General features: G+C 61.0%; 54 protein-coding genes and 3 tRNA genes (2 of these 57 only partly in view). 20 read left to right on the forward strand and 37 right to left on the reverse strand.

Going from position 1 to position 56,680, the window contains the following annotated elements:
• Both AC2S2E_RS10855 and AC2S2E_RS10860 read left to right on the forward strand, forming a co-directional pair.
• Positions 1-1,615, forward strand: partial view of an ATP-binding protein gene (locus AC2S2E_RS10855; RefSeq protein ID WP_486522341.1) — the 3' portion only. The gene continues 11 nt to the left of window position 1, outside the view; 1,615 of the gene's 1,626 nt are visible here — the last part of the coding sequence; the start codon falls outside the window, past its left edge; the stop codon is at positions 1,613-1,615.
• A 20-nt stretch (positions 1,616-1,635) separates the two neighbouring features.
• Positions 1,636-2,328 carry a response regulator transcription factor gene (locus AC2S2E_RS10860; protein WP_476104862.1) on the forward strand — a complete coding sequence of 231 codons (693 nt, stop codon included), beginning with the start codon at positions 1,636-1,638 and terminating at the stop codon, positions 2,326-2,328.
• Between the two features lie 226 nt (positions 2,329-2,554).
• Here the strand turns inward: AC2S2E_RS10860 and AC2S2E_RS10865 are convergent, their stop codons facing one another.
• Entirely contained in the window at positions 2,555-2,806 is a 252-nt protein-coding gene (locus tag AC2S2E_RS10865; RefSeq protein WP_486522343.1) for a hypothetical protein, read from the reverse strand.
• Between AC2S2E_RS10865 and AC2S2E_RS10870 the strand changes: the two genes are divergently transcribed.
• The gene (locus AC2S2E_RS10870) at positions 2,805-3,983 is read left to right on the forward strand and encodes a hypothetical protein (RefSeq protein ID WP_486522344.1); all 1,179 of its coding nucleotides are present in this window, start codon (positions 2,805-2,807) and stop codon (positions 3,981-3,983) included. The two genes, AC2S2E_RS10865 and AC2S2E_RS10870, sit on opposite strands and share 2 nt — an antisense overlap.
• Positions 3,976-5,361: a cytochrome P450 gene (locus tag AC2S2E_RS10875; RefSeq protein ID WP_486522345.1), complete on the forward strand. Its 1,386-nt coding sequence runs from the start codon at positions 3,976-3,978 to the stop codon at positions 5,359-5,361. Before AC2S2E_RS10870 ends, AC2S2E_RS10875 begins: the two co-directional genes overlap by 8 nt.
• Here AC2S2E_RS10875 and AC2S2E_RS10880 read toward each other — a convergent pair whose 3' ends face one another.
• The gene (locus tag AC2S2E_RS10880) at positions 5,362-5,775 is read right to left on the reverse strand and encodes a PilZ domain-containing protein (RefSeq protein WP_476104856.1); all 414 of its coding nucleotides are present in this window, start codon (positions 5,773-5,775) and stop codon (positions 5,362-5,364) included.
• 218 nt (positions 5,776-5,993) lie between these two features.
• On the opposite strand from AC2S2E_RS10880, the gene AC2S2E_RS10885 reads away from it, so the two are divergent.
• From AC2S2E_RS10885 to AC2S2E_RS10895, 3 genes are all read left to right on the forward strand, one after another.
• Entirely contained in the window at positions 5,994-6,305 is a 312-nt protein-coding gene (locus AC2S2E_RS10885) for an FtsB family cell division protein (protein ID WP_476104855.1), read from the forward strand.
• A 142-nt stretch (positions 6,306-6,447) separates the two neighbouring features.
• A complete protein-coding gene (gene pdhA, locus AC2S2E_RS10890; protein WP_476104853.1) occupies positions 6,448-7,512 on the forward strand; it encodes a pyruvate dehydrogenase (acetyl-transferring) E1 component subunit alpha in 1,065 nt (354 codons plus the stop codon).
• Between the two features lies 1 nt (position 7,513).
• On the forward strand, positions 7,514-8,857 hold the full coding sequence (locus tag AC2S2E_RS10895; RefSeq protein ID WP_486522346.1) for a pyruvate dehydrogenase complex E1 component subunit beta: 1,344 nt from the start codon (positions 7,514-7,516) through the stop codon (positions 8,855-8,857).
• A gap of 166 nt (positions 8,858-9,023) precedes the next feature.
• Here AC2S2E_RS10895 and leuA read toward each other — a convergent pair whose 3' ends face one another.
• The 6 genes from leuA to miaA form a co-directional block, all read right to left on the reverse strand.
• Entirely contained in the window at positions 9,024-10,700 is a 1,677-nt protein-coding gene (gene leuA, locus AC2S2E_RS10900) for a 2-isopropylmalate synthase (protein WP_476104849.1), read from the reverse strand.
• Positions 10,701-10,899: 199 nt separating this feature from the next.
• Entirely contained in the window at positions 10,900-12,003 is a 1,104-nt protein-coding gene (locus AC2S2E_RS10905; RefSeq protein WP_486522347.1) for a glycosyltransferase, read from the reverse strand.
• A gap of 88 nt (positions 12,004-12,091) precedes the next feature.
• Positions 12,092-13,111 (reverse strand): ketol-acid reductoisomerase, encoded by a 1,020-nt coding sequence (ilvC, locus tag AC2S2E_RS10910; protein WP_476104845.1) that lies wholly within the window; start codon positions 13,109-13,111, stop codon positions 12,092-12,094.
• A gap of 126 nt (positions 13,112-13,237) precedes the next feature.
• Positions 13,238-13,753, reverse strand: coding sequence for an acetolactate synthase small subunit (gene ilvN, locus AC2S2E_RS10915; protein WP_476105122.1), 516 nt, complete (start codon positions 13,751-13,753; stop codon positions 13,238-13,240).
• Between the two features lie 17 nt (positions 13,754-13,770).
• Complete coding sequence (ilvB, locus tag AC2S2E_RS10920) at positions 13,771-15,513, reverse strand: biosynthetic-type acetolactate synthase large subunit (protein WP_486522349.1); 1,743 nt, start codon at positions 15,511-15,513, stop codon at positions 13,771-13,773.
• A gap of 262 nt (positions 15,514-15,775) precedes the next feature.
• On the reverse strand, positions 15,776-16,744 hold the full coding sequence (miaA, locus tag AC2S2E_RS10925; RefSeq protein WP_486522350.1) for a tRNA (adenosine(37)-N6)-dimethylallyltransferase MiaA: 969 nt from the start codon (positions 16,742-16,744) through the stop codon (positions 15,776-15,778).
• 109 nt (positions 16,745-16,853) lie between these two features.
• Here miaA and serB point away from each other — a divergent pair, with 109 nt between their 5' ends.
• The gene (gene serB / locus AC2S2E_RS10930) at positions 16,854-17,612 is read left to right on the forward strand and encodes a phosphoserine phosphatase SerB (RefSeq protein ID WP_486524587.1); all 759 of its coding nucleotides are present in this window, start codon (positions 16,854-16,856) and stop codon (positions 17,610-17,612) included.
• 235 nt (positions 17,613-17,847) lie between these two features.
• On the opposite strand, the gene purL is transcribed toward serB, so the two are convergent.
• A complete protein-coding gene (gene purL, locus AC2S2E_RS10935; RefSeq protein ID WP_486522351.1) occupies positions 17,848-20,019 on the reverse strand; it encodes a phosphoribosylformylglycinamidine synthase subunit PurL in 2,172 nt (723 codons plus the stop codon).
• 127 nt (positions 20,020-20,146) lie between these two features.
• Between purL and AC2S2E_RS10940 the strand changes: the two genes are divergently transcribed.
• The 6 genes from AC2S2E_RS10940 (at position 20,147) to AC2S2E_RS10965 (ending at position 24,354) form a co-directional block, all read left to right on the forward strand.
• Entirely contained in the window at positions 20,147-20,404 is a 258-nt protein-coding gene (locus AC2S2E_RS10940) for an exodeoxyribonuclease VII small subunit (RefSeq protein ID WP_486522352.1), read from the forward strand.
• 16 nt (positions 20,405-20,420) lie between these two features.
• On the forward strand, positions 20,421-21,323 hold the full coding sequence (locus tag AC2S2E_RS10945; protein WP_486522354.1) for a polyprenyl synthetase family protein: 903 nt from the start codon (positions 20,421-20,423) through the stop codon (positions 21,321-21,323).
• A gap of 76 nt (positions 21,324-21,399) precedes the next feature.
• A complete protein-coding gene (gene coaD, locus AC2S2E_RS10950; protein WP_486522355.1) occupies positions 21,400-21,942 on the forward strand; it encodes a pantetheine-phosphate adenylyltransferase in 543 nt (180 codons plus the stop codon).
• Positions 21,943-22,057: 115 nt separating this feature from the next.
• Entirely contained in the window at positions 22,058-22,771 is a 714-nt protein-coding gene (locus tag AC2S2E_RS10955) for a peptidylprolyl isomerase (protein ID WP_476104834.1), read from the forward strand.
• 7 nt (positions 22,772-22,778) lie between these two features.
• Entirely contained in the window at positions 22,779-23,813 is a 1,035-nt protein-coding gene (queA, locus tag AC2S2E_RS10960; protein WP_486522356.1) for a tRNA preQ1(34) S-adenosylmethionine ribosyltransferase-isomerase QueA, read from the forward strand.
• Between the two features lie 82 nt (positions 23,814-23,895).
• On the forward strand, positions 23,896-24,354 hold the full coding sequence (locus AC2S2E_RS10965; protein ID WP_476104832.1) for a hypothetical protein: 459 nt from the start codon (positions 23,896-23,898) through the stop codon (positions 24,352-24,354).
• 16 nt (positions 24,355-24,370) lie between these two features.
• On the opposite strand, the gene AC2S2E_RS10970 is transcribed toward AC2S2E_RS10965, so the two are convergent.
• Positions 24,371-25,126 carry a TSUP family transporter gene (locus AC2S2E_RS10970; protein WP_486522358.1) on the reverse strand — a complete coding sequence of 252 codons (756 nt, stop codon included), beginning with the start codon at positions 25,124-25,126 and terminating at the stop codon, positions 24,371-24,373.
• A complete protein-coding gene (gene bla, locus AC2S2E_RS10975) occupies positions 25,123-26,013 on the reverse strand; it encodes a subclass B3 metallo-beta-lactamase (protein ID WP_486522359.1) in 891 nt (296 codons plus the stop codon). The genes AC2S2E_RS10970 and bla overlap by 4 nt, the downstream gene beginning before the upstream one ends.
• 75 nt (positions 26,014-26,088) lie before the next feature.
• On the opposite strand from bla, the gene tgt reads away from it, so the two are divergent.
• Positions 26,089-27,219 carry a tRNA guanosine(34) transglycosylase Tgt gene (tgt, locus tag AC2S2E_RS10980; protein ID WP_486522360.1) on the forward strand — a complete coding sequence of 377 codons (1,131 nt, stop codon included), beginning with the start codon at positions 26,089-26,091 and terminating at the stop codon, positions 27,217-27,219.
• A 193-nt stretch (positions 27,220-27,412) separates the two neighbouring features.
• On the opposite strand, the gene AC2S2E_RS10985 is transcribed toward tgt, so the two are convergent.
• The 9 genes from AC2S2E_RS10985 to AC2S2E_RS11025 form a co-directional block, all read right to left on the reverse strand.
• The gene (locus tag AC2S2E_RS10985; protein WP_476104826.1) at positions 27,413-27,733 is read right to left on the reverse strand and encodes a hypothetical protein; all 321 of its coding nucleotides are present in this window, start codon (positions 27,731-27,733) and stop codon (positions 27,413-27,415) included.
• Positions 27,734-27,768: 35 nt separating this feature from the next.
• Positions 27,769-28,380, reverse strand: coding sequence for a 30S ribosomal protein S4 (gene rpsD / locus AC2S2E_RS10990; RefSeq protein WP_476104824.1), 612 nt, complete (start codon positions 28,378-28,380; stop codon positions 27,769-27,771).
• 213 nt (positions 28,381-28,593) lie between these two features.
• Positions 28,594-29,367 (reverse strand): RNA methyltransferase, encoded by a 774-nt coding sequence (locus tag AC2S2E_RS10995; protein ID WP_476104823.1) that lies wholly within the window; start codon positions 29,365-29,367, stop codon positions 28,594-28,596.
• On the reverse strand, positions 29,364-29,828 hold the full coding sequence (gene nrdR, locus AC2S2E_RS11000; protein ID WP_476104822.1) for a transcriptional regulator NrdR: 465 nt from the start codon (positions 29,826-29,828) through the stop codon (positions 29,364-29,366). Before nrdR ends, AC2S2E_RS10995 begins: the two co-directional genes overlap by 4 nt.
• 3 nt (positions 29,829-29,831) lie before the next feature.
• Positions 29,832-31,130: a serine hydroxymethyltransferase gene (gene glyA, locus AC2S2E_RS11005; RefSeq protein ID WP_476104820.1), complete on the reverse strand. Its 1,299-nt coding sequence runs from the start codon at positions 31,128-31,130 to the stop codon at positions 29,832-29,834.
• A 20-nt stretch (positions 31,131-31,150) separates the two neighbouring features.
• Positions 31,151-31,588: a ribose 5-phosphate isomerase B gene (gene rpiB / locus AC2S2E_RS11010; protein ID WP_486522361.1), complete on the reverse strand. Its 438-nt coding sequence runs from the start codon at positions 31,586-31,588 to the stop codon at positions 31,151-31,153.
• Positions 31,589-31,805: 217 nt separating this feature from the next.
• Complete coding sequence (gene rpoD / locus AC2S2E_RS11015; RefSeq protein ID WP_486522362.1) at positions 31,806-33,839, reverse strand: RNA polymerase sigma factor RpoD; 2,034 nt, start codon at positions 33,837-33,839, stop codon at positions 31,806-31,808.
• Between the two features lie 12 nt (positions 33,840-33,851).
• Entirely contained in the window at positions 33,852-35,774 is a 1,923-nt protein-coding gene (gene dnaG, locus AC2S2E_RS11020; RefSeq protein WP_486522363.1) for a DNA primase, read from the reverse strand.
• 13 nt (positions 35,775-35,787) lie between these two features.
• On the reverse strand, positions 35,788-36,240 hold the full coding sequence (locus AC2S2E_RS11025) for a GatB/YqeY domain-containing protein (RefSeq protein ID WP_486522364.1): 453 nt from the start codon (positions 36,238-36,240) through the stop codon (positions 35,788-35,790).
• A 157-nt stretch (positions 36,241-36,397) separates the two neighbouring features.
• Between AC2S2E_RS11025 and carA the strand changes: the two genes are divergently transcribed.
• The 3 genes from carA (at position 36,398) to greA (ending at position 41,484) form a co-directional block, all read left to right on the forward strand.
• Positions 36,398-37,576, forward strand: coding sequence for a glutamine-hydrolyzing carbamoyl-phosphate synthase small subunit (carA, locus tag AC2S2E_RS11030; protein WP_486522365.1), 1,179 nt, complete (start codon positions 36,398-36,400; stop codon positions 37,574-37,576).
• Positions 37,576-40,890: a carbamoyl-phosphate synthase large subunit gene (gene carB / locus AC2S2E_RS11035; RefSeq protein WP_476104813.1), complete on the forward strand. Its 3,315-nt coding sequence runs from the start codon at positions 37,576-37,578 to the stop codon at positions 40,888-40,890. The genes carA and carB overlap by 1 nt, the downstream gene beginning before the upstream one ends.
• A gap of 117 nt (positions 40,891-41,007) precedes the next feature.
• On the forward strand, positions 41,008-41,484 hold the full coding sequence (gene greA, locus AC2S2E_RS11040) for a transcription elongation factor GreA (RefSeq protein ID WP_476104811.1): 477 nt from the start codon (positions 41,008-41,010) through the stop codon (positions 41,482-41,484).
• A gap of 122 nt (positions 41,485-41,606) precedes the next feature.
• Here greA and AC2S2E_RS11045 read toward each other — a convergent pair whose 3' ends face one another.
• From AC2S2E_RS11045 to AC2S2E_RS11060, 4 genes are all read right to left on the reverse strand, one after another.
• Positions 41,607-41,828: a DUF4170 domain-containing protein gene (locus AC2S2E_RS11045; RefSeq protein ID WP_476104810.1), complete on the reverse strand. Its 222-nt coding sequence runs from the start codon at positions 41,826-41,828 to the stop codon at positions 41,607-41,609.
• 118 nt (positions 41,829-41,946) lie between these two features.
• Complete coding sequence (locus AC2S2E_RS11050; protein ID WP_486522366.1) at positions 41,947-42,321, reverse strand: hypothetical protein; 375 nt, start codon at positions 42,319-42,321, stop codon at positions 41,947-41,949.
• Positions 42,318-42,692 (reverse strand): phage holin family protein, encoded by a 375-nt coding sequence (locus AC2S2E_RS11055; RefSeq protein ID WP_476104808.1) that lies wholly within the window; start codon positions 42,690-42,692, stop codon positions 42,318-42,320. The genes AC2S2E_RS11050 and AC2S2E_RS11055 overlap by 4 nt, the downstream gene beginning before the upstream one ends.
• Positions 42,693-42,767: 75 nt before the next feature.
• Entirely contained in the window at positions 42,768-43,319 is a 552-nt protein-coding gene (locus AC2S2E_RS11060) for a hypothetical protein (RefSeq protein ID WP_476104807.1), read from the reverse strand.
• Between the two features lie 170 nt (positions 43,320-43,489).
• Between AC2S2E_RS11060 and eno the strand changes: the two genes are divergently transcribed.
• Positions 43,490-44,776, forward strand: coding sequence for a phosphopyruvate hydratase (eno, locus tag AC2S2E_RS11065; RefSeq protein ID WP_476104806.1), 1,287 nt, complete (start codon positions 43,490-43,492; stop codon positions 44,774-44,776).
• Between the two features lie 69 nt (positions 44,777-44,845).
• Here eno and AC2S2E_RS11070 read toward each other — a convergent pair whose 3' ends face one another.
• Positions 44,846-45,376: a MarR family transcriptional regulator gene (locus tag AC2S2E_RS11070; protein ID WP_476104805.1), complete on the reverse strand. Its 531-nt coding sequence runs from the start codon at positions 45,374-45,376 to the stop codon at positions 44,846-44,848.
• A gap of 101 nt (positions 45,377-45,477) precedes the next feature.
• Positions 45,478-45,642, reverse strand: coding sequence for a hypothetical protein (locus tag AC2S2E_RS11075; RefSeq protein ID WP_476104804.1), 165 nt, complete (start codon positions 45,640-45,642; stop codon positions 45,478-45,480).
• A gap of 328 nt (positions 45,643-45,970) precedes the next feature.
• On the opposite strand from AC2S2E_RS11075, the gene AC2S2E_RS11080 reads away from it, so the two are divergent.
• On the forward strand, positions 45,971-48,055 hold the full coding sequence (locus AC2S2E_RS11080; RefSeq protein WP_486522368.1) for a M13 family metallopeptidase: 2,085 nt from the start codon (positions 45,971-45,973) through the stop codon (positions 48,053-48,055).
• Between the two features lie 60 nt (positions 48,056-48,115).
• On the opposite strand, the gene ribH is transcribed toward AC2S2E_RS11080, so the two are convergent.
• The 11 genes from ribH to AC2S2E_RS11135 form a co-directional block, all read right to left on the reverse strand.
• Positions 48,116-48,538, reverse strand: coding sequence for a 6,7-dimethyl-8-ribityllumazine synthase (gene ribH / locus AC2S2E_RS11085; protein ID WP_273618739.1), 423 nt, complete (start codon positions 48,536-48,538; stop codon positions 48,116-48,118).
• A gap of 17 nt (positions 48,539-48,555) precedes the next feature.
• On the reverse strand, positions 48,556-49,839 hold the full coding sequence (gene ribB / locus AC2S2E_RS11090) for a 3,4-dihydroxy-2-butanone-4-phosphate synthase (RefSeq protein ID WP_476104802.1): 1,284 nt from the start codon (positions 49,837-49,839) through the stop codon (positions 48,556-48,558).
• A 59-nt stretch (positions 49,840-49,898) separates the two neighbouring features.
• Complete coding sequence (locus tag AC2S2E_RS11095; protein WP_486522370.1) at positions 49,899-50,885, reverse strand: acyltransferase family protein; 987 nt, start codon at positions 50,883-50,885, stop codon at positions 49,899-49,901.
• Between the two features lie 55 nt (positions 50,886-50,940).
• A tRNA-Lys gene (locus tag AC2S2E_RS11100) sits at positions 50,941-51,016 on the reverse strand.
• 26 nt (positions 51,017-51,042) lie between these two features.
• Positions 51,043-51,118, reverse strand: a tRNA-Lys gene (locus tag AC2S2E_RS11105).
• Positions 51,119-51,146: 28 nt separating this feature from the next.
• Positions 51,147-51,222, reverse strand: a tRNA-Lys gene (locus AC2S2E_RS11110).
• Between the two features lie 118 nt (positions 51,223-51,340).
• Positions 51,341-52,459 (reverse strand): rod shape-determining protein RodA, encoded by a 1,119-nt coding sequence (gene rodA, locus AC2S2E_RS11115; RefSeq protein WP_476104185.1) that lies wholly within the window; start codon positions 52,457-52,459, stop codon positions 51,341-51,343.
• Positions 52,456-54,546, reverse strand: coding sequence for a penicillin-binding protein 2 (gene mrdA / locus AC2S2E_RS11120; protein ID WP_486522371.1), 2,091 nt, complete (start codon positions 54,544-54,546; stop codon positions 52,456-52,458). The genes rodA and mrdA overlap by 4 nt, the downstream gene beginning before the upstream one ends.
• Positions 54,546-55,103 (reverse strand): rod shape-determining protein MreD, encoded by a 558-nt coding sequence (gene mreD, locus AC2S2E_RS11125; RefSeq protein WP_486522373.1) that lies wholly within the window; start codon positions 55,101-55,103, stop codon positions 54,546-54,548. Before mreD ends, mrdA begins: the two co-directional genes overlap by 1 nt.
• A 1-nt stretch (position 55,104) precedes the next feature.
• Positions 55,105-56,064, reverse strand: a complete 960-nt coding sequence (locus AC2S2E_RS11130) for a rod shape-determining protein MreC (protein ID WP_486522374.1) — start codon at positions 56,062-56,064, stop codon at positions 55,105-55,107.
• 76 nt (positions 56,065-56,140) lie between these two features.
• Positions 56,141-56,680, reverse strand: the 3' portion of a protein-coding gene (locus AC2S2E_RS11135) for a rod shape-determining protein (RefSeq protein ID WP_168602564.1). The gene runs 507 nt beyond the window's last position; only the last 540 of its 1,047 coding nucleotides appear in the window; its start codon lies beyond the right edge, outside the window; it ends in the stop codon at positions 56,141-56,143.

A 56,680-nucleotide genomic window follows, 5' to 3' on the forward strand; every position in this document is an offset into this window, starting at 1 on the left:
CCTTTCTCTTGACCTGAAGGCTATTGCAGAGCCCGATCCGCCCATAGCCGATGATCGCGGCGCATGGCGTGCGCATCCGCTATGGCCTTACCTTTGCTCGCTGGGGCTGGTGACGGGCTTTTCGCTGGTTGGCATTCTGCTCAACCCTTGGTTGGGTGAAGGCTATGCTTCGCTGGTCTTTGTGGTGGGCGTGTCGATGGTGGGCGCGCTTTATGGGCTGATGCCCTCGCTGCTATGCGCGCTTTTGTCCTCGCTGCTGTTCGACTTTTTCGTGTCGGAACCGGTGTTTGAATTGGCGATCAGCAGGACGACCGACCTTGCCCCTCCGGTGGTTTTTGCCCTTTGCGCGGTGATTTCGGGGCTGCTCTCGGGCCGCCTGCGCGACGAGGCGACGCGCGCCAATCGATCGAACCAGCAATTGGCGAGCCTCCTTTCCCTCTCGCGCCAATTGCAGAGCGCCAGCAGCGACGAGGCGGTCCACGCGATTCTGATGGAAAGCATGTTGGCCGGACAGGCCGGACAGATTGGGCTGTATCGCATGATCGACGGCGCCGCCGTGCCGGTGGGGGACAGCCAGGCCACAGCGGAATGGATCGATCTGGCGCGGGCGGCGATGCAGTGGGAGCCGGAATGGATCGAGGACGAGCATCTGGTCGGATGCCGCCTGTTGGCGGGCGAGCGCTGCGTGGGTGCGATGATCCTTGACCGGGCTACGGCGCGCGGGCGCGGGGTCGGATTTATGCTGGCGCAGGGTCGGATGGCTGCGCTGGCGCTGGAACGGATAGACCTGTCGCTGCGCCTGTCCGAGGCCCATGCCCATGCGCGCACCGAGGAGTTGAAATCGGCGCTGCTGGCCTCGGTCAGCCATGATTTGCGCAGCCCTTTGACCGCGATCAGCGCCTCGGCGGCCAGTCTTTTGACATTCGGCCCGCAATTTGACCGCGAGACGTCGCATGAATTGCTCGACGGCATCGTCAAGGAGGCGGCGCGCCTCAACGACCTGACGACCAATCTTTTGCAGATGACGCGATTGGAGGCGGGCGAGGAGGGGCTGAGCTGGTCGCTCCTGCCCATTGGCGAAAGCCTGCGCGCCATTATGGGGCGGGTGCAAAGGCATCGCCAGACTCATCCCATGACCTTGCACATGCCGGCGCAGGAATTGCTGGTGCGCACCGATTCTACGCTATTTGATCTGGCCGTCACCAATGTTTTACAGAATGCCATACGTTACAGCCCCGCCGGATCGCCCATTACGATTGAGTGCAGCGCGCAAGGTGAGGGCGCCAGCATCGCGATCAGCGACGAAGGCTATGGCATCCCGTCCGCCGAGCAGGAAAAAGTCTTCGATCGCTTCTATCGGCTTGCCCGCGATGCGCGGGTGCCGCAAGGCTCGGGGCTGGGGCTGGCGATTGTCCGGGGCTTTGTTCAGGCGTCGGGCGGTACGATTAAGCTTGAATCCCCGCTGCGTGATGGGCACGGAACGCGCATTACCATCACCTTGCCGTTGATGGTGCAGGATCAGAGCCACATCGACGGGGCCATGGCCCATGACGATGATGACGATGCAGAGGCCTCTGTCGGTTCGGCGGGTGGCGCTGCGGATATCAGGGCATAAAGGGAAGCGGTTCTATCACGATGGTTAGCGGTCATATTCTGCTGGTGGACGATGAAGTGGGCATTGTGACGGCGCTTCGTCCGGCGCTGCGCGCGGTCGGGCATGAGGTGACGGTGGCCAGCGATGGCACGGCGGCCTTGGCCAGTTTCATGCTGGCCGATCCCGATGTCGTGCTGCTTGATCTGGGCCTGCCGGATATGGATGGCAAACAGGTCATCCGCAAAATCCGCGAAACCTCCTCAACCCCGATCATTGTGATTTCGGCCCGCCATCAGGAAGCGGAAAAGATCGCCGCTCTGGACGAAGGGGCCGACGATTATGTCGATAAACCCTTTGTTCTGGGGGAATTGCTGGCCCGTGTGCGTTCGGCGCTGCGTCGGCGTCAGAATTTGATCGAGGTGCCCGAAGGTGTTGATCTGGGCGATTTGAGCATCGATTTCGGCACGCGGGAAGTGCGCCTGCGCGGCGAGATGATCAAGCTCTCGCCCAAGGAATATAATCTTTTGCGCATGTTGGCCGATAGCGCGGGACAGGTGGTGACGCAAAAACGCCTGCTGGCGGCGGGCTGGGGCCGGTCCGAGGCCGATCCGCAATATTTGCGCGTGTACATCGGCATGTTGCGGCAAAAGCTGGAAATCAATCCGTCCGACCCGCAGATGATCCTGACGGAACCGGGCGTGGGCTATCGGCTTTTGGTGTCCGCGCCCGCCTGAAACAGACATAGAAAGCGGGTCGCCTTCATATCGCTTAGGGATAGGTTGATAGTGAAGGCGACCGCGCCAAGTTGCGGATCGGAAAGCCAGACGATGCGTCGGCCTGCTTTTGTTTTTCTGAAAAACAGACTATATTTGCGCCTGAACTGTTGCACCTAAAAATGGCATATATGCGCCCGGTTTACGCCATTTCGGTTGCAAGCTTTGTGTTGCTTGCCGCGCAAATTCAGTAGCCCGGAAAAAGCTTGCGGACGAGTTGTCCGCGCCAGGGCTTGCCATGATAATTGAAGAAGAACCAGCCGAACAATCGGGTGAAAATCAGCACCAGCGGGGCCAGCGGATCGCGGTTTTCCCGCATGTGGGCGTAAAGCGCGCGATCGGCACGGCGCCGGTCGGTTTCGCTGCCTCCACCATTGATGCCATAGGCGTTGTCATGCCGTTTGCAGCCAATATTGCGGTTGCGGATGCGGCTGTTCATGAACAGACAGTATTGGCGCTGGGGCGGGGTCATGGCCATGGATAATGCCCCGCCGCCGCGCCCGTTCAAGCGTAAAGTTTTCTATCTGTCGGGTTATGACCCACGCGGCGCGCGGTGCTATCACGGCATTCTGGCCGAGGAAGTGGCCAAAGAGGCGGCGCGAGGTCGGCATTTCGAACTGTCCCGTCGGGCAAAGTGCGGCGCCAATGTGGGGTGGAACCTGCATTCCGAGGGCGGCGCGTGTCAGGGCGATCATGAATTTCTGGTTTGGGACGATATCGTCCGCGACACATGGGCGAAATTGCCGCCGGGGCTGTTGTGGCAGGGTTTGCGGGCCTATTGGTATTTGTGCCGAAATCACGATGCAAAACTGGCGCGGCGTTGGCCTCGCGTGGTTCACTATACTCTGTTCATGCCGGGGGTGTTGTTCATCCTGCTGCCGGTTCTTTTCGCGCTGCTGCTGTGGGCCGGGATGGGTTTGGTGATGCCGCCGCTTCTGGCGCTGCCTCTGGCCTTGGTGGCGGGATGGGGCGGGGCCTTGTGGTTGCAGAAAAGGTTGCACAGCCTTTGGCTTTTGCGCTTCGTCATTTTCAGCACAATCTTTGCCCGGCGCGAGGTGGAGGGGCTGGATGAGCGTCTGGACAGTTTTGTGGAGCGCATTGACGCGGCCTTGTCCCAGGATTGGGATGAGGTCCTGTTGATCGCCCATTCGGCCGGGACGATCCTGTCGATGCAAATCATGGCCCAATTGCTGAACCGGCGCGGGGGCGGGATGCCGTCGCATTTTGCCTTGGTGACGCTGGGCGGGGTGATCCAGTTGATGCCGTGCCGCCGGGATGCGGCGTGGTTGGGGGGGGCGCTTGATACGGTGGCGGCGGGACGGTTCTGCTGGCTGGATATTGCCTCGATCACGGATGGGGCCTGCGTGCCCTTGGTGCCGCCATGCCTTGGCCGGGAACGGGAGGCGCCCGATGGATTGGTGCAAATGACACCGCGATGGTTCGTCTATTGCGAACCGACCCATTATGCCCGACGCAGGCGGGACAAGCATATGACGCATTTCGATTATCTGCGCCGATTGGATCGCCCTTCGCCGCTGGATTATTTGGGCTTGGTGGCGACACCGCGCCCCTTGGCGGCATCAGTGGCCGAATTTGAGGACCAGCGCCATGGGTGAGTGTCCCTTTACGCCGCCCTATCCGACGCCCTTGCGCAAAAAACCGGGGTTGGTGCGCCGCTTCTATCTGGGCTGGTTCAAAAGCTGGGTCGATATGCTCTATGACCGCGCCTATTCGATGAAGCTGGGCGTGACGCATTTGCCGGGGGGCAGGGCGTTCATGGTCAACGAAATGCCCCTTGTGGAAAAGGTGCTGGGCGATGCGGGGGAATTTCCCAAGCATCAGATGGTCCATGACATGCTGTCCCCCATGATCGGCAGCAGCGTCTTTGTCAGCAATGGCGAGGAATGGGCGCATCAGCGCGCCATGGTCAATCCGGCCTTTGTTCATACCAATTTGAAGCGCGTCTTTCCCTTGATGGCGGCGGCGACGCATGATCTGATTGTGCGGATGCGCGAATGTGTGGCCAAGGCCGATGGCCGGGCGATGGATGTCGATCCGTTGATGACCCATGTGACCGCCGATGTGATCTTTCGCACGATCTTTTCTGTCGTGTTGAACGAGGCGGAGTCCGAGGCGGTCTATAGCGCGTTTGGTGAATATCAGACCGTGGCGCAAAGGGCCTATCTGCTGGGGGTTTATCGATTGCCCCGATTTGGCCTTGATCGCAAGGCGCAGCGTTTGGGCAAGAAGGTGCGGGGTCTGTTCGCTCCGGTGGTGGAGGCGCGGGTGGCCGAGCGGGCGAATGGTTCGGCGCAGGAGCGGCGCGATATTCTCGACGCGCTGCTTGATGCGCGCCATCCGGTCAGCGGACAGGCGTTTACGGCGCAGGAGTTGGTCGATCAACTGGCGCTGATCTTTCTGGCCGGGCACGAAACGACCGCGACCTCGCTGGGATGGGCGCTCTATCTCTTGTCCGAATGCCTCGACATGCAGGAAAGATTATGGGCCGAAATTGAGTCCGTGACGGGCGGGGCGCCGCTGGATTTTGATCATGTGAAGGCGTTGGAGGGCGTGCGCAATCTCTATCGCGAGGCGCTGCGGCTCTATCCGCCGGTGGCGTTTTTGCCGCGCACGCCTCATGCGCCCATCACCATGCGCGAAAAGGCCATCGAGGCGGGAGAGTTGATGATGGTGGCCCCCTGGCTGGTTCAGCGCAATCCGGGTAATTGGAAATGCCCCCACTCGTTTGACCCGGACCGCTTTACCACGCCCGAAGGGGCCGAAGCGCTCAAGGATGCGTGGATACCTTTTGGCAAAGGGCAAAGGGTTTGCATCGGCGCAGGCTTTGCCCAGCAGGAAGCGGCGCTGATTCTGGCCGAAATTATCCGTAATTTTCGAATCGATTTTCCCGCAGGCGTGGCAAGGCCGCAGGTCGTTGCCCGTCTGACCCTGCGCCCGCGACATGGCTTTCCGCTGGTGTTGATCCCGCGCTGATCAGATTCGGCGCAGGCGGTCCTGTCGGGTTTCATCCTGACGCGACAGGGTTGAAACCGGGCCGCGCTGATAATAGTCGCGCGTTTCGGTCTGGGGCGGGGTGATTTCGGCGGGCGTGCGCAGCAACAGCGGGTCGATCGGGCTGGCAAAGGCCACGCCAAAGCGGTTGCTCTGAACCCATGCCACGATGCCCTCGATCGCGCCGACATTGCGCAGATCCAGCACGACCTTTTCGCCCACTGTCGCGCCCAGCGTACCTTCCGCCATCAGCCCGGTGGCCGACACGTTGCGGATCTTCACGCGCTCATCCAGTTGCCGCATCGGCCAGCGGCATACTGAAGACAGCAACAAGTTGTTGCGCGGCGCATTGCGCTGATCGGCATAGGGATCGGTGGTGGCATCGGGCTGAGACATGGTTTGATCCTGAAGTTTTGGCCTGAGGCGAAATGCTCCGTGATTCTCTAGTCCAGTCCGGCAAAGTTGGGCTGAATTGAGGGTTAGGTGTCTTTGCCTATGACATGTCGGAGGCTGTCGCCGGACAAATCGGTGAACTGTGCAAAATTTGTCGGTTTTGCCCGGCTTCCTGCATCATCACGCTTGAATCCGCGACTCAAGTATGATTGCTGTTGAATATGCGACAGAGAATGCACAGGCCGAAATTAGCGCGTGAAGCATTGGCACAAGGCTTTGCCCTTTGCCTGCTTCTGGTCATGCTTGCCGTGGCGATTGCCGGGCCAAGCGGATTGCTGGCCTGGGGTGAAAACCGGCATTTGCTCGAGCAGCGTCAGCAGGAAATCCGCAAACTGGCGGTCGAACGGGACGAATTGCGCAATCGCGTCAACCTGCTCGACCCCCGTCATGCCGATCCTGATCTTGCCGGAGAGTTGCTGCGCAAAAATCTTAATGTTGCGCATCCCGACGAGATGATCATGATGGTCAACTGACTGGCAGGTGATTCCTGTGGCCTGTCAAGTGGGCCATTGGAACTGCTGTCAGGTCATTACAAAATTCGTATGTGACGGTTTGCTGGACGGAGTGTTGCTCCTATAGGCAAGGCTGAACATAACGACCTTCAGGGGAAGCGTCTTGGCCAGAACCGGCAAAAACCAGAGTGCGGCACCCGCCGCAGCCGATAACTCCCTCAACGCACTTCAGGCCGCCTATGAGGCCAATCGGCGCTATGGCGCCAGCGATGAGGAATTGCTGCATTTCTACGAGCAGATGGTGCTCATCCGCCGATTCGAAGAACGCGCGGGCCAATTGTACGGCTTGGGCCTGATCGGGGGCTTCTGCCACCTTTACATCGGTCAGGAAGCCGTTGCCGTCGGCATTCAGTCGGCGCTCAAGGAAGGTCACGACAGCGTGATCACCGGCTATCGTGACCATGGTCACATGCTGGCCTATGGCATCGACCCCAAGGTCATCATGGCCGAACTGACGGGCCGCGAAGCTGGTATCAGCCGCGGCAAGGGCGGTTCGATGCACATGTTCTCGACCAGCCACAAGTTCTATGGCGGCCACGGCATCGTGGGCGCGCAGGTGTCGCTGGGCGCGGGTCTGGCCTTTGCGCATCAATATAACGAAGACAACGGCCTGTGCGTTGCCTATTTCGGCGACGGTGCGGCCAACCAGGGTCAGGTTTACGAGAGCTTCAATATGGCGGCTCTCTGGAACCTGCCGATCATCTTTGTTGTGGAAAACAACCAGTACGCGATGGGCACGGCGGTCAACCGTTCGTCGGCCGAAACGCATTTCCACCGTCGCGGCGCGGCTTTCCGCATCCCCGGCATGGACGTGAACGGCATGGACGTTCTGGAAGTGCGCAGCGCAGCCAACGTCGCGGTCGAATATGTCCGCGCCGGCAATGGCCCGGTGCTGATGGAACTCAACACCTATCGCTATCGCGGCCACTCGATGTCGGACCCTGCGAAATATCGCAGCCGTGAAGAAGTGCAGGACGTGCGCGACCACCGCGACCCGATCGAAGCGGCCAAGAAGGACCTGCTGGATCGCGGCATCCCTGAGGAAAAGCTCAAGGAAATCGAAAAGCGCATCCGCACCATCTGCACCGAAGCGGCCGATTTTGCGGAAAATTCGCCCGAACCGGCAATGAACGAGCTTTATACCGACGTTCTGGTGGAGACTTACTGAGATGGCGATTGAACTTAAAATGCCCGCTCTCTCGCCCACCATGGAAGAGGGCAAGCTGGCCAAGTGGCTGGTCAAGGTTGGCGACGAAGTGAAGTCGGGCGATATCCTGGCCGAAATCGAAACCGACAAGGCGACGATGGAATTTGAAGCGGTGGACGAAGGCACCATCGGTTCGATCCTGATCGCCGAAGGCACCGAAGGCGTGAAGGTCGGCACGGTCATCGCGCTGATCGGCGGCGAAGGTGAGGCGGCGCCCGCTGCTTCGGCTCCTGCTGCCGCGGCCGTTCCGGCTGCTGCTGCTTCGGTGGCGGCGCCTGCTGCTGCGCCCCGTCCGGCCGATCCGGTTGTGCCCCATGGCACCAACATGAAGACTTCGACCGTTCGTGACGCGCTGCGTGACGCCATGGCCGAAGAAATGCGCCGCGATCCGCGCGTCTTCGTGATGGGTGAAGAAGTTGCCGAATATCAGGGCGCCTATAAGGTGACTCAGGGCCTGCTGGCCGAATTCGGTCCCAAGCGCGTCATCGACACGCCGATCACCGAATATGGTTTTGCCGGTATCGGTACTGGCGCCGCCATGGGCGGTCTGCGCCCGGTGATCGAGTTCATGACGTTCAACTTCGCCATGCAGGCGATTGACCACATCATCAACTCGGCGGCCAAGACCAACTATATGTCGGGCGGCCAGATGCGTTGCCCGGTGGTGTTCCGTGGCCCGAACGGCGCGGCCAGCCGCGTGGGTGCCCAGCACTCGCAGAACTATGGTCCGTGGTATGCCAACGTGCCCGGTCTGATCGTGATCGCGCCCTATGACGCTTCGGACGCCAAGGGCCTGCTCAAGGCCGCCATCCGCAGCGAAGATCCGGTCGTTTTCCTTGAAAACGAGCTGATCTATGGCCGTTCTTTCGAACTGCCCGAACTGGACGACCACGTTCTGCCCATCGGCAAGGCCCGCATCATGCGTGAGGGCAAGGACGTGACCATCGTGTCCTATTCGATCGGCGTGGGTCTGGCTCTGGAAGCCGCTGAAGCGCTGGCCGCCGATGGCATCGATGCAGAAGTCATCGACCTTCGCACGTTGCGTCCGCTCGACAAGGAAACGGTTCTGGCCTCGCTGGCCAAGACCAACCGCATCGTCGTGGCCGAAGAAGGCTGGCCGACTTGCTCGATCGCTTCGGAAATCGCGGCCATCGCGATGGAAGACGGGTTCGACTATCTCGACGCGCCGGTGGTCCGCGTGTGCAATGAAGACGTTCCGCTGCCCTATGCGGCGAACCTCGAAAAGGCCGCGCTGATCAACACGCCCCGTATCATCGAGGCGGTGAAGAAGGTCTGCTATCGCTAAGCAGAGCTTTGGCTAAAAGACAGGGCGCCCCGGCTGAAAGGCTTGGGGCGCCTTTTCTTTTGGGCGCTGTGTCGGTGTGGTCGAGCGGCCGTGAAGGCTTCGGGCAAAGAGAAAGGCCGGGGATCGCTCCCCGGCCTGCTTGTCTAAATGAAAGGCTGTTGGTGGATCAGGCCTTCTTCAACGCATTGGCCGCGCTCAGCACCGCGCGTACCGATGCGGTGGCGATGTCATTGTCGAGGCCAACGCCCCATACGGTCTGGCCATCGGGCGTCACAGCCTCGATATAGGCCGCAGCCTTGGCTTCCGACCCGGCGGACAAGGCGTGTTCGGAATAATCCTTCACCGAGATTTCGACCCCGAAATGTTCTGCCAGCGTGGCGACCACCGAGGAGATCAGGCCATTGCCGCGCCCAGAAACGCTGCGCTCCTGACCATCGACGCCGATCTTGCCGGCGAAGACGCGGGTGCCATCGGCGGCGCGGGCTTCTTCGTAATCGACCAGTTGCAGGTGCTGTGGATCGTTGACGTAATAGACGCGCTGGAACACGTCCCAGATGTCGCCCGCCACCAGTTCACGGCCCAATTGATCGGCCAATTCCTGCACATGCCGGCTGAAATGCGCCTGCATCTTCTTGGGCAGCTTCAGGCCCTGATCCTGCTCCAGCACCCATGCAAAGCCGCCCTTGCCGCTCTGCGAGTTGACGCGGATGACGGCCTCATACGAGCGGCCCAGATCGGCAGGATCGATGGGCAGATAGGGCACGGCCCAGAGTTGGTCGTTGCGCGCTTCTTGCGCCGCAAAGCCCTTCTTGATCGCGTCCTGATGGCTGCCCGAAAAGGCCGTGAAGACCAGCTCGCCGCCATAAGGGTGGCGTTCGGCCACGGGCAGTTGGTTGCAATATTCGACCGTCTGGATGACTTCATCGATGTCCGAGAAGTCCAGACCCGGCGCAACGCCCTGCGTGTACATGTTCATGGCAACCGTCACCAGACAGCAATTGCCGGTGCGCTCACCATTGCCGAACAGACAGCCTTCGACGCGGTCCGCGCCCGCCATCAGGCCCAGTTCGGCCGCCGCAACGCCGGTGCCACGGTCATTATGCGTGTGCAGCGAAATCACCGCGCTTTCACGATTGGGCAGGTTGCGGCAGAAATATTCGATCTGATCCGCGTAAACGTTGGGCGTCGCGCATTCGACCGTCGCGGGCAGGTTCAGGATGATCGGATTCTCTGGCGTGGGCTGGAGAATGTTCATCACCGCCTCGCAGCACTCGATGCTGAAATCCAGCTCGGCGGTGGAGAAGGTTTCAGGGCTATATTCGAACTGCCACTTGGTCTGGGGGAAGCGCGCGGCATTGTCGCGCAGCAGCTTGGCGGCGTTTTCAGCGATCCCGCGTACCTGCGGCTTTTCCATGCCGAACACCACATTGCGCCACAGCGGCGAGACGGCGTTGTAAACATGGACGATGGCCGAATGGATGCCCGCCAGCGATTCGAACGAGGTTTTGATCAGGTCTTCGCGCGCCTGAGTCAAAACCTGAATCAGCACGTCATCGGGCACACGACCCTGATCGACCAGACCGCGGATGAAGTCATATTCGGTCGCGCCCGCGCTGGGGAAACCAACCTCGATTTCCTTCAGGCCCACCTTGAGCAGCAGATCGAAGAAGCGGTTCTTCTTTTCCGCGCCCATCGGGTCGATCAACGACTGATTGCCATCGCGCAGGTCGGTCGAGAGCCAACGAGGGGCTTTCTCGATAACCTTGGACGGCCAGGTGCGATCGGGGATGTTGATCGTGGGAAAGGGGCGATACTTGACCGAGGGGTCTTTCAGCATGGTCATGTCAGGATCTCGTGTAGGCTGGATTATGCGACTTGTGGCTTCGAAGGTTGCTCCCTTGAGCGCCGCGCGCGCTCAACCGGCACGCCAGCTCACGCCCAAGGGCGGATAAGTCGCAGGGTAAGGTCCAGCTGAGTGATCATGGCCTCGCCTATGCCCCCAACGATGCGTGAAGTAAAGCCTTGATTGGCGGGAATGGGCCTTAAGTGCGGCGCTGGGCCACGCAGGCGTCAAACCATGCCAGATAGGCGTCGGCGCAAACATCGGCCGCCAGATGCGCGATAAGCGGGCGCAAAACCAAGGGGTCGGGGCGGGGTGCCTCGGCCACGGCCAGCAGGGCTTGCGCCAGTTCATCGGGGCGGCGGCTGGGGACGATCAGGCCCGCTTCGGGAATGGTCATGATGTCGCGCAGGAAGAAGGAGCAATCAGTCGAAACGACCGGCACGCCATGGGCCAATGCCTCGACGGCGACGGCGGGTCCGCCTTCGAAGGAACTGGACACGAAAAAGGCGTCGGCATCATGCAAAAACGGGTCGATGGCCGGGACATGGCCCATAAAGCGGACCTTGTCGCCAAGGCCCATGCTTTGCGCCAGCCTTTCCATCTTGGGCCGCAGATAGCCTTCGCCCAGCATGGTCAGGCGGGCGCGGCTGGTCTGGTTCAACGCGGCGATGGTGCGCAGGGCAAGGGGCGCGTCCTTTTGCGGCTCAAATCGCCCCGCCCACACGATTTCGAGACGGTCCTTGGCCAGGCGCGGCATCGGTAATTGCGCTTCGGCCAGATAGACCGGATCGTAAAGCGTCGAGACATTGACCCATGGCGCAATGGCGCGGATCTCGCTCTCCAACCCCCGGTTCATCGCCGCAAACCCGTCGAGATGCCGCGCAAACCGGCGAAGCAGCCAGCGAACCGGGCCAGCCACGATCCCTTGCGGCACGGCGGGATTGGAAATCTTGGCCACCAGTGCCGCGCGCCCACGCACCTTGGCCAGAGCCGGGATCAGCGGGAAATGAAAATTGCCCGGAAGGAAAATCACGTCGGGCGCAATTCGCGCGACATAAGGGGCCATTGCGGGGCCCAGACGCAGCCGTGAGGTCAGGCTGCGGGGCAGGGGCGGTTCAAGTTCGACGACTTCGATGCGCGGGTCGACAGTATCTTCCAGCCCCCCCATGCGCGCACCGCACAGGATTGTCACCCGCCGCCCCTGATCCAGCCAGCGTTTAGCCATGCCAAGGGCGATCCGTTCCGTACCGCCCCGGTTGAAATCGTGGAAACAGATAAGGATATGTTGCTCGCTCTCCGTCATGCTCGCCAGCCATAAACAAGAAAGCGCGCCGGGCAAGATGCCGGGCGCGCCTCCTTTGCGATCAAGCGTCGCGATCAGGAAGAACGGATCAGTTCTTCGACTGGTCAACCAGCTTGTTGGCGCCGATCCAGGGCATCATGGCGCGCAGCTTCGAACCGGTTTCTTCGATCTGGTGACGCTTGGCGGCGATACGCGAAGCCTTCAGTTCGGGTTGCCCTGCGCGGTTGTCGAGGACGAAGTTCTTCACAAAGCGGCCCGACTGGATGTCTTCCAGAACGCGCTTCATTTCCTTCTTCGTTTCTTCGGTGATGATGCGCGGACCGGTCACGATGTCGCCATATTCGGCGGTGTTCGAGATCGAGTAACGCATGTTGGCGATGCCGCCTTCATACATCAGGTCGACGATCAGCTTCAGTTCGTGGAGGCATTCGAAATAGGCCATTTCCGGCGCATAACCGGCTTCGACCAGCGTTTCAAAACCGGCCTGAACCAGCGCGGTGGTGCCGCCGCAAAGCACGGCCTGTTCACCGAACAGGTCGGTTTCGCATTCTTCGCGGAAGTTGGTTTCGATGATGCCCGAACGGCCGCCGCCAACGCCCGACGCATAGGCCAGAGCGATGTCATGGGCATTGCCGGTCACGTTCTGGTGGATGGCAACCAGGCAGGGCACGCCGCCGCCCTTCACATATTCGCCGCGCACGGTGTGGCCCGGACCCTTGGGGGCGATCATGATGACGTCGATGTCAGCGCGCGGTTCGATCAGGCCGAAGTGGATGTTCAGACCGTGAGCGAAAGCCAGCGCAGCGCCCGGCTTCAGATTGGCGTGCAGGTCAGCCGCATAGATTGCAGCCTGATGTTCGTCAGGAGCAAGGATCATGAGAACGTCGGCCCAGGCAGCGGCGTCAGCGTTCGAGAGAACCTTGAAGCCGGCGCCTTCCGCCTTGGCGGCCGAGGCCGAACCGGGACGCAGCGCAATGGCCACTTCCTTGACGCCCGAATCGCGCAGGTTCTGCGCATGGGCGTGGCCCTGCGAACCATAGCCGAGGATGGCGATCTTCTTGTTGACGATCAGGTTCAGATCGGCGTCGGCGTCGTAATAGACCTTCACTGCAATTCCCCTTGCATGCCCCCGCGCTTGGCGCTTCCAAGGGGCTGGACAGGTTGTGCCACGGTTAAGCGGCGGGTTTCAAATTTGGCGCGGCATCTGCATCAGAGTGCCGCTCCGGTCAAGATTTCAGGAGCGGCGCGTGCCGCGAACCATGCCGACCACACCCGTACGGGCGGTTTCGACAAGGCCAAGCTCGTTCATCAGGCTGACGAACATGTCGATCTTGTCGGGCGTACCGGTCAGTTCGAACACAAAGCTCTGCGTGGTCGTATCAACCGGGCGCGCGCGGAACACATCGGCAAGGCGCAGCGCCTCGACGCGGTTCTCACCCTTGCCCACCACCTTCACCAGCGCCAGTTCACGCTCGACATAAGGGCCTTCGGTGGTCAGATCGATCACCTTGTGCACGGGCACAAGACGGTCAAGCTGCGCATGGATCTGGTCGATCACCGCGGGAGGGCCATGCGTCACGATGGTGATGCGGCTGGTCGTATGATCCTCGGTAATTTCCGACACGGTCAGGCTGTCGATATTATAGCCGCGCGCGGTGAAAAGCCCCGCGATCTTGGCCAAAATACCCGCCTCATTGTCGACCACCAGCATCAGAACGTGGCGTTCCTCGGCGGCGTGTTTGATCTTCATCATCTCTCTCGCCCTCCTTACACCAGCGCCTTGGCTTCATCGTCCATGATCCCGGCGACATCATCGCCGTAAAGGATCATGTCCGTATGCGCCGCGCCCGAGGGGATCATCGGGAAGCAATTGGTTTCCTTGTGAACACAGCAATCCACGATCACCGGACCCGGATGGTCGATCATCGCCTGAATCCCTGCGTCCAGTTCGCTTTCGTTCTGGATGCGGATACCCTTCCAGCCATAGGCTTCGGCCAGCTTCACGAAATCGGGCAGACTGTCCGAATAGCTGTTCGAATAACGGCTTTCATAGGTCAGTTCCTGCCACTGGCGGACCATGCCCATCCATTCGTTGTTCAGAATGAAGACCTTGACCGGCAGGCGATATTGCGTGGCGGTGCCCAGTTCCTGAATGTTCATCTGGATCGAGGCGTCACCGGCAATGTCGATCACCAGGCTGTCGGGATTGCCCAATTGCGCACCGATAGCGGCGGGCAGGCCATAGCCCATCGTGCCCAGACCACCGCTGGTCAGCCACTTGTTGGGGCCGAAGAAGTGGAAATACTGGGCCGCCCACATCTGATGCTGGCCAACCTCGGTGCTGATGACCGGATCGCGGTCCTTGGTCAGCTCGAACAGGCGTTCGATCGCATATTGCGGGGCAATCGTGCTGGAGTAGCGCGGATAGGACAGGCTCTTCTTGGCCTTCCAGCTCTTGACGCGTTCGTGCCATGCCGACAGATCCTGCGCCTTGCGGTCGCCCCACGCCTCGATGATCTGGGCCAGAACGGTCGCGCAATCGCCGATGATGGGCAGATCGACGCGCACGGTCTTGTTGATGCTGGCGCGGTCGATGTCGATGTGGATCTTGGTCGAATTGGGTGCAAACGCGTCCAGGCGGCCCGTCACGCGGTCATCCCAGCGGGCGCCGACGCAAAGGATCAGGTCGGCCTGATTCATCGCCCAGTTGGCCTCATACGTGCCATGCATGCCCAACATGCCCAACCAGTCGTCGTGATCGGCCGGGAACGCGCCCAGACCCATCAACGTGGATGTGACGGGCGCGCCGGTCATCGCCTGCAACTGACGCAGCAGTTCGGTGGCGCGCGGCCCCGAATTGATCACGCCGCCACCGGTGTAGAGAACCGGGGCCTTGGCATTGGCCAGCAATTCGACGGCCTGAGCGATTTCGCTCTCGCTGCCCGCCAGACGCGGTTGATAGCGGTTGCGGCGCTGAACCGGGCCTTCGGGGAAATTCGCGCTGGCGATCTGGACGTCCTTGGGGATGTCGATGACAACCGGGCCGGGGCGGCCGGTCGTCGCGATCTGGAACGCCTCGTCGATCACCTTGGCCAGATCGGCCGGATCCTTGACCAGATAATTGTGCTTGCAACAGTGGCGCGTGATGCCGACCGTATCGGCTTCCTGAAACGCGTCCGAACCGATCAGCGGCGTGCCGACTTGCCCAGTGATGACCACCAGCGGGATCGAATCGAGGAAAGCGTCGGCAATGCCCGTGACCGCATTGGTCGCGCCGGGGCCGGATGTGACCAGCACAACGCCGGGCTTGCCGGTCGAACGCGCATAGCCTTCGGCGGCGTGCGCCGCGCCCGCTTCGTGACGGACAAGGATGTGGCGCAGACGGGCGTCGTTAAACAACGCGTCGTAAATGGGTAGCACAGCGCCGCCCGGATAGCCGAATACGCATTCGACCCCCTGACGGGCGAGGCTTTCAACCAGAATTTGCGCACCGCTCAGCTCTTGGCTCACGGGAATACATCCTTCTATCACAATGTTTGCGGCCGTTGTGGGGCCACCGGGCTCCACCGCATATGGGTGTGTGCTCATGACAATCGCGCGGCCATGGCCAAGCTTGGCCTGCTGCGCAAGAGGGGAAATGGAGACCAGCCCGCGAAATTCAGCCATTTCGCGAGGGGTAACCCCATCATGCCCCACCGACAGGCAAACAGATGCCTATCCGCCCGTCGGTGACGGGAGGGGCTCTAGGTGACGCAAAATGTCTCGTCAAGCATTAATCGTGAAATAAAATATCAAAATGCTTTTCCAGTGCGAAATTTGTGTCTGTTTTGCGTATCCAATGGGGCGGCGGCTGGTGCCGGAACCATGTATATTGGCGTTTCGCATAATTGCGCGTGGCCTGCGCTCCATCGGCGATGGCCTCGTCCAGATCGGCTTCCCTGCGCAAGAATTTTGCCAGCGAGGATACGCCAATCGCCCGCATCACCGGCAGGTCAGAGTCGAGTCCCCGCGCCAAAAGACGTTCCACTTCGTCCAACGCGCCCTGTTCCACCATCAGGCCGAACCGTCGATCACAACGTTCATAGAGCCAGTCCCGATCCGGCAGCAGAACCAGCGGCGCCAGCGTGATCCTGTCGCCAATCCCGCCTTCCAGCCTTTGTTGCCAGTGGCCGAGCGTCTGTCCCGTCGACAGCACGACCTCCAACGCGCGATGGACGCGGGTGGTGTCATTGGCGTGAAGCGTGGCGGCGCGTTCGGGGTCCAGACGGGCCAGTTCGGCATGGGCCAAAGCCACCGGCATGGCGCGCACCGTTTCACGCACATCGGGCGCAATGTCGGGCACGGGCGCGATGCCGTAAAGCAGCGTGCGCAAGTACAACCCGGTTCCGCCAACAAGGATCGGCACCAAGCCGTGATCATGCGCCTTGGCAATCTCATCGCGGGCGCGGCCTGCCCAATCGGCGGCGGAGCAGCTTTGCGCCCCGTCCCACGCGCCATATAGGCGGTGGGGGATTTCGGCCAGTTCGGCCTGCGAGGGGGCAGCAGAGAGGATCGGCAGGTCGGAATAGAGCTGCGCGCTGTCGGCATTGACGATGACCGCCCCGCGTCCGGCCTTTTCCAGAGCGCGGGCCAGTTTGAAGGCAATATCGCTCTTGCCGCTGGCGGTCGGGCCTGCAATGAGGCCAACGCATGGACGGGCCGTTGGGCCGTCGAGGTTTTGAAGGGATAAATCGGTGCTCATTGCGCGCGTATTAGCAGATGGCGAGGACGTTTCGGCAAGGATTGATACGTTGCTCGAAGAATTGAGCGATGTTGCGGCGTCGACCGATGCGCGCGAATTGCCCGGCGGCGTGTGGGAAGTCATCGTCGAAGGCGTGACGCTGGAGGCTTTGCGCGCCGCGATTGATACGCATGTCGGCGTGTCGGACGCGCTGATCGTCGATGGCAAGGTGCGCATCCCCAAGCTGTTCATCTCGGACATGGATTCGACGATGATTTCGGCGGAATGCATCGACGAACTGGCCGATTTCGCGGGGATCAAGGACCGCGTGGCCGATATTACCGAGCGTGCAATGCGCGGCGAACTGGATTTTGCGCAGGCATTGACCGAACGCGTCGGGCTGCTCAAGGATTTGCCCGCACAGGCGATTCAGGATTGTCTCGACCAACGCATCGCGCCGATGAAGGGGGCCAAGGTTTTGGTCGAAACGCTGAAAGCCAAGGGGTGCCGGACGGTGCTGGTGACCGGGGGATTTCATCAGTTCGCTGACCCTGTGGCCGAGCAGCTTGGTTTTCAGCGGGTGGTGGCCAATCGCCTTGCCGTGGTGGATGGCAAGCTGACCGGTGGCCTTGACGGCCCGATCTGCGACAGCAGCACTAAGAAGGCGACGCTGCTTGAAGAAATGGCGGCGCTGGGCGAGGGGGCGGTTGCTCTGGCCACCGGCGATGGCGCCAATGACATTCCGATGATCGAGGCGGCGGCCTATGGCGTGGCGTTTGAGGCCAAGCCCAAGGCTCGCGCGGCGGCCAATGGCTGGGTGGATCGCGGTGATCTGACGGCGATTTTGCGCTTGTTGGGTGTGCCGGAGAAGGATTGGGTTTTGGGTTAAAGGGGCATTTGCCTCCGGCGGGCAAAGGGCCTAGGCCCTTTGCAATCCCGATAATAGGGTGCCGAAGCTAGTTCTCTATAACTTGCAAAAATAAAGCCTGCGGCGCGGTGACCTTAAAAGGTTCATGCGCCGCAGGCTTTTTAATTCATCGTATTGGGCAAGATGTGGCGGGCCACACGCAACCCCCAAATGGGATTGCAAAGGGCCGAGGCCCTTTGCCCGCCGGAGGCTGAAATCAGCCCTCCATCCAATCCTTGAAGAAGGCCTCATTGGCGGCCTTGAGATCGGACACCATCACGCCCGCCACATCCGCGCCGCCCACGGTGCCCAGACGCACCGCGCCTTCAAGCACGATATCGGCCGCCGTGGTCACGACATAGCGTGACTGGTCTTCGCCAAAGGCCTGTGCGGTGTTGAGCGAAACTTCAAGCTGCACGCCAATGCCGCCCGCCATCGCCATTTCGGCCAGAGCTACCAGTAGGCCGCCATCGGAAATGTCATGCACGGCGGTGGCCACGCCATCGCTGATCAACTGACGCACATTTTCGCCATTGCGCAATTCAACGTCCAGATTGACTTGCGGCGCGGCGCCAGCCTCAACCCCGTGGATTTCGCGCATGTAGAGCGACTGGCCAAGGTGGCTGCCTTCGCTGCCGATCAGCCAAACGATGTCGCCAGCCTTCTTGAACTTCACCGTGGCCATTTTTTCGTGGTTCAGCATCAGGCCCACGCCGCCAATGGCGGGGGTGGGCAGAATGGCGCTGCCGCCGCCGGTGGCCTTGGATTCGTTGTAGAGCGAGACGTTGCCCGACACGATGGGATAATCCAGCGCGCGGCAGGCGTCCGCCATACCTTCAAGACAGCCCACGATCTGCGCCATGATTTCGGGACGCTGCGGGTTGGCAAAGTTGAGGCAGTTGGTGATCGCCAAAGGCGTTGCACCCACCGCGCAAATGTTGCGCCACGTTTCGGCCACAGCCTGCTTGCCGCCTTCATAGGGGTTGGCATAGCAATAGCGGGGCGAACAGTCGGTGCTCATCGCCAGCGCCTTTTGCGTGCCGTGAATACGCACCACCGCCGCATCGCCGCCCGATTTTTGCAGCGTGTCGCCGCCGACCTGGCTGTCATATTGTTCAAAGATCCAGCGGCGCGAGGCCAGATCGGGGCAGGCGACCAGTTTCAGCAGGTCAGCCCCCAGGTCGGCGCTTTCGGGCACCGCATCCAGAACAGGCACCTTGGCCCATGCCGCATAATCCTCGCGGGTCAGATGCGGGCGGTCATACAGCGGCGCGTCTTCGGCCAGAGGGCCGAGCGGGATGTTGCCAACTTCCTCGCCCTGGAACGTCAGGACCATGTGGCCGGTGTCGGTCACTTCACCGATCACGGCAAAGTCCAGTTCCCACTTCTTGAAGATGGCTTCGGCCATGGCTTCCTTGCCGGGCTTGAGCACCATGAGCATACGCTCCTGGCTTTCGCTCAGCATCATTTCATAGGGCGTCATGCCTTCCTCGCGGCAAGGCACCTTGTCCATGTTGAGGATGATGCCGGCCTTGCCATTGGTGGCCATTTCGACCGAGGAGGAGGTCAGGCCCGCCGCGCCCATGTCCTGAATGGCGACGATCGCGTCGGTGGCCATCAGTTCAAGGCAGGCTTCGATCAGCAGCTTTTCGGTGAAGGGGTCGCCCACCTGTACGGTCGGGCGCTTTTCTTCGCTCTTTTCGTCAAAATCGGCCGATGCCATGGTGGCGCCATGAATGCCGTCACGGCCGGTCTTGGACCCGACATAGACGATCGGATTGCCGATGCCGGTGGCGGCGGAATAGAAAATCTTGTCCGTGTCGGCTACGCCAACGGTCATCGCGTTGACCAGAATGTTGCCGTCATAGGCCTTGTGGAAATTGGTTTCGCCGCCAACGGTGGGCACGCCCACGCAATTGCCATAGCCGCCGATGCCGGCCACAACGCCCTGCACCAGATGCTTCATCTTGGGGTGGTCGGGGCGGCCAAAGCGCAGCGCGTTCATGTTGGCCACGGGCCGTGCGCCCATGGTGAACACGTCGCGCAAAATGCCGCCAACGCCGGTCGCGGCGCCCTGATAAGGTTCGATATACGAAGGGTGGTTGTGCGATTCCATCTTGAAGATGGCGGCTTGGCCATCACCAATGTCGATGACGCCCGCGTTTTCACCGGGACCGCAGATGACCCAAGGGGCCTGCGTCGGCAGCTTTTTAAGGTGAAGGCGGCTCGACTTGTACGAGCAATGCTCCGACCACATGACCGAGAAAATGCCAAGTTCCACAAGGTTGGGTTCGCGACCCAGAGCGTGGAGGACCTTGTCATATTCCTCCGGGCTAAGCCCGTGGGCGGCGACAACTTCGGGGGTGATCGTGCTGGCGGCGTTTGTCATGGCCGCGCCCTTAGCGCCATGGGAGGCAGATTTCCAGAGCATTGCAACGGGTTTGAACGTGTATAGTTGCATCATGCCCATGGGGGAGCCTTGACCAGCCTGTGCAAATGAGGCCATGGCAATGCGCATGAGCCAAGAAATTGCCACTTCGCCCGATGCTTCCGGTCTTAGTTTCGAAGACGCTCTGCGCGCTTTAGAGGACGTCGTGCGGCGTCTTGAAAGCGGCGAAGTGCCGCTCGATGAATCGATCACCTTGTATGAACGCGGCGAATCGCTGCGCAAGGCATGTCAGGCGCGGCTGGATTCGGCACAGGCCCGGATCGAGCGTATTGTCGCCGGGCCCGATGGCGCGCCGGCCGGCCTGCGCCCGCTGGATGAACAATAAAGGGGGAGGCAAAAAGATGGCTGTTGTGACGGATAATCTGTTGGCCCAGGGTCTGAAGCGTATTCAGGCTGATATTGATGCGCTCTTCGATTCGCTCTTGCCCGTTCCCGAAGACCCGCGCGCGCGCCTGATCGAGGCGATGCGTTACGCCACGATCGGTGGTGGTAAACGTGTTCGCCCGCTGCTGGTGGCGGCGGTGGCCGAAATGTACGGGGTGGATCGTGATGCGGCGGTGCGCGTGGGCGCGGCCATCGAATCGGTCCATGTCTATTCGCTGATTCATGACGATTTGCCCTGCATGGACGATGACGCGCTGCGCCATGGCAAGCCGACGCTGCATATCGCCTTTGATGAGGCGACGGCGGTTCTGGCGGGCGACGCTTTGCAGTGCTTTGCGTTTGAACTTCTGGCCGATACGGCGACCAGCGGCGATCCCTTTGTGCGGGTTGAACTGGTGACGACTCTGGCCACGGCCAGCGGACACAATGGCATGGCCGGTGGCCAGATGATGGACATCGCCGCCGAAACTTCCAGCTTTGATCTGGCCACCGTGACGCGGTTGCAGCAGCTCAAGACCGGGGCCTTGTTGTGCGCTGCGGTCGAATTGGGCGCGATTTTGGGCAAGGTGGCGCCGGAAGGGCGCCGTCATCTGCGCGCCTATGCCCGCGATATTGGTCTGGCGTTCCAGATCGTCGATGACCTGCTCGACCATGAAGGCGACGCCGAACTGGCGGGCAAGGCGTTGCGCAAGGATGCCGAAGCGGGCAAGGAGACCTTTGTCTCGTTGCTGGGCGCGGATCGTGCGCGTGAACAGGCCCGCATGCTGATCGATCAGGCGATTGCCCATCTGGCCAACCATGGCAGCGAGGCGGACCTCCTGCGCGCGCTGGCCCGCTTTATCGTGGAACGTGATCGTTAATTGTCTTTGGGCTGGACCGGGCGCTTCGCTGGCTTTACGCAAGAGTAACTAAGGCCAGGGAGCGCGAAGGGAAGGCATGGCAGACAACATTCTCGGCGTTGCCGGTGGGGCCAAAAGAGTTGGTGTTTATCCCGGCACGTTCGATCCGATCACGCTGGGCCATGCCGATATCATTAGGCGCGGGGCCAAGCTGGTCGATCACCTGATCATTGGCGTTACCACCAATCCGTCGAAAGACCCGCTGTTTACGCCAGAAGAGCGGATGGAGATGGTCACACGCGAAGTCGCCGCCATGGGGCTGGATAATGTCTCGGTGGTGGGGTTCAATGCGCTGCTGATGAAATTTGCCGAGAAGCAGGGGGCCAGCGTGATTCTGCGTGGGCTTCGGGCTGTGGCGGATTTCGAATATGAATATCAGATGGCCGGCATGAACCAGCAGTTAAACCCCAATATCGAAACGGTTTTTCTGATGGCGGATGTTTCGCTTCAACCCATTGCCAGCAAATTAGTGAAAGAAATCGCCCTGTTTGGCGGCGAAATCGCCAAATTTGTCAGTCCCGCGGTGCGCGCCGATGTCATTGCGCGCATTGATAAAGTGGGAAGAAAGGGTGACGATTGATGAACCGTGCCGAATTTTCGGTGACTGGTTCATTGCCACGACAGATTTGGCGGTCTATCGCCTCCGCCATTGGTCCCCAGCAGGGCCTTGGGTACCATACTTGCAAGAGAGCCGCATGAAACGTCCTGATTTCGCCAAAACCGCGCTTGCTGTGCTGATGGGCGCTGCGATGCTGTCCACCGGGGCTTGCGCACATCGTGACAAGACCCCCAAGCTGTCCAACCTCAAGGCGGTTGAAGCTTTGCCCGGCGCCAACCAGTCGGCCAAGGTCGATCAGGACATTTCGCATGATCCCGACAATGTCCTGTTGCTGGACCTGTCGAATGGCGGGCGCGTTGCCATCCGCATGATGCCCAAATGGGCGCCCAACCATGTTGAGCGCGTCAAGACGCTGGCTCGTCAGGGTTTTTATGACGGCATCATCTTTCACCGCGTGATCGAAGGCTTTATGGCCCAGACCGGCGACCCGACGGGCACCGGGGCTGGCGGGTCAAAGCTGCCGGATCTGAAGGCGGAATTCAATTCGATCCCGCATGTGCGCGGTTCGGTGTCGATGGCGCGCACGAACGAGCCGGACACCGCCAACAGCCAGTTCTTTATCGTGTTTTATCCGCGCTTTGCCTTGGACAAGCGTTACACGAATTTTGGCCGCGTGATTGCGGGCATGGATATTGTTGACGCCATCGTGCGCGGCGAACCACCCAGCAATCCGACCAAGATCGTTCAGGCGTCCATCGCGTCGGATAACAAGCCGCGTCCGGCCTATGCGCCGCCGTCGGCCCCCGCCAAGATCAGCATTGATCAGTTGAACAACTCGCGTTCGAACTGAGGCTGTTTTGCGCGTCGATCTGTTTGATTTCGAATTGCCGACCGAAAATATCGCGCTGAGACCCGTGTCTCCGCGCGATTCGGCACGTATGCTGCTGGTTCCCCCCGCCGGGCAATTTGGCCAGCATCTTGTGCGCGACCTGCCGCAATTGCTGCGGGCGGGCGACGTGCTGGTGTTCAATGACACACGCGTCATTCCGGCACAGCTTGAGGGCCACAGGGGCGAGGCGAAGATCGGCGCGACGTTGCATAAACGGATCGACCTGCGGCGTTGGCAGGCCTTTGTTCGCAATGGCAAACGCCTGCGCGAAGGCGATGTGATCCAATTCCCCGCCGATGTCTGTGCCACGGCTGAGGCGCGCCATGCCGATGGCAGTTGGACGCTGGCCTTTCATGGTGATGAGCCGGTTGAGGTTTTGCTGGAACGTGCGGGGCAAATGCCTTTGCCGCCCTATATCGCGGGGAAACGCCCGACGGATGAGGCCGACAAGAGCGATTATCAGACCATGTTCGCGCAAAAGGATGGTGCGGTGGCCGCGCCGACGGCTGCGCTGCATTTCACACCCGAACTGATCGACGCGCTCGACGCCAAGGGCATCGCGCGCGAATTTCTGACGCTGCATGTGGGGGCGGGCACGTTCCTGCCGGTGAAGGCCGACGATACGACCGATCATCAGATGCACGCCGAATGGGGCACGATCAGCCCGGAGGCTGCTGATCGCCTGAATGCGGCGCGCAAGGCGGGGGGGCGCGTGATTGCGGTGGGGACGACCTCGCTGCGCCTGCTCGAATCGGCGACTGGGGATGATGGCGTGATCCAGCCGTTCAGCGGCGACACGTCGATCTTCATCACGCCGGGCTATCGTTTTAAGGCGATTGACGGGTTGATGACCAATTTCCATCTGCCCAAATCGACGCTCTTCATGCTGGTCAGCGCGTTGATGGGTCTGGAACGGATGCAGGAAACCTATGCCCATGCCATTGCGTCGGGCTATCGTTTCTATTCCTATGGCGATTCCAGCCTGCTTTTGCCCAAGGGCTGATGGAATTGCGGCTTGCCTTGGGCTTGACCCTCAGCCACCTTTCGTGCGGATCGAAAGCCCCCGGCGGATAGGATTGGCGCGTATGAAATGGAAAATTGGTTTCGCTTGCCTGATGGCGGCTGCGGCAACTGCTGCGACGGCACAGGCGCCAGCGGTGGATGAGGCGTCGCAAAAGCTGGCCGAATGCGTGACGGTCAAGGCGACGGTCGAGGATAAGGCCACGCTGTCCAAATGGGTGGCGGTTGAAATCGCCTCGTCCATGCCGGCGGCCGGGGCGGTGACGGTGGACGCCGAAAAGAAGGCGGCTCTCGACAAGGACGCGGCCAAGATCTTTACCCGCCTTGTGATGACGGATTGCTTCGATCTGGCCAAACCCTTGGCCAAGCAGGGCGGCGGACAGGCATTCCGTGCGGCGGGCGCGGCGCTGTCGCGTCTGGCGGTGCGTGAATTGATTGCCACACCCGGCGTCAACAGCGCCATCGTGCGCAGCTATGTCTCAAACCTCAATCAGCAGGACTTCCTCAAGCTGATCCAGCAATAAGCCCTGTGGGGCCGGTTCACCCGGTGAACCAGCCCCATACCAGCTTGGCCGTCAGGCTGAGGCTGACCACGACCAGCAAGGGGCGGATGATTTTGGCCCCCATCTTTGTCGCCATATGTGACCCCAGCCAAGCGCCGGTCATCGCCCCGACGGCCATGCACAGGCCCAGCGCGAACATGATCTGGCCGCCAATGGCAAAGACAACCAGCGACGCCAAATTGCTGGTCAGGTTGAACAATTTGGTCAGGCCCGTCGCCCGCGTCAGCCCATAGCCGCGCAGGGAAACCAGCGTGATGGCAAAGAATTGCCCGGTGCCCGGCCCAAAGAAACCGTCGTAAAAGCCGATGCCGCTGGCAATGGGCAGATAGGCTTTCTCGCTGACCTTGGCCTCACCTTCATGGTCATGCATCTTGGGGCTGAGCAGCGTATAGGCCGCCATCGCGATCAACAGAATGGGCACCAACAGCTTCAGCACGCCCGGACTGATCCGCTGAACCGCCCATGCGCCCAGCGCCGCACCCACCAGCACAAAGAGCACCGCAGGCAAATTGGGGCGCAGCTTGAACAAGCCCGCACGATGATAGCGCCATGTGGCCAGCGCCGTCCCGCTGCATGATTGCAACTTGTTCGTGCCCAGAACCATAGCCGGGGGAAGGCCCGCATAGATCAGCGCAGGGACGGTAATCAAACCACCGCCCCCCGCCACCGCATCCACAAAACCCGCCAGCACCGCAACGCCGGTCAGCGCGGGATACATCCAGTCAATGGTCACTTGGCCACCTCACGGGCGAGGGTGGTGTTGAGGCGATCCTCAAAGCGTCCGACCGTGGCGGCGCAGGCACCTTTGTCTTCCCAATTCACGCTGCTGGGCGCGCGCATGGCGGCGGCGACCTTGTCATCGGTTTGATTGTGTTCGGGGTGGCCGGTGATGAGATAGTCGCAAGGGAAAGTCCGCGCCTTGGCAAAGGATTGGCGGAAAGAGGCGACGACGGCGGCATGTTCGGGCGCGGAAAAGCGGTAGGTGTCGGCGGCTGTCGCGCTCAGGCTGGCCATGAAAACCATGGCGCGGCATCCGGTTTTGGGGGCACAGGATTGCCAGGTCCAGCTGGTCGATCCGGCGGTATGGCCGGGTGTGAAACGCGCGGTGATCACCGTATCGCCCAGTTTGATTTGCCCGCCATCCCGTATTGCCCGCAGTCGCGTCGGCGCAGGAAAGGGTTTGAGATCGCCGTTTTGCGGGTCCTCTGCTCCGGTCTGTCCTTTGCGCAGCGCGCCCACCGTATAGGGGCTGGCGATCACGGTGGCGCCCGAATCGCGCGCCAGTGCGGCCACCCCGCCTGCGTGGTCAAAATGCGCCTCGGTCACAAGGATGTAGCGCACATCGGAGGGCTTGTGGCCAAGGCTGCGGATTTGGGCCTTCAATTGCGGCTCAAACTGGGGCAGGCCTGCATCGATCACGATCAGCCCCGCGCCGGAGTCGATCACCGCCGTGTTCAAATGCACCGAGCCAGCCATCCAGGTCTTGCCATAGATTGGGATCGGCGCCCGCACCTGCATCCAGCGGTCGGTATAGCTGGTGGTGATGGGGCGGGTCAGCGGATCATCCGCGGCCAGAGCGGGGGCGGCCAAAAGGGCGAGGAGCAGGGTGGCTTTTTTCATGGTCGCAACGCTAGACGCCCGCACTGTCCGCGTCCAGATTGCGGGCCTTCGCTTTTGCGCGTAAGGCGCGGGGCCATGACCCGTTTTCAATTCAACATTCACGCGCGCGACGGCAAGGCGCGCACCGGCACCATCCAGATGCAGCGCGGCGAAATCCGCACGCCTGCGTTCATGCCCGTGGGCACCGCGGCCACGGTCAAGGCGATGAAGCCCGAGACCGTGCGTTCAATCGGCGCGGATATCATCCTTGGCAACACCTATCACCTGATGCTGCGCCCCGGTGCGGAACGGGTGGCGCGGCTGGGCGGATTGCACAAGTTCATGAATTGGGACCGCCCGATCCTGACCGACAGCGGCGGGTATCAGGTGATGAGCCTGTCGGAACTGCGCAAGATCACCGAGGAAGGTGTGACCTTTGCCAGCCATATTGACGGTTCACGCCACAATCTGACGCCCGAACGCAGTATGGAAATCCAGCGCCAGCTGGGCAGCGACATTGTGATGTGTTTCGATGAATGCCCGCGCGCGGATCAGCCCAAGGATGTGATCGAGCGCTCGATGCTGATGTCGATGCGCTGGGCCAAGCGCAGCCGTGATGGTTTCGACAGCGGCGAGGAACATGCAGCGCGTTCGGCGCTGTTTGGTATTCAGCAGGGCGGTTTGAACGAAGACCTACGCTCGATTTCGGCGGGCAAGCTGCAAGAGATCGGCTTTGACGGCTATGCCATCGGCGGTCTGGCCGTGGGCGAGGGGCAGGAGGCGATGTTCGCGACGCTGGACTTTGCGCCGGGCCAATTGCCGGAGGACAAGCCGCGTTACCTGATGGGTGTGGGTAAACCGGACGATCTGGTCGGCGCGGTTGAACGCGGGGTTGATATGTTCGACTGCGTTCTGCCGTCGCGTTCCGGGCGTAATGGTCAGGCGTTTACGTGGAACGGGCCATTGAACATCCGCAACGCCAAACATGCCGAGGATACCGGGCCAATCGATACGGATTGCACGTGTTCGGTTTGCGGCACCTACAGCCGGGCCTATCTGCACCACCTGAACAAGGCGGGTGAGATCCTGGGCGCGATGTTGATGACGGAACACAATCTGGCGTTCTATCAGCAATTGATGGCCGGTATGCGGGCCGCTATTGCTGAGGGGCGGTTCGCGGCTTTTGCGTCGGGGTTCCGGGCGCGGTATTTTAACAAGGGGAATTGAGGGGATGCGAGGGTCTTAACCCTCGCGCTCCCGTTACTGTCGGCGTGGCGACGTTAGCGCAACTTCGCCGCGCCGCTGGCTGTGTCAGCCACTAAGGCCAAACCAGCCTCACAAACTGGTCGCTCCCCCATAACGGGATTGCAAAGTGGCCGAGTCCCTTTGCCCGCCGGAGGCTTATTCCCGCCGTGTAAAATCAGGCTGGAACGACCTCGCCATCCGGCATCAGAACTTCCAGCCGAGTCCCCATATAGGTGGAAAACTGTCCGCTCTTTTCCGCCATGAATCCAGCGCCGATTTTGAACGCAAAGCGCTGTGCGGTGACGAGATCGGGGTACCATTTGCCGACGCGATGGGCGGTCACATAACGATAGAGCTTGTTCATGGCCGTGATACGATTCTGGTTTGAAAAGGTTCCGTTCATCGCGGTGAAATGAAGCCGAATAGCGACGATCTGATGACAGAAATGAACCAGAAAGGCTTTGTTGCAAAAGAAAAAGGCGGCAGCCGAAGCCACCGCCTTTTCTTTGCTTTTCCGTGAGGAAACGCGAATTAGCGCGAATAGAATTCGACGACCAGATTCGGTTCCATCTTCACCGGATAGGGCACTTCGTCCAGGGTCGGAACGCGAACGAAGGTGATCTTGTCGCCGTCCTGGGCAACATAATCGGGCACTTCGCGCTCGGGCAGAGCCTGAGCTTCGGCGATCAGAGCCATTTCCTTGGCCTTCTTGCCCAGCGAAACGACGTCGCCGGGGCGAACGCGACGCGAGGCAATGTTGCACTTAACGCCGTTCACATAGATGTGACCGTGCGAAACAACCTGACGGGCCGAGAAGATGGTGGGGGCGAACTTCGAGCGGTACACCACGGCGTCCAGACGCTGTTCGAGCAGGCCGATCAGGTTCTGACCGGTGTCGCCCTTCATGCGCGACGCTTCCTGATAGGTGCGCTTGAACTGCTTTTCGGTGATGTCGCCATAGTAGCCCTTGAGCTTCTGCTTGGCGCGCAGCTGGATACCGAAGTCCGAGATCTTGCTCTTGCGGCGCTGACCGTGCTGGCCGGGGCCATACGAACGGCGGTTCACCGACGACTTGGGACGGCCCCAGATGTTTTCGCCAAGGCGGCGGTCAATCTTGTACTTCGAGGCATGACGCTTCGACATAGTCTTCCTTACATTTGCTTCGTGGCGCGGGGCGGGATGCCTCGTGCCATGCTGTAGCCGGTCGTATTGACCGACAGGTTCCGGCGCGCACCCTGATGCTATTTAAGCTTCAGGCGGCCACTGCTTCACCGGACATGCAGGGCCAATGGAATACGGCGCCGGGTGGGCGCCATCCTTGTGAAGGGGCGCCCTTGGCGGGAATGACGGATTTTGTCAATCCCCCGTGTTGCCGGATTCTTCGTCTTTCTTGGGCGCGGGCTTGACGCGCGGCGGCGGCGGCACGCCGGGCTGGCGCATCAGCGCGGAGAGAACGCCGCGCATGGTACGCACTTCCAGATGGTTCCACGCCGGTTTGGTCAGCATGGTGCGCAAAGTGCGCCGCGTGGCATCGGCCCGTGCCTCGGGAAAATAATAGCCGCGCGGCTCAAGCAGGCTGTCGAGGTGATTGATCAGCCCTTCCAGCTCTTCCTGCGGGGCAGGGGGCAGGATTTCCTCCACCGGGGGCTGTTCCAATGCCACGCCCTTCGACCACTCATAGGCGCACAGGATCACCGCCTGCGCCAGATTGAGCGAGCCGAATTCCGGGTTGATCGGCACAGTGATGATCGCGCGGGCCAGCGCCACATCATCGGTTTCCAGACCCGACCGTTCGGGGCCAAAGATGATCGCGCTGCGCCCCGGCTGGGCGTGGATTTCGCGTGTGGCCGCCTCGGGCGTCAGCACCGGCTTGGTCACGCCGCGCTTGCGTACTGTGGTGGCATAGACATGCGGGCAATCGGCCACTGCCTCGGCCAGGGTTTCAAACACCTGCGCTTGTTCCAGCACGATGTCGGCGCCCGCCGCGGCAGGCCCCGCGCTTGGGTTGGGCCAGCCATCGCGGGGCGACACCAGCCGCATTTCGACAAGGCCGAAGTTGAGCATGGCGCGCGCCGCCTTGCCGATATTCTCGCCCAATTGCGGGCGGACGAGGACGATTACAGGTTTCATTTCTTATGCCCCGCGTCGCGCACAGTCCCGGCAAATTCTTCAAAATCGCGCGCTTCGGAAAAGTCGCGATAGACGCTGGCAAAGCGGATATAGGCCACGCTGTCGAGGGCGCGCAGCCCTTCCATCACCATTTCACCAATGGCTTTCGATGGCACTTCGCTGTCGCCCAGCGTTTCGATCTGACGCTGAATGCCCGAAACCAGTTGGTCCAGACGTTCCTGCGCAATGCCGCGCTTGCGACTGGCCAGCGCCACCGATTGCTCGATCTTGGACCGGTCAAACGGCTCGCGCTGGTCGTTGCTTTTCACCACGGTGATTTCGCGCAATTGCACCCGTTCAAACGTGGTGAAACGCGCGCCGCAGCCTTCGCACTGTCTGCGCCGACGGATGGACGTATTGTCCTCCGTCGGGCGCGAATCTTTCACCTGCGTATTGTCACAGGCGCAGAACGGACAGCGCAAGGATCAGTAACCCAGCTTGGGGTAAATCGGGAAGCGGGCGCACATTTCGGCGACTTCGGCGGCCACGCGGGCTTCGACCTGCGCATCGCCTTCGGGGCCATTCTTGCGAAGGCCATCAACCACTTGCGCGATCCACTTGCCGATCTGGGTGAATTCGGCCTCGCCGAAACCGCGGGTGGTGCCGGCCGGCGTGCCCAGACGGATGCCGCTGGTCAGCAGGGGCTTTTCATCGTCAAACGGGATCGAGTTCTTGTTGCAGGTGATGCTGGCGCGGTCCAAAGCCTTTTCCGCATGCTTGCCCTTGGCGCCATAGGGGCGCAGGTCGACCAGCATCAGGTGGTTGTCGGTGCCGCCCGACACGATGCCCAGACCTTCAGCCTGAAGACTGGCGGCCAGAGCCTTGGCGTTTGCCTTGACCTGCGCTGCATAGGCCTTGAACGAGGGCTGGAGCGCTTCACCAAAAGCCACCGCCTTGGCGGCGATAATGTGCATCAGCGGGCCGCCCTGAAGGCCGGGGAAGATCGCGCTGTTCAGCTTCTTGGCAATCGCTTCGTCGTTCGACAGGATGATGCCCGAACGCGGACCGCGCAGCGACTTGTGCGTCGTGGTCGTGGTCACATGCGCGAAAGGCACCGGCGAGGGATGCGCGCCGCCCGCCACCAGACCCGAAATGTGGCTCATGTCGGCCAGCAGATAGGCGCCCACTTCGTCCGCAATCGCGCGGAAACCGGCCCAGTCCCATTCGCGCGAATAGGCCGTGCCGCCGCAGACGATCAGCTTGGGCTTGCACTCGCGAGCGATGCGGGCAACCTCGTCCATGTCGATGAGCTGGTTGTCTTCGCGCACGCCGTAAGGCACGACGTTGAACCACTTGCCGCTCATGTTCACCGGCGAACCATGCGTCAGGTGCCCGCCCGAGTTCAGGTCCAGACCCATGAACGTGTCGCCGGGCTGAAGCAGGGCAAGGAACACCGCCTGGTTCATCTGGCTGCCCGAATTGGGCTGAACATTGGCGAAAGCGGCGCCGAACAGTTCCTTGGCGCGGTCGATGGCGATCTGTTCGATCTCATCCACATATTCGCAGCCGCCATAATAGCGACGGCCCGGATAGCCTTCGGCATACTTGTTGGTCAGGATCGAACCAGCGGCCTCAAGCACGGCGGTCGAGCAGATGTTTTCCGAAGCGATCAGCTCGATCTTGTCCTGCTGACGGCCCAGTTCCTTGTTGATCCAGCCGGCGATGGCGGGATCGCGATCGGACAGCGTGCCAGTGAAGAAGTCGGCGGGGCGAATATCGGTCATGGATCTCGTCCTTTTGGGGATCAAACGGAGGGGTTGGAGAGCTTTTCGACGCGGCCGGTATGACGGCCACCACCGAATTGGGTGCTCAAAAATGCGGTGAGGCAGGCCTTGGCCATGTCGATGCCGGTCAGGCGGGCGCCCATGGCGATGGCATTGGCATTGTTATGCTCGCGGGCCAGTGCCGCCGAGAGCGGTTCGCCTACCAGCGCGCAGCGCAGCGCCGGGTGGCGATTGACGGCGATCGAAATGCCAATGCCGCTGCCGCACAGGGCGACGCCATATTCCGCCGCGCCCAAAGCGACTGCCTCGGCCAGCTTGTAGCCATAGTCTGGGTAATCGACCCGATCTTCGGTTTCGGGGCCGAGGTCGCTGACCTCATGCCCTTCATCGCGCAGGAACTGGGCAAGTTCGGCCTTGAGGCCGACGGCGGCGTGATCGGATGCGATAGCGATTTTCATGGGTTTGGCTCATTCCCCAAAGAGTCGTCTTGGCGGCTCCTTAGGCGTCAAAGCGCGCCATGGCCACCCCCAAAACCGGCGGAAAGTGGCAGTTTCGCGACATCGGTGGCCGGTTTGCATCAATCCGGCATTTCGGATGATGGATTGCATCAAGCTTTTACGAAAACGGGCGCGATTCCCAATAGAATCGCGCCCGTTTGCATCAAGATTTCCGCAATTATTGGTCGAGGAATGACCGCATCTTGCGTGACCGGCTGGGGTGCTTAAGCTTGCGCAGCGCCTTGGCCTCGATTTGACGGATACGTTCACGCGTCACGCTGAACTGCTGGCCCACTTCTTCCAAAGTGTGGTCGGTGTTCATGCCGATGCCGAAACGCATGCGCAGCACGCGCTCCTCACGCGGGGTCAGGCTAGCCAGCACGCGGGTAACCGTTTCCTTCAGGTTGGACTGGATCGCGGCATCCACCGGGATGATCGCGTTCTTGTCCTCGATGAAATCGCCCAGATGGCTGTCTTCCTCATCGCCAATCGGCGTTTCGAGGCTGATCGGCTCCTTGGCGATCTTCATCACCTTGCGCACCTTTTCGAGCGGCATCGAGAGACGCTCGGCCATTTCTTCCGGCGTCGGCTCGCGGCCCTGCTCGTGCAGGAACTGGCGGCTGGTGCGAACCAGCTTGTTGATCGTTTCGATCATATGCACCGGAATACGGATCGTGCGCGCCTGATCCGCGATCGAACGCGTGATGGCCTGACGGATCCACCAGGTTGCATAGGTGCTGAACTTGTAGCCGCGACGATATTCGAACTTGTCGACGGCCTTCATCAGGCCGATGTTGCCTTCCTGAATAAGATCAAGGAATTGCAGGCCACGGTTCGTGTATTTCTTGGCAATCGAGATCACGAGGCGAAGGTTGGCTTCCACCATTTCCTTCTTGGCGATACGCGCTTCGCGCTCACCCTTCTGCACCATGTTCACGATACGGCGGAATTCGGGCAGGGCCATGCCGGTGTTGCTGGCAATGTCCGACACTTCGGCGCGGATGCGTTCGACTGCATCGCCTTCGTTGATGGCAAACGCCGCCCACTTTTTGTCCTTGCCCTGAACACTGGCCAGCCAGTTATCGTCCAGTTCGCGGCCGACATAGGCTTCAAGGAAGTCCTTGCGGCTCACCTTGTGGCGCTCGGCCAGACGCAGCATTTGGCCGCCCAGCGCGGTCAGGCGGCGGTTGAAGGCGTAGAGGTTGTCGACCAGATATTCGATCTTCTGGCCGTGGAACTGTACGCTTTCGACTTCCGCCGTCAGGTCTTCGCGCAACTGCTGATAGGCGCGTTCCTTGTCGGCGGGATAGTCATTGCCCACCGCCATGAACTCGAGGCGTTCAGCCTGCGCCTTTTCAAAGCTGTAGAACAGCTCGGTGATGCGGGCGAACTTCTCCAGCGCTTCGGGCTTGAGCTGCGCTTCCATCTGGGCCAGCGAAAGAGTGTTGTCCTCTTCCTCTTCCTCGACAGGGCGCTTGGCGCGGCGCTCGATGCCGTCCTCATCCTCTTCGTCGGCGGATTCCTCCTCCTCGATGTCTTCTTCCTCCTTGAAGGAAGGGCCAGCGGTGGCTTCGGAAATTTCGCCATCGGCTTCTTCGCCGTCTTCGGACAGGTTTTCCGGCTGCGGCTCTTTGCTCAGCATCGCGTCAAGATCGAGGATCTCGCGCAGCTGCATTTCGCCATTGTTGAGCGCTTCGGACCACTGGATGATGGCGTGGAACGTGATCGGGCTTTCGCACAGGCCCAGAATCATCGTGTCGCGACCGGCCTCGATCCGCTTGGCGATGGCGATTTCGCCCTCGCGGCTCAGCAGTTCGACCGCACCCATTTCGCGCAGATACATGCGCACCGGGTCGTCGGTACGCTCGATGGTTTCTTTCTTCTTTTCAACCGCGGGCCGGTCGGCCAGCATCGAATCGGAATCTTCGACATCATCGGCCGGATTGTCATCAGGCTCGGCGGCATCTTCATCGCTTTCCACGATGTTGACGCCCATCTCGCTGATGGCGGCCATGATGTCCTCGATCTGATCGTTCGAGAACTGGTCCTGAGGCAGCGCCTCGTTCAACTCGTCATAGGTGATGATGCCACGGCGCTTGGCGCGGGCAATCAGCTTCTTGATCGAGGCTTCATTGAGGTCGATCAGAGGGGCGTCGCCGCCTTCCCCCTTGCCGCCATCAGACATGTCCGCGCCAGAAATCTCTTCGTCCATCCTATACGCCATCTAGAGTTGCGCGGCATCGGGCGATGCCGCCGCAGCATTATCCTGTGCAACCGCCATTTGGCCGAGTCGCGCTTTCAAATCCAGTTCTCTTTTTTCCAAATCACGCAAACGGGCCAACAATCTCTGTTGTTCCGCCCAACTTTCTTCGGTCACATCCCCACTTTCGCGGGTTTGGGCCAACGCGGCCTCCACCAAAGGCTTTTCCGCCAACACGCAAAGCACGTCAGCCAATTGGGTTTTTGCGCCTTCCCCCGATTCGCAAAGGAAGGCAAATCCCATGCCGGGGCGCGGTGTCGTGTCTGGAGGGGTAAAGCCTTTCTCGCCCAAGATGGTGGCGATGGCCGCGCATTCAAGGGGGGCGCCATCATCAAGCGCATCAAGCAAAGCGTCGCACCGCGCATCCTCATGAGCCAAACGGGCCAACAGGCTGGAATGGCGCGCAATCTCTTCCGGCATGCGGATCAGGCCGACCAGAACCGCCTCGATCGTGGCGGCGCGGAACGGATTGGCGGGGCGCTGAAGCCTTTGCGTGGTTTCCTGATGGGGCAGGGGCGGGGGCATATCCCGCCCGAACCGCCCGCCGCGTTGTTGCCGCTGAAAAGGTTGGCGCGGTTGCCATGGCGGACGGCTGTCCTCGCGCCGGGGAAAGGCGAAGGCGGAAAAACGTTCCAGCAGATCGCGGCGATAGAGCGCTTTGATGTCATTGTCGGCAATTGTGTCGACATGGGCCATCAGGCGCGCTTTCAGCCCGGCCTTTTCCTCCGGGCTGGTGGCGGGGGCGGCATCCAGTTCAACCTGCCACAAAGTATCGAGCAGGCTTTGCGCGCCGCTCAGCACTTCCTCCATGGCCGCCGGGCCGCGCGCCTTGATAAGATCGTCGGGATCTTGCCCTGCTGGCATACGCACGATGCGCAAGGAATGGCCGGGGCGCAGCAGGGGCAGGGCGCGGGTGACGGCGCGCATCGCCGCCCTTTGCCCCGCCGCGTCGCCATCGAAACACAGGATCGGCATCGGCACCATGCGCCAGATCATCTCGATCTGTGTTTCGGTCAGGGCCGTGCCCAGCGGCGCGACAGCATCATGGAAACCCGCCGCGGCCAGCGCGATCACGTCCATATAGCCTTCAACCACGATGATCCGCCCCGATTGGCGCGAGGCAGGCGAGGCGCGGTGATGGTTGTAAAGCGTGCGCCCCTTGTCGAACAAAGGCGTGTCGGGGGAATTGAGATATTTGGGCGCATCGGTCTTGTGCGTGGCCAGAATGCGCCCACCGAACGCGATCACCCGCCCGCGCGGGTCATGGATGGGCAACATCAATCGCCCACGGAACCGGTCATACGGCTCCTTTTTCTGGCCTTGGGCGTCCTCGACCACGATGCGCAGGCCGCCCTCGATCAGCATGGCCTCCGGAAACTGGCCGAGAGCGCCCTTCAATGCCTGACGACCTTCCGGCGCATAGCCAAAACCGAATTCGCGGCACACGCCCTGTGAAAACCCGCGAGAAGCCAGATAGGACCGCGCCTGCGCGCCTTCATTGCTGGCCAGTTGGTCGACGAAAAACGCCTGCGCCGCGCCCATCACATCATGCAGGCTTTTCTGCTTTTCCGCCCTTTGCGCCGCGCGCGGGTCGGGGGCGGGGACTTCCATCCCCGCCTCCTCGGCCAGTTGTTTCACCGCATCCATAAAGGAAAGGCCGCGCTGGTCAGTCATCCACCGGATGACATCGCCATGTGCCCCGCAGCCAAAGCAGTGATAGAAGCCCTTTTCATCATTGATGGTGAAACTGGGCGTCTTTTCATGGTGAAACGGGCAACAGGCCTTGAACTCACGCCCCGCCTTGGTCACGCGCTCGGTGCGGCCGATGATGGCCGACAGCGTGATCCGGCTGCGCAATTCATCAAGGAACTGGGGCGAGAGTGACATTAAGCCGCCATCATCACGAAAGGGCGGCCTTTACCAGCGCGCTGGCCTTGCCCATGTCGATCTGGGTGCCATGCTTGGCTTTGAGCGCGGCGATGACCTTGCCCATGTCCTTGGGGCCGGCGGCGCCGACTTCGGCCTTGATGGCTTCAATGGCGGCCTTCACCTCATCCTCGCCCATCTGCGCGGGCAGGAATTCCTCGATCACGGCCACTTCGGCGGCTTCGATTTCGGCGAGTTCAGGACGGCCGCCCTGCTCGTACATGGTGATCGATTCGCGGCGCTGCTTCACCATCTTTTGCAGCACATCGGTCACGATCGTGTCATCGTCAGGGATGCTGGCTGCGGTGCGCAGTTCGATATCCTTGTCCTTCAGCTTGGCCAGAATCAGGCGCACGGCGGCAAGGCGGGCCTTGTCGCCCGATTTCATGGCGGCCACCTGCGCGGCCTTGATCGAATCGCGGATCATTTTTCTAAGACTTTCCCGTGGAGTTTTGCGCATTTCGCGGCTTGGCGCATAACCCTAGCGGGATTTTTCCGGTTTTGATAGGTTGACGGATAAGGGGATGGGGTCTAGCGGGCGGGCCTTAGCACCCATTGTTATAACCTTCTCACGGAGCGCCCCCATGGCAGACCCCGCCCCTTCGCTTGCGCCTAAATCAGCTGGCGCCCCAGCTGGCGCCACTGCCGTTCTGGTTCTGGCTGATGGTTATGTCGCCTGGGGCCGAGGCTTCGGCGCCCAGGGCAGCGCAGTTGGTGAAGTGTGCTTCAACACTTCGATCACCGGCTATCAGGAAATCATGACCGACCCCAGCTATGCGGGCCAGATCGTGACTTTCACATTCCCCCACATCGGCAATGTCGGCGTGAACCATGAAGACAATGAAGCCGCCGTTGATGGCGCCGTTGGCTGCATTGTGCGCGAAGATGTGACCGATCCTTCGAACTTCCGTTCCGAAGGCCGCTTTGACGCATGGATGAAGGCCAAGGGCAAGATCGGCATCGCCGGTCTCGACACACGCGCCCTGACGCGCCGCATCCGCCTGTCGGGCGCGCCCAATGCCGTCATCGCCTACAACGAAGCGGGCGAATTCGACCTTCCCGCGCTGCTGGCCAAGGCGCAGCAGTGGCCGGGCCTTGAAGGCATGGATCTGGCCAAGATCGTGTCGCGCAAGGAACAGGAAAGCTGGGAAAGTTCTGTCTGGCATCTGGGCAAGGGCTATGGCCGTTCGCCCCACGATCCGCGCCCGCATGTTGTGGCGATGGATTTCGGCGCCAAGGACAATATTTTCCGCAACCTTGTGGCCGCTGGCGCCTCGGTGACGGTGGTTCCGGCGGAAACTCCGCTGGAGGTTATCCTTGGTTTGAGCCCCGATGGCGTGTTCCTGTCGAACGGCCCCGGCGACCCGGCGGCCACCGGCGCCTATGCCGTGCCGGTCATTCAGGCGCTGCTGGAACGCAACATCCCGATCTTCGGCATCTGCCTTGGTCACCAGATGCTGGCGCTGGCCGCCGGTGCGCGCACGATCAAGATGCACCAGGGCCATCGCGGCGCGAACCATCCGGTCAAGCGCATGGCCGAAGGCGTGGTGGAAATTACGTCAATGAACCATGGCTTTGCGGTGGACGCGGCAACGCTGCCCGCCGGCGTGGTCGAAACCCACAAGTCGCTGTTCGACGGTTCGAATTGCGGTATCGAGATCACCGGCAAGAAAGCCTTCTCGGTGCAGTATCACCCCGAAGCCTCGCCGGGGCCGATGGACAGCCTTTATCTTTTCACGAAATTCATTGAGAGCCTCGCCTGATGCCTAAGCGGACAGACATCTCCTCGATCCTCGTCATTGGCGCGGGGCCCATCATCATCGGTCAGGCTTGCGAGTTTGACTATTCCGGCACGCAGGCCATCAAGGCGCTGAAGGAAGAGGGTTACCGGGTCATCCTGGTCAACTCGAACCCGGCGACGATCATGACCGACCCGGAAATGGCCGACGCGACCTATATCGAGCCGATCACCCCGGCCATGGTCGCCAAGATCATCGAGAAGGAGCGCCCCGATGCGGTGCTGCCCACGATGGGTGGCCAGACCGCTTTGAACACCGCGCTGGCGCTGTTTGAGGACGGTACGCTGGAAAAGTACGGCGTCCAGATGATCGGCGCCGACGCCGACGCCATCGACAAGGCCGAAGATCGCCAGCGTTTCCGCGAGGCGATGGACAAGATCGGTTTGGAATCGGCCCGTTCGGGCGTCGCCCACACGGTCGAGGAAGCCTTTGCCGTGCTGGAACGCACCGGCCTGCCTTCGATCATCCGTCCCTCCTTTACGCTGGGCGGCACGGGCGGTGGCATTGCTTATAACAAGGCCGAGTTCGAAAAGATCGTGAAGAGCGGTCTGGAAGCCAGCCCGACCACCGAAGTGCTGATCGAAGAATCGCTCCTCGGCTGGAAGGAGTATGAGATGGAGGTCGTTCGTGACAAGAACGACAACTCGATCATCATCTGCTCGATCGAAAATATCGATCCGATGGGCGTGCATACGGGCGACTCGATCACGGTCGCGCCCGCGCTGACGCTGACGGACAAAGAATATCAGATCATGCGTACCGCGTCCTTGAACGTGCTGCGCGAGATCGGCGTGGAAACGGGCGGTTCGAACGTTCAGTTTGCGGTCAATCCCAAGGATGGCCGTCTGATCGTGATCGAAATGAACCCGCGCGTGTCGCGTTCCTCGGCGCTGGCATCCAAGGCCACCGGCTTCCCCATCGCGCGCGTCGCGGCCAAGCTGGCCGTGGGCTATACGCTGGACGAACTGACCAACGAGATCACGGGTGCCACGCCCGCCTCGTTCGAGCCGTCGATCGACTATGTCGTCACCAAGATCCCGCGCTTTGCCTTTGAAAAGTTCAAGGGCTCCGAGCCGCTGCTCTCCACCGCGATGAAGTCGGTGGGCGAGGTGATGGCGATTGGCCGCAACATCAAGGAATCGATGCAGAAGGCGCTGCGTGGGCTGGAAACGGGCCTCGACGGTTTCAATCGCGTCGATGAACTGGTGGGCGCAAGCCGTGACGAGATCACCGCCGCCCTCTCGCGCGCCACGCCCGACCGCCTGCTGGTGGTGGCGCAGGCCTTCCGCGAGGGCTTCACCGCCGCCGACATCAACCGGATCACGCATTACGATCCGTGGTTCCTGGCCCATATCGAGGAAATCATCGCGGCCGAGGCCGAGGTGGAAGCCAACGGCCTGCCCAATGATGCCGAAGGTCTGCGCCGTCTGAAGGCGATGGGCTTCTCGGACAAGCGTTTGGCCAAGCTGGCGGTCAAGTCCGCCTCGCTGGCGGGCAGCCCCAACATGGCGCGTTCCGGCCTGTTGCATGACGTGGTCGAAGCCATGGTCGGCGCGACGAGCGAGGCCGAAGTGCGCGCTCTGCGTCACCGTCTGGGCGTGCGTCCGGTGTTTAAGCGCATCGACAGCTGCGCGGCCGAGTTCGAGGCGATTACGCCTTATATGTACTCGACCTATGAAGCGCCGATGTTTGGCGAGGCCGAGAACGAGGCCGATCCGTCCGACCGCAAGAAAATCGTGATCCTTGGCGGCGGTCCGAACCGTATCGGTCAGGGCATCGAGTTCGACTATTGCTGCTGCCATGCCTGCTTCGCGCTGGAAGAGGTGGGCTATGAAACCATCATGGTCAACTGCAACCCGGAAACGGTGTCGACCGACTATGACACTTCGGACCGGCTGTATTTCGAGCCGCTGACGGCCGAAGACGTGCTGGAAATCCTGACGGTGGAACAGTCGAAGGGCGAACTGGTCGGCGTGATTGTGCAGTTTGGCGGGCAGACCCCGCTGAAGCTGGCGCAGGCGCTGGAAGATGCCGGTATCCCCATTCTGGGCACCAGCCCGGATGCCATCGACCTTGCCGAAGATCGCGAGCGTTTCGCCGCTCTGGTTGAACAGCTTGGTCTGAAGCAGCCCGCCAACGGCATCGCTCGGAGCCGTGACGAAGCTGTGGCCGTTGCCAACCGTATCGGTTATCCGGTGCTGATGCGTCCCAGCTACGTTCTGGGCGGTCGCGCCATGGAAATCGTCGACAGCGTGGCCCAGTTGGATGACTATATCGCCACCGCAGTTCAGGTGTCGGGCGATTCGCCAGTGCTGATCGATCAGTATCTGCGCGACGCGATCGAATGCGACGTTGATGCGCTGTGCGATGGCGAAAAGGTCGTCGTGGCGGGTGTGATGCAGCATATCGAAGAGGCCGGTATCCACTCGGGCGACAGCGCTTGCACTCTGCCGCCCTACAGCCTTTCGGCCGACATCATCGCCGAGATGGAGCGTCAGGCCGAAGCTCTGGCGCTGGCGCTGGGCGTCAAGGGGTTGATGAACATCCAGTTCGCGGTCAAGGATGGCGAAGTTTACCTCATCGAGGTCAACCCGCGCGCCTCGCGCACGGTGCCTTTTGTGGCCAAAGCCATCGGTCAGCCGGTGGCCAAGATTGCCGCCCGCGTGATGGCGGGTGAAAAGCTGGACACGTTCCCGCCGTTCCGCCGCGATCTGCCCTATATGGCGGTCAAGGAAGCGGTGTTCCCGTTTGCCCGTTTCCCCGGCGTTGACCCTGTGCTTTCCCCCGAAATGAAGTCCACCGGCGAGGTCATGGGCCTCGACAAGGATTTCGCCACGGCCTTTGCCAAGAGCCAGTTGGGCGCGGGCGTCAAGCTGCCGCAGGAAGGGCTGGTGTTCATTTCGGTCAAGGATACCGACAAGCCGGTCGTCCTGCCTGCCGCGCGCAAGCTGGTCGAACTGGGCTTTACGCTGGTCGCCACGGGCGGCACGCAGAAGTATCTGGCGCAGGCCGGTGTGCCGGTTGAATTGATCAACAAGGTGGCCGAAGGTCGCCCGCATATCGTTGATCGCATTATCGATGGCGGCGTGGCTTTGGTGTTCAACACCACCGAGGGCTGGCAGAGCCTGAAGGATTCACAGAGCATCCGTCAGGCAGCCCTTGGCAACAAGGTTCCCTACTTCACCACCGCCGCGGGCAGCGTCGCGGCTGTGGAAGCGATTGGTGCGATGCGCTCGGCCAGTCTTGAAGTGTGCCCGTTGCAAGCCTATTATAGCTGACCGACCACGTCCTTTCCGCAAAAGTTGGAAGGCATCACCTGCGTATTTTCTTTAAAATACGGGGCGGTGCCTCCGACTGTCCCGGCGGAGGGGAGGGGCATGAAGGAAGTTTCACCGATGGCAAGTGTTGAAAAGTTGCCGATGCTGGCGATTGGCTATGAAAAGCTGACGTCCGAGCTGAAGGCGCTGCGGGAAGAACGTCCCAAGATCGTTGATGCGATTGAGGAAGCGCGCGCGCATGGCGACCTTTCCGAAAACGCGGAATATCACGCGGCCAAGGAACGCCAGGGGCAGGTTGAAGCCACAATCGCCGATCTTGAAGACAAGATCAGCCGCGCCCAGATCATAGACCCGACCACTTTGTCGGGTGACAAGATCATCTTTGGCGCGACGGTGACGTTGCTGGACGATGATGACAAGCCGGTGCGCTATCAGATCGTCGGCCCGTATGAGGCGGACGCCAAACTGGGCCGGATCAGCTATGTTTCGCCGCTGGGCCGTGCGTTGATCGGCAAGAAGGTCGAAGACGAGATCGAAGTGCGCGTGCCGGCGGGTGAGCGTTTCTATGTCGTCGAAAAGATCGAATTCATCTGATCGGCGCGGTCAGGCTACGGCCTGATGGCACATGAAAAAGGCCCCGCCGGTCGGTGGGGCCTTTTCTGTATGTATCGCGCATGCCGAAGGCATGATGGCGCCGGGCGGTACCCGGCACGCGATCAATGCTCGTGGCCGGGTTCCAGCAGCTTGTGCAGATGGACGACCACATACTTCATCTCGGCATCGTCGACGCTGCGCTGGGCGGCGCTGCGCCATGCATCCACGGCCGAAGCGTAGTCAGGAAACACGCCAACATAATCGAGCGCGTTGAGATCCACGAAATCGAGGCCCTGCGGATCGCGCACACGACCGCCGATGACGAGGTGGAGAAGTTGGGACATGATGGCTTGCTTCCAGAAATTGGAGGATTGAGCCTTTGCCATAGCATTGCGCCAAGCCGATCAGCAAGCACCACCAAGGTTGAAATCAAGCATATTCTGATTGCATTTAGCGCAAGTTTTATACCTGTCCGCTCTTGCCGCGCAGGCGGGTCTTGGCTTTTCCCAGACCGCCTTTGACCAGATCCTGCATCTTGGCCCATGCGGGTTTTGCCTTGGGGGCCAATTCGACGGCCTTGGCAAAAACCTGTTTGCGAGCCATCCAGAGCATCAATGCGGTCAAGGTTCCGGCCAGAACGCCCCGTTCATCGGCGGCGATCTCCATGGCCTGTGACAGGGCTTTGCGGCCTTGTACCTGAACATCACGGGTGATCCGGCGGCTCAATTCGCCCGGCTTGGCCAGATCGCGGATGCGCCCGCTATGTTCGAGGAATTCCGCACGCGCCGCATCACGGGCCGCGCGCAATTGCGCCACCTTTTCCTCAGCCGCGCTCATGCATCAGGCTCCGAGGGTGAAAAAAGGGCGGCAAATTTGCCCACGGCACGTTTGGCGCGAAGGGCGCTCCATATCGTGATGATCAACAGCAAAGCGACCATGATGCCCGTGGCGGCCCAAGGTCCCAGCCATGCCGCAAGGCCCAGCAATCCCCCCACAATCAGCGCCATCAACACAAAAAACAGCAGAGCCAGCGCCAAAGCCACAAGGCCCGCAATCCGCATGACCAGCTTTGCCGCCAAAGCCGCACGGGCCTTTTGATAGGCTATCTCGCTGTCAAACGCCGCGCGGGTCGATGTGAACAGGCCATAGAAATCCTGCTCCAGACTGGGCTCTTCCGCTTCGTTCAGATCTTGCCGATGCTTGGGCATCAGGCCCCCTATCATTGCGGCAAAAGGCGCCGGAGGCCCAAACCCCCGGCGCCTTAAAACCGATCGCCTTGCGGCTTATTCTGCTACTTCATCGCTTTTGCTGCTGCCCAAAAGCTTGGTCAATGCAAATCCCACCGCGATCAGCGCGCCAGCGGCGATCACAGGGTTCTTTTTCACGAACTCGGTCGCTTCCTTGCCCAATTCCTCAAGATCCTTCGATTCCAGCTTGGCGCCGGTTTCCTGAAGGGCGCGGGCAGCGCTGCGGGCATAATCGCCAAACTTTTCGCCCAGCTTGTCGTCCACAAGCCCGGCATTGTCGGCAACCACCTTGCCCAGCGAGGTGATGGCATCGCTCGCCTTCACCTTGCCATCGGCGGCAAGACCCAGCGCGCGTTCCTTGGCCTGTTCGCCAATTGCCTTGGCTTCGGCCAGCAATTCGCCGCTCGAAAGCTTTTCGGTATAGGGCGCGGCCTTTTCCTGAAGATCCTTGCCCAGCGCGATGGCGCTGGTGCGGGCCTCGTCAATCGCCTTGCTGAACTTCGCCTTCACGCCATCTGCCGCCTCGACGGCATTGGCGACGGCCGTTTGCGCGGCGTCGGCAACAATAACGTTGGTTTCATCGGCCATGGCTAATCATCCTTTCATGGGCTGGGGCAAAAGAATCGCGTGATGAATTCGCATCGATTTTTTCGCCACTCTCTTATCATGCTGCAATGCGCCTTGCCTGCCAAGGTTCCGCTGCTAAGGGATTTGGCCTGAGGGCACTTGAAAACTGTCCGAGAGGAGATGAACACGCCATGACCGCGATTATCGACATCCACGCTCGCGAAATTCTGGACAGCCGTGGCAATCCCACGGTCGAAGTCGATGTGCTGCTTGAAGACGGCAGCTTTGGCCGCGCCGCTGTGCCTTCGGGCGCCAGCACCGGCGCGCATGAGGCGGTTGAACTGCGTGACGGCGACAAGAGCCGCTATCTGGGCAAGGGCGTCACCAAGGCTGTTGAAGCGGTGAACACCGAGATCCAGGAAGCTCTGATCGGTCTTGATGCCGAAGACCAGCGCGACATCGACCTTGCCATGATCGAACTGGACGGCACGCCCAACAAGGGCCGCATCGGCGCCAACGCCATTCTGGGCGTTTCGCTGGCCACGGCCAAGGCCGCGGCGGACGCGCGTGGCCTGCCGCTTTATTCCTATGTTGGCGGCGTTTCGGCCCATGTCCTGCCCGTGCCGATGATGAACATCATCAACGGCGGCGAACATGCCGACAACCCGATCGATTTCCAGGAATTCATGATCATGCCCGTGGGCGCTGACTCGATTGCCGAGGCGGTGCGTTGGGGTGCGGAAATTTTCCACACGCTGAAAAAGGGCCTGCACGAAAAGGGTCTGGCCACGGCCGTTGGTGACGAAGGCGGTTTTGCCCCCAACATTGCCAGCACGCGCGCTGCGCTCGATTTCGTGTCGACCTCGATCGAAAAGGCCGGCTTCAAGCTGGGCAGCGACATCCTGCTCGCGCTCGACTGCGCCTCGACCGAATTCTTCAAGAACGGCAAGTATGAGATTTCGGGCGAAGGCCTGTCGCTCTCGCCGGTCGAATTCGCTGAATATCTGGCCAAGCTGACCGCCGACTATCCGATCATCTCGATCGAAGACGGCATGAGCGAAGATGATTTCGAAGGCTGGGCCGCTCTCACCAAGCTGGTGGGCGACAAGGTGCAGTTGGTGGGTGACGACCTGTTCGTGACCAACCCGAAGCGCCTGTCGATGGGCATCGATCAGGGACTGGCCAACTCGCTGCTGGTCAAGGTTAACCAGATCGGCACGCTGACCGAAACGCTCGAAGCCGTCTCGATGGCCCAGCGCGCCGGCTACACCGCCGTGATGAGCCACCGTTCGGGTGAAACCGAGGACAGCACGATTGCCGACCTCGCCGTTGCCACCAATTGCGGTCAGATCAAGACCGGCTCGCTGGCCCGTTCGGATCGGTTGGCCAAGTACAACCAGCTGATCCGTATCGAAGAACAGCTTGGCGTTGCCGCGCTCTATGCCGGCAAGAGCGCCTTTGGTCGTCTGAAGTTCTGACGATCATATCCAACGAGGTTGGACCGGGGGCGGGGGGCATCATGCTCCCCGCCCTTTGTTTTTGGGTGTTCAGAGATTGGCGAAATAGTCGAGCATCATCGCCCGCGCCTTGGCGGTCAGGCGGACGAAGGAGCGACGCGCATCGTGATTGTCGTCCTCACGCTCCACCATGCCGCGAAGTTCCAGCACATTGAGCCAACGCAGCGCCGTCGTGCTGGGCACGCCGGACCCGATGCAGGCGCTGGTCACGGCGACGCGTTTGCCGCGTTCACCGGCCACGAACAGGTCGAGCAGGATGTCCCACGCCGGTTCGCCAAACAGCGTGTCATCGCCGAAGGCCTCGATCCGGCGTCGACGTTCGCGATAGAGCTGCTGTGCCTGCTCGGCCGGGTCCGATTTGGTTCTTTGCAAAAGCGCCGGAGAACCTCCATCCTCCATCGGAATAGCCGGTGGCGCTTTTTCCAATTCGACCGCCGCGTTGAGCAGCGATTGAGCCAAGGTCCGCAAGCGCTGGTTGATGGGCGCAGGCCCCTCTGCGTCTTTCCAGATCTGGTTTGCCGCACTAGCCAGAGCGGCAGGATTTCTGTCGGTCCAGTTCATCCCTCGCAATGTCCCCCATGTGGTAGCAGCAGAATTAGCTACTGGTGTCTGCGTAGTTTAGACCAAGGGGGGGAGTGGGGAATATTAGGGACAATACATAATCAGTCGTCTTTCGAGAGATTTCCCTCGGAAATGAAATAATCGCTCAAGGCATGAAGGCATGCATCAAGATGTGCAGCCGCAGTAAAGGCATTAATGTCATCGAGCCGATCAAGCGCGCTGCGAAGACATTGCATCAGCGAAAGGGGTTCATTCAAACGTTCCATATGATCCCTGTTTTTGGTCATTCCAGATATAGGTTCATCGGCGTTGAATTGGGCTTTGAAGGCGAAAATCTTGTGCCGATAGTGTCTGTTTGCTTGAAACTGGAAAACGGTGAATTACGTGTATGCACTTATGTAGATGCAAGGATGCCTTAGTGTCTTGTGCAGATTCCCCAAATTTGGACTATTCAAAGCCGCTGATTGGCCTATCCCGATCGCCATGGCGGCCTTGCTGACACGGGTGTCATTTGTTTACCCTGCCCCAGGCGTTGGGCGTAGAGGCGGATGCCCGGAAAAAGTTGTGGCGCTATTGTATTGTAAGGATGGGATAATGCCAAAGATTGGAAATTACCGCCGCTCGCTGGCGCTTGGTCTTTGCCCGTTGGCGCTGTTGTTGCCGTTGGCGGGGCAGGCGGCCGGTGCGCCCAAATTGGCCTCAGCGGGGATAAATACCTCCGGAATGGATCGATCTGTTCGGCCCGGAGACGACTTTTATACCTTTGCAAATGGCGCTTGGGCCCGCGAAACAGAGATCCCGGCGGACCGTGCATCGGTCGGCGGCTTCTATATTGCCGATCAATCGACCGAAAAGCGAATCACTGCACTGGTCGCCGACGTCGTGGCGGGCCATCCGCAACCGGGCAGCACGGCCGCTTTGATCCATGATTATTACCGCGCCTATTTGAACACCGATGCCATCAATGCCGCGGGCATGGCGCCGGTTCAGGGCGACCTGTCACGCTTTGCTGCGATTGCGAACAAGGGCGAACTTTCGCGCGTTTTGGGTGAGCAGATTCGGGCCGATGTTGACCCTCTGAACGCCACCGATTTCCAGACCGAGAACCTGTTTGGTCTGTTCATCACCCAATCGCTCAATGGCACCGCGGTGATGCCCTATGTGCTTCAGGGCGGTCTTGGCCTGCCGGAACGGGAATATTACCTTTCCTCGGATGCCAAGATGGCGGACATTCGCGCCAAATATCGCGCCTATATCGCCACCATCCTGACCGATGCCGGTCTGGCCGCGACGCCTGCCGACGCCGAGGCCCGTGCAGGGCGGATCTTCGATCTGGAATCCAAGATCGCGCAGGCCCATGAAAGCCGCGAACAGAGCGAAGACTTTCAGCACGCCAATGCCGAATGGAGCCGCGCCGATTTTGTCAAAAAGGCCCCCGGTATTGATTGGGATACCTTCTTCACCGCTGCTGGCCTGCCGCATCAGAATCAATTTGCCGCTTTCCACGATCAGTCGATCCCGCGCATTGCCGCGCTGGTCGCCTCCGAGCCGTTGGATGTGTGGAAGGACTGGCTGGCCTTTCATCAGGTCAACCAATATGCCTCGGTCCTGCCGACAAAGATCGATGATGATCGTTTCGCCTTCTATGGCGCCGTGCTTCAGGGCGTAAAGGTTCAGCGCAGCCGGGAGCGTCGCGCCATTGCCGCCCTGAATGGTGCGCTGGGCGATGCGTTGGGCAAGCTCTATGTCGAGAAATATTTCCCCGCCAGCGACAAGGCGCGTATTCAGGCCATGGTATCGGGCATCAAGGATGCCTTCGCCGTCCGCATCGGCAAACTCGACTGGATGGCGCCCGCGACGAAAAAGGAAGCCATCGCCAAGGTTCGCGGCATTGTCGTGGGCGTGGGCTATCCTGACCATTGGAAGGATTATTCGGCGCTGAAGCTGGGCACTGACGCCTACGCCAATGCGAAGGCTGCCGGCCTCAATGACTATCGCCAGCAGCTGGCCAAGATCGGCAAGCCGATGGACCGGGGCGAATGGTGGATGAATGCGCAACTGGTCAATGCGGTCAATCTGCCGGTGCAGAACGCGCTGAATTTCCCCGCCGCGATCCTGCAAAAGCCGTTCTATGATCCGGCGGCGGATGCGGCCTTCAACTATGGCGCGATCGGCGCGGTGATCGGGCATGAAATCAGCCATAGCTTTGACAACAATGGCGCGGCCTTCGATGCTTCGGGCCGGTTGCGCGACTGGTGGACGCCTGCGGACATGGCGCGTTTCAAACAGGCGGGCAAGGCATTGGCCGATCAGTTCAGCGCCTATGAACCCTATCCGGGCTTGCATGTGCAGGGTGAATTGACGCTGGGTGAAAATATTGCCGATGTGGCGGGGTTGGCGGCGGCTTTGGGCGCCTATCACGCCTCGTTGAAAGGCAAGCCTGCGCCGGTGATCAATGGTATGACCGGCGATCAACGCTTCTTCCTCGCCTTTGCGCAAAGTTGGGCGACCAAGGCGCGCGAAGCCGCCGCCCGCGCCCAGATTGCCACCGATGGCCATGCGCCGGGGCAGTATCGCGCGCTGACGGTCCGCAACGTCGATGACTGGTACAAGGCGTTCAATGTAAAGCCGGGCGACAAGCTCTATCTGCCCCCGGCCAAGCGCGTGAAGGTCTGGTAAAAAGAAAGGGCGCGGATGGTATGACCACCGCGCCCTTTTCCTTGCACTGTCCTGAGGGTTTTACGCGCCGAACTTTTCCTTGAGCGCCAGGAGGGCGAGGGCTGCCTTGGCCGCTTCGCCGCCCTTGTCCTTCTGCTTGGGGTCGGCGCGGACAATGGCCTGCGCTTCGTTTTCGACGGTCAGGATGCCATTGCCGATGGCAATGCCGTCCATAGTCAGCGCCATGATCCCGCGCGCGCTTTCGCCCGCCACGATTTCAAAGTGATAGGTTTCACCCCGGATCACAACGCCGATGGCCACATAGCCTTCGTACTCGCCCGATGCTTCGGCCAGCGAGATGGCGCCCGGAATTTCCAGCGCGCCCGGCACGGTCAGCACATCGACCTTGTGCCCAGCTGCCTTCAACGCTGCCCGCGCGCCTTCGACCAGCATGTCGTTGAGGTGGTCATAAAAGCGGGCTTCGACAATCAGAAACTTGGCCATGAAAATGCGTCCTTAATTCAATCGATCCGGCGCTCTTCGGTGATGGTCAGCCCATAACCTTCCAGCGCGACAAGTGTGTGATGCGTGTTGGTCAGAAGCACCAGTTCGTGAACGCCAAGCTCTGCCAGAACCTGAGCGCCAACGCCATAGTCACGCAGTTCTTCGAGATGTTTGGTGTTGCCCGCCAAAGCCTGACGGCGCCATTCAAACGCCTTGGACACCTCGGGATGGGGGCGGTTGACAAAGACGATCACGCCCGCGCCTTCCTGACCGATGATTTCCATTGAACGGTGCAACATCCCGGCACGCGGGCTGTCTTCCCACAACAGGTCGGCAAAGACCGATGTGCCGTGCATACGCACCAGCGTCGGCTTGGCCGGGTCGATGCGGCCTTTAAGCAGCACCAGACTTTCATCGCCTGTTGCCTTGTTGAAATAGGCCCGCGCCTGCCACTCGCCACCATAGCGGCTCTTGAAGGTGGTTTCCGATTTCAGGCTGACCATGCGGTCATTCTTGCGGCGATAGGCGATCAGATCGCGGATCGTGCCGATCTTCATACCATGCTGGCGGGCAAAGCCGATCAGATCCTCAAGGCGGGCCATCGTACCATCCTCGCGCATGATCTCGCAGATCACGCCCGAGGGGTTGAGGCCGGCCAGACGGGAAATATCCACCGCCGCTTCGGTATGGCCGGCACGCACCAGCACGCCCCCGGCGCGCGCGCGCAGCGGGAACACATGACCGGGGCTGACAATATCGGCCGAACCCTTGCTGCCGTCGATGGCCACCGAAACGGTGCGGGCGCGGTCGGCGGCGGAAATGCCGGTGGTGATGCCTTCCTTGGCCTCGATCGATACGGTAAAGGCCGTGCCCAACGGGGTGCCGTTGCGGCGGCTCATCGGCTCCAAACCAAGCTGGTCCACGCGTTCATGCGAAAGGGCAAGGCAGACAAGGCCGCGCCCATGGGTGACCATGAAATTGATGGCGGCAGGCGTGGCCATCTGGGCCGGGATAATCAGATCGCCTTCGTTTTCGCGGTCTTCGTCATCGACAAGGATATACATGCGCCCATTGCGGGCTTCCTCGATGATTTCCTCGATGCTGACCAGCACCGGGGTCTCGTCGCTTTCGTCCAGGAAACGCTCAAGCTTGCCCAGCGTTTCGGCGGTGGGGTTCCATTCCGCTTCGTTGACATCGCGAAGGGTGTTGGCATGAAGGCCGGCGGCACGGGCCAATCCGGCGCGGGTCATGCCTCCTTCGTTGACGAGGCGGCGAACGCGATCGATGATGTTCTGTGTCATGCGGCACAGGTAAACACACGGCAATGTGTTTTCAAGTGTCGCATCACATCGGCGTCACATTATTTCTGTTTCTGCCGCCACGCGGATATGGGCGCGCTGATCAAGCCCAGCGCCACACCCGCCACCGCCGCCACACTCAACCCGATCCAGTAATTGCCGCCAAGCTGTCGAATGCCCTGAAGGATCGGCATTTGCAGGGCAAAGAGCGGAAAGGCGATCTGTCCTATCCAGCCCGCCGCGCGATGAAACCGATCCAGCCGCATCGCCCCCGCTATCATCAGCGGGCAGGCGAGCACGACAAAGCCGATATCGAACAGCCACCCCTGCGTCTTTGTCCACCAGACCAGCGGCAAGAGTGCAGGCATTAGCGGCACGGCCAGCCACCATGGCACCGGCACCGCTGGTTCGTCACCCCACCAGCGCGACAGGGCGATGCCCAGCGCATAGGCCGCCAGACAACGCAGGGCGCCCCAAAAGAAGTTGGTGGTCTTGGCCCCGATATCCAGCCCATGGAAATGCCATGACATCCAACCATCCGCGATCAGCAGCGTCACCGTCAGCCCGATCAAGCCCCATCGCCGCAAACGCCACAGGCCCAGCACATGGGCGGCGTTGCAGGCCAATTCGCACGTGATCGTCCATGCCGGAATGTTCAGCGGAAAGACAAAGGTCCACCACCACACCGGCAACAGCGCCATATTGGGCACCGCCGCCAGCAGGAAATTGGGCAAATCCGCCGACCGCAACCACAGGCGCGGCATGCCGATAAACCCGCCCAGCGCCATCATCGGCCACAGCCGCCACAACCGCCTTTGCAGGAACCGCCAGGGCGATGTGCCATTGGCCAGACGCGGTTCCTGAACCCGCGCCATCAAGAAGCCGGAGAGCATCAGAAAGAAATCGACGCCCAGATAGCCCAGCCCAAACACTCTTTGCCCGCCAAACACCGCCCGCACATGCAGCAGCAGCACGCAACATGCCGCGACAAAACGCAGCAGTTCGAGGCCGGGCAGGCGTTTGATGGAAGAAAAGGGCATATAGGCCATGGCGCGGCCACTATCGACCATCGCGGCAAATGGAAAGTGTTCTGTCGGGAAAGGGTGGTGGACGCACTAGGGCTCGAACCTAGGACCCGCTGATTAAGAGTCAGCTGCTCTACCAACTGAGCTATGCGTCCGTCTGTGCCAAAGGGCCAGAAGATTTTGGTGGACGCACTAGGGCTCGAACCTAGGACCCGCTGATTAAGAGTCAGCTGCTCTACCAACTGAGCTATGCGTCCATCCACGCCGAAAAAGGCGAAAAAACCGTGGTGGACGCACTAGGGCTCGAACCTAGGACCCGCTGATTAAGAGTCAGCTGCTCTACCAACTGAGCTATGCGTCCGTACCGGTTTTTGCGGGGAAGCTTGGTTGGCTTCCCGCCGGAGGCGCTCCCTTTAGCGTGTGATCGCCGGGGCGCAAGTGATTCTTTGAAAAAATTTGATGAATGCGAAAGTCAGGCCTCAGGAGAACCTGCCGCCTGCGCGTTGTGACCAGCGATCCACCGCCATGATCGTGCCGATACAGATCATGTTGGTCATCATGGATGATCCGCCATGGCTGATAAAGGGCAGGGGGATACCGACCACCGGGGCCAGGCCCATGACCATCATCATGTTGATCGCGACATAGAAAAAGATCGTCGCGGTCATGCCCGCGGCCAGCAATTGGCTGAACCGATCAGGCGCGCGGCGCGATACGCCCATGCCCCAGCGGAACAGCACGACAAAGAACACAAAGAGGATGAACAGCCCCCCGATCATGCCCCATTCCTCGGCCATGGTGGCAAAGGCAAAGTCGGTATGGGCTTCGGGCAGGTATTTCAGATGGCTCTGCGTGCCATTGCCCAGCCCCTTGCCAAAGAAGCCGCCCGAGCCGATCGCGATCTTGGATTGGGTGATATGGTAACCCGAACCCAGCATGTCGGCCTCCGGGTCCATGAATACCAACACGCGTTTGCGTTGATAATCATGAAGCGCGAAAAAGAAGGCCAGCGGGGCCACCACAGCCGCCGCCGCTCCGCCGCTCAAAAACCACCAGATGGGCGTGCCGGACAAGAACACCACGACCACCGCCCCGAAACAGATGGCAAGACCGGTGCCAAGATCCGGTTGCAGCATCACCAACCCCGCCGGCATGCCCAGCAACAGCAAGGGCGGCACCAGCGCGCGCCAGCTGCGGATCAGCGTCGGCGGCAGGGTGGAGTAAAACAGCGCCATCACCAGCACGATCCCCGGCTTCATCAATTCCGAGGGTTGCAGGTTCATGAACCCGATGTTGAGCCAGCGCTGGCTGCCGCCCCCGACCTTGCCCACGGCCTCGACCAGCATCAGCAGGAAAACCAGCCCGCCATAGATCGGATAGGCCGCCTTGCGAAACGTATGTTCGGGCAGGCGCGAAATGCCGATGGCCAGCGACAGGAACAGGCCAAAGTTGAAAATATGCTTCCACGCATAAGGCGACCAATTGCCGCCCGCCGCCGACCACAGCACCGTGGCGCCAAACAGCACCAGCGCCGTCAACGGGATCAGAATGCGCCATGGCAGGCCGCGCAGAGGAGTAGGGATGAAGTTTGAGTTCATGGGCGCACCGCCGTCGAAGCGCTGCTCGAAGGTGTCGGCGCCGGTGCGGGGGCAGGGGCGGTCGCATCTTCGGCCTGTGGTTCGGGTGCGGGCGGGGCGGCATCGGATTGCATCGGCTGCGGGGTGGGGCGGGCGTCCGCCTCGCTCTCACGCGCCAAGGCCTCGTCGCTATCTTGAACCGCGGGCGCACGCACGCCATATTGCGCGGCATAGGAACGGTATCTGGCCGCCTGACGCTGTTGCGGCGTGCCGCCCCATCCGGCCTCCAGCTTGCTGAGCGCGTCCCACGCCTTTTGCTGATCGAACATATAGGTCATTACGTCGCGCGCAATCGGCATGGCCGCGCCCGAACCGCCGCCATGTTCGACCAGAACCGCACAGGCATAGCGCGGTTTGTCAAAGGGCGCGAAACAGATGAAATGGCCATGGTCGCGGTGGCGCCAAAGCCCGCCCTTGCCATTGCCGATGTTGAGGCCGACGACCTGCGCCGTGCCGCTCTTGCCCGCCATTTCGACGCCGGGAATGGGGATTTTGGCGGCATGGCCCGTCCCGCGCCCGTTCACCATTTCGTGCATGGCGGCATGGATGAAATCCAGATGCTCCTGCGGCACGCCCAGCGAGGCGGGCGTGGGCGGCTTGTCCTCATGCATCAGGCGCGGCATCAACAGCTTGCCGCTGGCCAGACGGCTGGCGATGATGGCCTGCTGCAAGGGGTTTACCTGCACATAGCCCTGACCGATCGTGGCGTTCACGGTGTCGTAAATCGCCCATTCCTTGCCATATTTCTTCATCTTCCACGCCGGGTCGGGCACGGTGCCATAGGACTGGCTGGGATAGGGCAGGGGGAATTTCTGGCCATAGCCGATCTTGCGCATCGTCTTGGCGATCTGGTCCATGCCGATCTGTTGCGCAAAGTGATAAAAATAGACGTCGCAGGACTGATAAATACCTTTGGCCATGTCCACGCTGCCATGGCCATGGTGGTTCCAGCAGTGGAACACGCGGTTGCCCACGCGCAGCCCGCCCGAACAATTGACGCTTGCTTTGGGATCCAGACCCGCTTCCAAAAAGGCCAGCGCGACCGTGGGTTTGACCGTCGATCCGGGCGGATAAAGCCCGTGCAGCAGCTTGTTGCGCAGCGGCACATGGTCATCGTCGGACAGCATTTTCCATTCAATGCGGCCAACCCCGTCGGTAAAGCTGTTGGGGTCGAAACTGGGCATCGAGACAAAGCACAAAAGGTCGCCCGTCAGGCAATCGACCACCACGCAGGTGCCGCTTTCCGTGCCGATGCGGCGCGATGCAAATTCCTGCAACCCGGCGTGAACGGTCAGCTTGATGGGCTGGCCCGGCACGTCTTCGCGTGTTTCAAGGTCGCGCACGATCTTGCCGCTGGCGGTCACTTCGGTGCGCCGCGCGCCCGGTTGGCCCCGCAGCACCTGATCGTAAACCTTTTCCAGCCCGTCCTTGCCGATCTTGAACCCCGGCGTGATCAACAGCGGATTATGCTCTTTTTCATAATCCTTGGCATTGGCCGCGCCGACATAGCCCACCAGATGGCCCACGCAGGGGCCGGAGGGATAATAGCGCGAAAAGCTGCGCTGGGGCACCACACCGGGCAGATCGGGCTGGCGCACCGAAATGGCGGCGAACTGTTCCCAGCTTAAATGCGATCCGGCCTCGACGGGCTGAAACCCGCGCGCCTTGTCCAGACGGTCGCGCACATCCTGCAGCGCGATCTCGTCCAGCCCCAGCACCTTGGCCAGTTCCTCCAGCGTCTTTTCCTTTTCGATCACCCGGTCGGGGATCAGATCGACGCGGAAATCGGCGCGGTTGCTGGCGATGGGCTGGCCATCGCGGTCAAGGATCCAGCCCCGGCGCGGCGGGATCAGCGACAGGTTGACCCGGTTGCTCTCGGCCATCATCTGATACTTCTGGCTTTCGGCCAGAGCGATATAGCCCATACGCGTGGCCAGCAGCACACCGACCCCGCCCTGCAACAGGCCCACGACCATGCTGCGACGGTCGAAACTGTCGCGCAGCATGGCCGGCGTAATCAATTTTGGCGCTTTCTTGCGCTTTGCCATCAATCCAGCACCCGGAAACGCGTCAATCGCCAACGGTCAATCAATCCGACCGTGCGCCCCACCATTGGATAGGCGATCAGGGCCAAGATCCCTTGCGGCACCATCAATTCAGGCGCAATCATCCCACCCGAACGGGCCGCAATCAACCAGTTGAGCGCGAGATAGGCCGCGATGAACAAGCCCGCCACCAGCCAGTCGGTCAGGAAATTACGCCATGGAAAGCGCGCCTCGATCACATCCATGGTAATCATGGTCACCGACCAGATCGCCATGGCCGCCCCAAACGGTTGCCCGCTGAACAGATCATCGACCAGCCCCAGCACAGCCCCGGCCCAGACCGGCAGCAATCCGGGCCGCAATTGTCGCCATGCCAGCAAGGTCATAAAACCCAGCGGCGGCATAATCGGCACCATGGCAATCAAGGGCCAACCCGGCATGCAAGACGCCATCGCCACCATCACCCATGGCGCGGCATAGGCGATAAAGGGCGAGGGGGAACGGCTGATGCTGCGGGCAATCGGCTTTGCACCGCGCCGCGAAAGCCTGCTGGACACCATCTTATTGCGGCGCCCCTGATGCAGCCGCCTTGGCAGCCTTGGCGGCGGCTTTGGCCTGCGCGTCGGCGTCGGCCTTGGCCTTGACCGGATCGACCGGCGGGGGCAGCGTGGGGTCGCTGTCGGGCGACCATGTGGGCAGGACCGCAACCATTTCGCTGACCGCCGGATCACCCAGAACGCGGGCAATCGCGCCGTCCCGCGTCAGGGCGGTGACGACCGCGATGGGCGTGTTGGGCCAATAAAGCCCGCCCGAACCCGACGTTACAAAAGCATCACCCACCTTGAGCGGGTTCAGCCCCAGCGTCAGCAGGCGCAATTGCAGCGTGCCATCGCCCTTGCCCGTGGCAAAAGCGGGGATGCTGTCGCTGGCGCGGCGGATCGGCACCACGCTTTCCGGATCGGTGATCATCAGCACGCGCGCCGAATGCAGCCCAACCTCCAGCACACGGCCCACCAGCCCCAGATGGGTGCGAACCGGCATGCCGCTCTTTACGCCCTGAAGGCTGCCGACCGAAATCGTGGCATAGCGGCGCGGGCTGCTGTTGGTGCTGGCCACCAGCCAGCCATAGGTCACAGGTTTCGGCGTGTCCGAGGACAGGTTGAGCATGGCCTTGAGCCGCTCATTTTCCTGACGCAGGGCGGCCATTTCGACCGCCTGAACCCGGCCCAGTGCGACCTCTTTTTTCAGACGAGCGTTTTCCGCCCCCGACGTGAAATAGCCGCTCAGCACGCCCCATGTATCGCCCGCTGCCGAACGTCCCTGCGCCGACAATTTGGCCGCAGGTTGCGTTACATCGCTGGCCACATTGCGCAGGCCCGCGAAATTGCCCGTGCTGCCCATCGATGAAAACAGCAGCACCCCGCCGACCACCGCGCCCACGCCGGCCGCCACATAGGCAAAGAAGATATTGTTATGCGCCCTGCGCGAATAGCCCGGGCGCCGGTTGCCTGGCGGAGCCATGCATCCCGCCTTTCTTACGCATTGATGTCCGCGCCGGCCCCACGCCGGACGCGGACATGGAATTCAACCCAAACGATTACGCGGTCATCAACACGCCGCGATAGATCGGATCCTCCATCGCGCGGCCGGTGCCAAGCGCGACGCAGGACAGCGGATCTTCGGCAATCGACACCGGCAGGCCGGTTTCTTCGCGCAGATAATCGTCCAGACCCTTGATCAGAGCGCCACCGCCCGTCAGCACGATGCCCTGATCGACAATGTCGGCGGCCAGTTCGGGCGCGGTGTTTTCCAGCGCGATACGCACGCCTTCGATGATCGCGCTGATCGGTTCGGACAAAGCTTCGGCGATATTGGCCTGAGTGATCGTGATTTCCTTGGGCACGCCATTGACAAGATCGCGCCCTTTCAGGTGGATCGTTTCGCCAATGCCGTCGGCGGGCATCACGGCAATGCCGTAATCCTTCTTGATGCGCTCGGCGGTGGCTTCGCCAATCAGCAGGTTGTGGTGTCGGCGGACATAGGAAACGATGGCTTCGTCCATCTTGTCACCGCCGACGCGCACGCTGGTGGTATAGGCCAGACCGCGCAGCGAAAGCACGGCCACTTCGGTCGTGCC

The organism is Novosphingobium sp. 550D (assembly GCF_057401885.1).

Excerpts from the sequence above, each read along its gene's own strand:
- AC2S2E_RS10860 (WP_476104862.1), top strand. The coding sequence starts at position 1,636 with ATGGTTAGCGGTCATATTCTGCTGGTGGACGATGAAGTGGGCATTGTG.
- AC2S2E_RS10870 (WP_486522344.1), top strand. The coding sequence starts at position 2,805 with ATGAACAGACAGTATTGGCGCTGGGGCGGGGTCATGGCCATGGATAAT.
- AC2S2E_RS10865 (WP_486522343.1), bottom strand. The coding sequence starts at position 2,806 with ATGAACAGCCGCATCCGCAACCGCAATATTGGCTGCAAACGGCATGAC.
- AC2S2E_RS10875 (WP_486522345.1), top strand. The coding sequence starts at position 3,976 with ATGGGTGAGTGTCCCTTTACGCCGCCCTATCCGACGCCCTTGCGCAAA.
- AC2S2E_RS10880 (WP_476104856.1), bottom strand. The coding sequence starts at position 5,775 with ATGTCTCAGCCCGATGCCACCACCGATCCCTATGCCGATCAGCGCAAT.
- AC2S2E_RS10885 (WP_476104855.1), top strand. The coding sequence starts at position 5,994 with ATGCGACAGAGAATGCACAGGCCGAAATTAGCGCGTGAAGCATTGGCA.
- AC2S2E_RS10895 (WP_486522346.1), top strand. The coding sequence starts at position 7,514 with ATGGCGATTGAACTTAAAATGCCCGCTCTCTCGCCCACCATGGAAGAG.
- leuA (WP_476104849.1), bottom strand. The coding sequence starts at position 10,700 with ATGACCATGCTGAAAGACCCCTCGGTCAAGTATCGCCCCTTTCCCACG.
- AC2S2E_RS10905 (WP_486522347.1), bottom strand. The coding sequence starts at position 12,003 with ATGACGGAGAGCGAGCAACATATCCTTATCTGTTTCCACGATTTCAAC.
- ilvN (WP_476105122.1), bottom strand. The coding sequence starts at position 13,753 with ATGAAGATCAAACACGCCGCCGAGGAACGCCACGTTCTGATGCTGGTG.
- miaA (WP_486522350.1), bottom strand. The coding sequence starts at position 16,744 with ATGAGCACCGATTTATCCCTTCAAAACCTCGACGGCCCAACGGCCCGT.
- purL (WP_486522351.1), bottom strand. The coding sequence starts at position 20,019 with ATGACAAACGCCGCCAGCACGATCACCCCCGAAGTTGTCGCCGCCCAC.
- AC2S2E_RS10940 (WP_486522352.1), top strand. The coding sequence starts at position 20,147 with ATGAGCCAAGAAATTGCCACTTCGCCCGATGCTTCCGGTCTTAGTTTC.
- AC2S2E_RS10945 (WP_486522354.1), top strand. The coding sequence starts at position 20,421 with ATGGCTGTTGTGACGGATAATCTGTTGGCCCAGGGTCTGAAGCGTATT.
- coaD (WP_486522355.1), top strand. The coding sequence starts at position 21,400 with ATGGCAGACAACATTCTCGGCGTTGCCGGTGGGGCCAAAAGAGTTGGT.
- AC2S2E_RS10955 (WP_476104834.1), top strand. The coding sequence starts at position 22,058 with ATGAAACGTCCTGATTTCGCCAAAACCGCGCTTGCTGTGCTGATGGGC.
- AC2S2E_RS10965 (WP_476104832.1), top strand. The coding sequence starts at position 23,896 with ATGAAATGGAAAATTGGTTTCGCTTGCCTGATGGCGGCTGCGGCAACT.
- bla (WP_486522359.1), bottom strand. The coding sequence starts at position 26,013 with ATGAAAAAAGCCACCCTGCTCCTCGCCCTTTTGGCCGCCCCCGCTCTG.
- tgt (WP_486522360.1), top strand. The coding sequence starts at position 26,089 with ATGACCCGTTTTCAATTCAACATTCACGCGCGCGACGGCAAGGCGCGC.
- rpsD (WP_476104824.1), bottom strand. The coding sequence starts at position 28,380 with ATGTCGAAGCGTCATGCCTCGAAGTACAAGATTGACCGCCGCCTTGGC.
- AC2S2E_RS10995 (WP_476104823.1), bottom strand. The coding sequence starts at position 29,367 with ATGAAACCTGTAATCGTCCTCGTCCGCCCGCAATTGGGCGAGAATATC.
- glyA (WP_476104820.1), bottom strand. The coding sequence starts at position 31,130 with ATGACCGATATTCGCCCCGCCGACTTCTTCACTGGCACGCTGTCCGAT.
- rpiB (WP_486522361.1), bottom strand. The coding sequence starts at position 31,588 with ATGAAAATCGCTATCGCATCCGATCACGCCGCCGTCGGCCTCAAGGCC.
- rpoD (WP_486522362.1), bottom strand. The coding sequence starts at position 33,839 with ATGGACGAAGAGATTTCTGGCGCGGACATGTCTGATGGCGGCAAGGGG.
- dnaG (WP_486522363.1), bottom strand. The coding sequence starts at position 35,774 with ATGTCACTCTCGCCCCAGTTCCTTGATGAATTGCGCAGCCGGATCACG.
- AC2S2E_RS11025 (WP_486522364.1), bottom strand. The coding sequence starts at position 36,240 with ATGATCCGCGATTCGATCAAGGCCGCGCAGGTGGCCGCCATGAAATCG.
- carA (WP_486522365.1), top strand. The coding sequence starts at position 36,398 with ATGGCAGACCCCGCCCCTTCGCTTGCGCCTAAATCAGCTGGCGCCCCA.
- carB (WP_476104813.1), top strand. The coding sequence starts at position 37,576 with ATGCCTAAGCGGACAGACATCTCCTCGATCCTCGTCATTGGCGCGGGG.
- greA (WP_476104811.1), top strand. The coding sequence starts at position 41,008 with ATGGCAAGTGTTGAAAAGTTGCCGATGCTGGCGATTGGCTATGAAAAG.
- AC2S2E_RS11045 (WP_476104810.1), bottom strand. The coding sequence starts at position 41,828 with ATGTCCCAACTTCTCCACCTCGTCATCGGCGGTCGTGTGCGCGATCCG.
- AC2S2E_RS11050 (WP_486522366.1), bottom strand. The coding sequence starts at position 42,321 with ATGAGCGCGGCTGAGGAAAAGGTGGCGCAATTGCGCGCGGCCCGTGAT.
- AC2S2E_RS11055 (WP_476104808.1), bottom strand. The coding sequence starts at position 42,692 with ATGCCCAAGCATCGGCAAGATCTGAACGAAGCGGAAGAGCCCAGTCTG.
- AC2S2E_RS11060 (WP_476104807.1), bottom strand. The coding sequence starts at position 43,319 with ATGGCCGATGAAACCAACGTTATTGTTGCCGACGCCGCGCAAACGGCC.
- eno (WP_476104806.1), top strand. The coding sequence starts at position 43,490 with ATGACCGCGATTATCGACATCCACGCTCGCGAAATTCTGGACAGCCGT.
- AC2S2E_RS11070 (WP_476104805.1), bottom strand. The coding sequence starts at position 45,376 with ATGAACTGGACCGACAGAAATCCTGCCGCTCTGGCTAGTGCGGCAAAC.
- AC2S2E_RS11075 (WP_476104804.1), bottom strand. The coding sequence starts at position 45,642 with ATGGAACGTTTGAATGAACCCCTTTCGCTGATGCAATGTCTTCGCAGC.
- AC2S2E_RS11080 (WP_486522368.1), top strand. The coding sequence starts at position 45,971 with ATGCCAAAGATTGGAAATTACCGCCGCTCGCTGGCGCTTGGTCTTTGC.
- ribH (WP_273618739.1), bottom strand. The coding sequence starts at position 48,538 with ATGGCCAAGTTTCTGATTGTCGAAGCCCGCTTTTATGACCACCTCAAC.
- ribB (WP_476104802.1), bottom strand. The coding sequence starts at position 49,839 with ATGACACAGAACATCATCGATCGCGTTCGCCGCCTCGTCAACGAAGGA.
- AC2S2E_RS11095 (WP_486522370.1), bottom strand. The coding sequence starts at position 50,885 with ATGGCCTATATGCCCTTTTCTTCCATCAAACGCCTGCCCGGCCTCGAA.
- rodA (WP_476104185.1), bottom strand. The coding sequence starts at position 52,459 with ATGAACTCAAACTTCATCCCTACTCCTCTGCGCGGCCTGCCATGGCGC.
- mrdA (WP_486522371.1), bottom strand. The coding sequence starts at position 54,546 with ATGGCAAAGCGCAAGAAAGCGCCAAAATTGATTACGCCGGCCATGCTG.
- mreD (WP_486522373.1), bottom strand. The coding sequence starts at position 55,103 with ATGGTGTCCAGCAGGCTTTCGCGGCGCGGTGCAAAGCCGATTGCCCGC.
- AC2S2E_RS11130 (WP_486522374.1), bottom strand. The coding sequence starts at position 56,064 with ATGGCTCCGCCAGGCAACCGGCGCCCGGGCTATTCGCGCAGGGCGCAT.